This is a genomic window from Methanoregula sp. PtaB.Bin085 (assembly GCF_002067035.1).
GTDB lineage: Archaea > Halobacteriota > Methanomicrobia > Methanomicrobiales > Methanospirillaceae > Methanoregula.
On record NZ_MVQB01000046.1, the window covers coordinates 56194 to 113864 of the forward strand.

46 protein-coding genes and 1 CRISPR repeat array (2 of these 47 only partly in view) are annotated in these 57671 nt (G+C 55.6%); of the genes, 26 read left to right on the forward strand and 20 right to left on the reverse strand.

The window, feature by feature from the left end:
• Both A4E33_RS10010 and A4E33_RS10015 read right to left on the reverse strand, forming a co-directional pair.
• Positions 1–2369, reverse strand: partial view of a DNA-directed DNA polymerase gene (locus A4E33_RS10010; RefSeq protein WP_394334372.1) — the 5' portion only. Its footprint begins 127 nt before the window's first position; the window shows 2369 of its 2496 coding nt (coding positions 1–2369); the start codon lies at positions 2367–2369; the stop codon falls past the left edge of the window.
• A complete protein-coding gene (locus A4E33_RS10015) occupies positions 2366–3235 on the reverse strand; it encodes a malate dehydrogenase (protein WP_292347766.1) in 870 nt (289 codons plus the stop codon). Before A4E33_RS10015 ends, A4E33_RS10010 begins: the two co-directional genes overlap by 4 nt.
• A gap of 472 nt (positions 3236–3707) precedes the next feature.
• Here A4E33_RS10015 and A4E33_RS10020 point away from each other — a divergent pair, with 472 nt between their 5' ends.
• The 7 genes from A4E33_RS10020 to A4E33_RS10050 all read left to right on the forward strand — a co-directional run bounded on the left by A4E33_RS10020 (position 3708) and on the right by A4E33_RS10050 (position 11786).
• The gene (locus A4E33_RS10020; RefSeq protein ID WP_292347768.1) at positions 3708–5291 is read left to right on the forward strand and encodes a PKD domain-containing protein; all 1584 of its coding nucleotides are present in this window, start codon (positions 3708–3710) and stop codon (positions 5289–5291) included.
• Positions 5292–5364: 73 nt separating this feature from the next.
• Positions 5365–6456, forward strand: coding sequence for a PKD domain-containing protein (locus A4E33_RS10025; RefSeq protein WP_292347769.1), 1092 nt, complete (start codon positions 5365–5367; stop codon positions 6454–6456).
• 15 nt (positions 6457–6471) lie between these two features.
• Positions 6472–7626, forward strand: coding sequence for a PKD domain-containing protein (locus A4E33_RS10030; RefSeq protein ID WP_292347771.1), 1155 nt, complete (start codon positions 6472–6474; stop codon positions 7624–7626).
• 1 nt (position 7627) lies between these two features.
• Positions 7628–9100 (forward strand): hypothetical protein, encoded by a 1473-nt coding sequence (locus tag A4E33_RS10035; RefSeq protein ID WP_292347772.1) that lies wholly within the window; start codon positions 7628–7630, stop codon positions 9098–9100.
• A 320-nt stretch (positions 9101–9420) separates the two neighbouring features.
• A complete protein-coding gene (locus A4E33_RS10040; protein WP_292347774.1) occupies positions 9421–10053 on the forward strand; it encodes a hypothetical protein in 633 nt (210 codons plus the stop codon).
• A 225-nt stretch (positions 10054–10278) separates the two neighbouring features.
• Complete coding sequence (locus A4E33_RS10045) at positions 10279–11001, forward strand: hypothetical protein (protein ID WP_292347776.1); 723 nt, start codon at positions 10279–10281, stop codon at positions 10999–11001.
• 656 nt (positions 11002–11657) lie between these two features.
• Positions 11658–11786, forward strand: a complete 129-nt coding sequence (locus tag A4E33_RS10050; protein ID WP_292347778.1) for a hypothetical protein — start codon at positions 11658–11660, stop codon at positions 11784–11786.
• A gap of 212 nt (positions 11787–11998) precedes the next feature.
• Here the strand turns inward: A4E33_RS10050 and A4E33_RS10055 are convergent, their stop codons facing one another.
• Positions 11999–13267: an ATP-binding protein gene (locus tag A4E33_RS10055; protein ID WP_292347780.1), complete on the reverse strand. Its 1269-nt coding sequence runs from the start codon at positions 13265–13267 to the stop codon at positions 11999–12001.
• Positions 13268–13523: 256 nt separating this feature from the next.
• Between A4E33_RS10055 and A4E33_RS10060 the strand changes: the two genes are divergently transcribed.
• From A4E33_RS10060 to A4E33_RS10070, 3 genes are all read left to right on the forward strand, one after another.
• Entirely contained in the window at positions 13524–14948 is a 1425-nt protein-coding gene (locus tag A4E33_RS10060) for an amino acid permease (RefSeq protein ID WP_292347782.1), read from the forward strand.
• A gap of 567 nt (positions 14949–15515) precedes the next feature.
• Positions 15516–16403 (forward strand): dihydroorotate dehydrogenase, encoded by an 888-nt coding sequence (locus A4E33_RS10065; protein ID WP_292347783.1) that lies wholly within the window; start codon positions 15516–15518, stop codon positions 16401–16403.
• Positions 16396–17160: a dihydroorotate dehydrogenase electron transfer subunit gene (locus A4E33_RS10070; RefSeq protein ID WP_292347786.1), complete on the forward strand. Its 765-nt coding sequence runs from the start codon at positions 16396–16398 to the stop codon at positions 17158–17160. Before A4E33_RS10065 ends, A4E33_RS10070 begins: the two co-directional genes overlap by 8 nt.
• 151 nt (positions 17161–17311) lie before the next feature.
• Here A4E33_RS10070 and A4E33_RS10075 read toward each other — a convergent pair whose 3' ends face one another.
• The 10 genes from A4E33_RS10075 to A4E33_RS10120 form a co-directional block, all read right to left on the reverse strand.
• Positions 17312–18154, reverse strand: coding sequence for a hypothetical protein (locus A4E33_RS10075; protein ID WP_292347787.1), 843 nt, complete (start codon positions 18152–18154; stop codon positions 17312–17314).
• Positions 18155–18454: 300 nt separating this feature from the next.
• Positions 18455–19600, reverse strand: coding sequence for a HEAT repeat domain-containing protein (locus A4E33_RS10080; protein WP_292347789.1), 1146 nt, complete (start codon positions 19598–19600; stop codon positions 18455–18457).
• A gap of 77 nt (positions 19601–19677) precedes the next feature.
• Entirely contained in the window at positions 19678–20472 is a 795-nt protein-coding gene (locus tag A4E33_RS10085) for a hypothetical protein (protein WP_292347791.1), read from the reverse strand.
• 58 nt (positions 20473–20530) lie between these two features.
• Positions 20531–21637: a hypothetical protein gene (locus A4E33_RS10090; protein ID WP_292347793.1), complete on the reverse strand. Its 1107-nt coding sequence runs from the start codon at positions 21635–21637 to the stop codon at positions 20531–20533.
• A complete protein-coding gene (locus A4E33_RS10095; RefSeq protein WP_292347795.1) occupies positions 21634–22332 on the reverse strand; it encodes a hypothetical protein in 699 nt (232 codons plus the stop codon). Before A4E33_RS10095 ends, A4E33_RS10090 begins: the two co-directional genes overlap by 4 nt.
• Before the next feature lie 16 nt (positions 22333–22348).
• A complete protein-coding gene (locus A4E33_RS10100; protein ID WP_292347797.1) occupies positions 22349–23818 on the reverse strand; it encodes a PAS domain-containing sensor histidine kinase in 1470 nt (489 codons plus the stop codon).
• Positions 23815–24666 carry a PAS domain-containing protein gene (locus A4E33_RS10105; RefSeq protein WP_292347798.1) on the reverse strand — a complete coding sequence of 284 codons (852 nt, stop codon included), beginning with the start codon at positions 24664–24666 and terminating at the stop codon, positions 23815–23817. Before A4E33_RS10105 ends, A4E33_RS10100 begins: the two co-directional genes overlap by 4 nt.
• A 132-nt stretch (positions 24667–24798) precedes the next feature.
• Positions 24799–25398, reverse strand: a complete 600-nt coding sequence (locus tag A4E33_RS10110; RefSeq protein WP_292347800.1) for a molybdenum cofactor guanylyltransferase — start codon at positions 25396–25398, stop codon at positions 24799–24801.
• Positions 25399–25509: 111 nt separating this feature from the next.
• The gene (locus tag A4E33_RS10115; RefSeq protein ID WP_292347802.1) at positions 25510–25989 is read right to left on the reverse strand and encodes a methylated-DNA--[protein]-cysteine S-methyltransferase; all 480 of its coding nucleotides are present in this window, start codon (positions 25987–25989) and stop codon (positions 25510–25512) included.
• Positions 25980–27989, reverse strand: a complete 2010-nt coding sequence (locus tag A4E33_RS10120) for an ATP-dependent DNA helicase (protein WP_292347804.1) — start codon at positions 27987–27989, stop codon at positions 25980–25982. The genes A4E33_RS10115 and A4E33_RS10120 overlap by 10 nt, the downstream gene beginning before the upstream one ends.
• A 150-nt stretch (positions 27990–28139) precedes the next feature.
• On the opposite strand from A4E33_RS10120, the gene A4E33_RS10125 reads away from it, so the two are divergent.
• The 3 genes from A4E33_RS10125 (at position 28140) to A4E33_RS10135 (ending at position 29474) form a co-directional block, all read left to right on the forward strand.
• Positions 28140–28373: an antitoxin VapB family protein gene (locus A4E33_RS10125; protein WP_292347806.1), complete on the forward strand. Its 234-nt coding sequence runs from the start codon at positions 28140–28142 to the stop codon at positions 28371–28373.
• Positions 28374–28375: 2 nt separating this feature from the next.
• Entirely contained in the window at positions 28376–28744 is a 369-nt protein-coding gene (locus A4E33_RS10130) for a type II toxin-antitoxin system VapC family toxin (protein ID WP_292347970.1), read from the forward strand.
• Between the two features lie 115 nt (positions 28745–28859).
• Positions 28860–29474: a hypothetical protein gene (locus A4E33_RS10135; protein ID WP_292347808.1), complete on the forward strand. Its 615-nt coding sequence runs from the start codon at positions 28860–28862 to the stop codon at positions 29472–29474.
• Positions 29475–29609: 135 nt separating this feature from the next.
• Here A4E33_RS10135 and A4E33_RS10140 read toward each other — a convergent pair whose 3' ends face one another.
• The 5 genes from A4E33_RS10140 to ruvC form a co-directional block, all read right to left on the reverse strand.
• Positions 29610–30263, reverse strand: coding sequence for a Yip1 family protein (locus A4E33_RS10140; RefSeq protein WP_292347809.1), 654 nt, complete (start codon positions 30261–30263; stop codon positions 29610–29612).
• A gap of 9 nt (positions 30264–30272) precedes the next feature.
• Positions 30273–31328, reverse strand: coding sequence for a hypothetical protein (locus tag A4E33_RS10145; RefSeq protein WP_292347811.1), 1056 nt, complete (start codon positions 31326–31328; stop codon positions 30273–30275).
• 188 nt (positions 31329–31516) lie between these two features.
• Positions 31517–32518 (reverse strand): Holliday junction branch migration DNA helicase RuvB, encoded by a 1002-nt coding sequence (gene ruvB, locus A4E33_RS10150; RefSeq protein WP_292347812.1) that lies wholly within the window; start codon positions 32516–32518, stop codon positions 31517–31519.
• A gap of 4 nt (positions 32519–32522) precedes the next feature.
• Positions 32523–33116, reverse strand: coding sequence for a Holliday junction branch migration protein RuvA (gene ruvA, locus A4E33_RS10155; protein WP_292347814.1), 594 nt, complete (start codon positions 33114–33116; stop codon positions 32523–32525).
• 4 nt (positions 33117–33120) lie between these two features.
• The gene (gene ruvC, locus A4E33_RS10160) at positions 33121–33597 is read right to left on the reverse strand and encodes a crossover junction endodeoxyribonuclease RuvC (protein WP_292347816.1); all 477 of its coding nucleotides are present in this window, start codon (positions 33595–33597) and stop codon (positions 33121–33123) included.
• Positions 33598–34087: 490 nt separating this feature from the next.
• Here ruvC and cas3 point away from each other — a divergent pair, with 490 nt between their 5' ends.
• Genes cas3 through cas2 form a run of 7 tightly spaced genes read left to right on the forward strand, consistent with a single transcriptional unit; the run spans position 34088 to position 41782 of the window.
• Complete coding sequence (cas3, locus tag A4E33_RS10165; protein ID WP_292347817.1) at positions 34088–36319, forward strand: CRISPR-associated helicase Cas3'; 2232 nt, start codon at positions 34088–34090, stop codon at positions 36317–36319.
• Complete coding sequence (gene cas5c / locus A4E33_RS10170; protein ID WP_292347819.1) at positions 36312–36992, forward strand: type I-C CRISPR-associated protein Cas5c; 681 nt, start codon at positions 36312–36314, stop codon at positions 36990–36992. The genes cas3 and cas5c overlap by 8 nt, the downstream gene beginning before the upstream one ends.
• Positions 36989–38854: a type I-C CRISPR-associated protein Cas8c/Csd1 gene (cas8c, locus tag A4E33_RS10175; RefSeq protein ID WP_292347821.1), complete on the forward strand. Its 1866-nt coding sequence runs from the start codon at positions 36989–36991 to the stop codon at positions 38852–38854. Before cas5c ends, cas8c begins: the two co-directional genes overlap by 4 nt.
• Before the next feature lie 11 nt (positions 38855–38865).
• Positions 38866–39723 carry a type I-C CRISPR-associated protein Cas7/Csd2 gene (gene cas7c, locus A4E33_RS10180; RefSeq protein ID WP_292347822.1) on the forward strand — a complete coding sequence of 286 codons (858 nt, stop codon included), beginning with the start codon at positions 38866–38868 and terminating at the stop codon, positions 39721–39723.
• Positions 39720–40406 (forward strand): CRISPR-associated protein Cas4, encoded by a 687-nt coding sequence (gene cas4 / locus A4E33_RS10185; protein ID WP_292347824.1) that lies wholly within the window; start codon positions 39720–39722, stop codon positions 40404–40406. The genes cas7c and cas4 overlap by 4 nt, the downstream gene beginning before the upstream one ends.
• A 43-nt stretch (positions 40407–40449) precedes the next feature.
• On the forward strand, positions 40450–41481 hold the full coding sequence (gene cas1c, locus A4E33_RS10190; RefSeq protein ID WP_292347826.1) for a type I-C CRISPR-associated endonuclease Cas1c: 1032 nt from the start codon (positions 40450–40452) through the stop codon (positions 41479–41481).
• A 10-nt stretch (positions 41482–41491) separates the two neighbouring features.
• Positions 41492–41782: a CRISPR-associated endonuclease Cas2 gene (cas2, locus tag A4E33_RS10195; RefSeq protein WP_292347828.1), complete on the forward strand. Its 291-nt coding sequence runs from the start codon at positions 41492–41494 to the stop codon at positions 41780–41782.
• Positions 41783–42014: 232 nt separating this feature from the next.
• Positions 42015–46694: direct repeats of the CRISPR family, unit length 32 nt; unit sequence GTCACTCCCTTCGCGGGAGTGTGGATTGAAAT.
• A gap of 146 nt (positions 46695–46840) precedes the next feature.
• Here the strand turns inward: cas2 and A4E33_RS10200 are convergent.
• Both A4E33_RS10200 and A4E33_RS10205 read right to left on the reverse strand, forming a co-directional pair.
• Positions 46841–47242, reverse strand: coding sequence for a PIN domain-containing protein (locus tag A4E33_RS10200; RefSeq protein ID WP_292347830.1), 402 nt, complete (start codon positions 47240–47242; stop codon positions 46841–46843).
• Entirely contained in the window at positions 47211–47471 is a 261-nt protein-coding gene (locus A4E33_RS10205; protein ID WP_292347832.1) for a hypothetical protein, read from the reverse strand. The genes A4E33_RS10200 and A4E33_RS10205 overlap by 32 nt, the downstream gene beginning before the upstream one ends.
• 325 nt (positions 47472–47796) lie before the next feature.
• On the opposite strand from A4E33_RS10205, the gene purB reads away from it, so the two are divergent.
• The 6 genes from purB to A4E33_RS10235 all read left to right on the forward strand — a co-directional run.
• Positions 47797–49140 carry an adenylosuccinate lyase gene (gene purB / locus A4E33_RS10210; protein ID WP_292347834.1) on the forward strand — a complete coding sequence of 448 codons (1344 nt, stop codon included), beginning with the start codon at positions 47797–47799 and terminating at the stop codon, positions 49138–49140.
• Positions 49141–49572: 432 nt separating this feature from the next.
• Positions 49573–51375 (forward strand): PAS domain-containing sensor histidine kinase, encoded by a 1803-nt coding sequence (locus A4E33_RS10215; protein WP_292347836.1) that lies wholly within the window; start codon positions 49573–49575, stop codon positions 51373–51375.
• Entirely contained in the window at positions 51372–51746 is a 375-nt protein-coding gene (locus A4E33_RS10220) for a response regulator (protein ID WP_292347837.1), read from the forward strand. The genes A4E33_RS10215 and A4E33_RS10220 overlap by 4 nt, the downstream gene beginning before the upstream one ends.
• Positions 51747–51844: 98 nt before the next feature.
• The gene (locus tag A4E33_RS10225) at positions 51845–56437 is read left to right on the forward strand and encodes a PAS domain S-box protein (RefSeq protein ID WP_292347839.1); all 4593 of its coding nucleotides are present in this window, start codon (positions 51845–51847) and stop codon (positions 56435–56437) included.
• Positions 56438–56772: 335 nt separating this feature from the next.
• A complete protein-coding gene (locus tag A4E33_RS10230; protein ID WP_292347841.1) occupies positions 56773–57357 on the forward strand; it encodes a hypothetical protein in 585 nt (194 codons plus the stop codon).
• Positions 57358–57429: 72 nt separating this feature from the next.
• Positions 57430–57671 carry the start of a hypothetical protein gene (locus A4E33_RS10235; protein WP_292347843.1) on the forward strand. 514 nt of this gene lie beyond the right edge of the window, so only the first 242 of its 756 coding nucleotides appear in the window; the start codon lies at positions 57430–57432; the stop codon falls past the right edge of the window.

Here is a 57671-nt window from a genome sequence, read left to right on the forward strand (position 1 = left end):
ACCACGAATTCGGGTGGCACCTGGTCAGCGTACTCGAAGCAGAGCACATCGGTCTTGGGGTACTTCGCGGTCACGGTTTTGATGTACACCCGCTTGGGCTTGCTGCCCTTCCCGAATTCCGTGTGCAGGTACTGGTTCGCGTACTTCGCCCCGCGGACCTGCGCATCGTCTGTTTCGTAATCCTCGAGGCCCTTGCCGATCCCGCCGGGGATACCGATCTCGTCCAGTGTGTACTTCCCGGCCCGGTATTTTTTGATCACGTCGCTGAGAAACACCCTGACTTCCGGCAGTCCCTTCCCGTCCAGGATCATCTCCATCACGGTCTTCTGCACGAACTTGGTGATCTGCGGGGTGTCGCTGCGCTTGATCTCGAAGCCCACGATGTCAGTCTCGTGGACGTCCTTGCCCTCTTTCCAGACAAGCGAGCCGGCGTACCGTTTCTTCTTGCCGGCCTGGAAGAAGCGGGCGTAGATCTTCTCGAACTTGATGGAGAAGAAGTTGACATCGGCGTTCAGCTCGTTCTTTGCAAAGACCGGGTAGCTGTCGTTGAGCACCTTCTCGATCGTACGGGCGGTCGCGATCGTCTGCTCCCGGTCCATACCCTTCTCGAGCTGGACCATGCAGGAATCGGTGTCGCCGTAGATAACCGTGTAGCCCATCTTCTCGATCTCGCGCCGCGTGTGCTCGATGATCGCCCGGCCAACGGAGGTCACGGCAGCCCCGATCTCCCGGTCGAAGAGCCGGAAGCGGGCATACCCCGAAACCCCGTAGTAGGTGTTCATGATCACCTTGAGCACGTTCTGCTGCATGTCGTACATCACGTACTGCGGCGAGCCGAAGGCAAACGTGTTCCGCAGCGCCTTCTTCTGGTCGCGTTCCCTGAGGAGGTCGGCAATGATGCTCCTTGTTAACCCGTCCGGCTGCTTCCGGAACCGGATCCCGTTCGGGGCCCGGAGCTCCCCGGCCGGGTCGCTCTCGCCCGAAGAAAGCTTGGTCTCGGGCGAGGCGTTGATGGTCATCATCGCCATCGGGTACAGGGACTTGAGGTCGAGCACCACCACGTTCTCCCGGACGCCTTTGCTCGGCTCGAAGACGGTTGCGCCCTCGAACTCTTCTGCATTGGCAAAGCCCTTGGACGGCAGGACGTACTTCCCGAACGCCTTCCGGAGCACGTACACGTCGATGACGCTCGACGAGTTCAGGGTCTTGTCGAGCGGGCAGCCCACGTACCTCGCGATCTCGCGGTAGAACCCGATGATGTTGTCCTTCCGGTCGATGGCAACACAGAGCTCCACGTCCTTGTAGTTGTACTCGACAAGGAGCGCCGGCTGCTGCTTCCAGAGGTCGGAGATGGTGCCGGTGTACCGGACCTTCTGCTCGCCGACCTCGTCCATTGCCACGGCGTCGAGCCGGTAGGACTCCTTGAGAGTCGAGTGCATCTTCTTGTACGCAGTGAGCAGATCGAAGAGCGCCCGGCCCCGAAGGGCGTTCCGCTCGCTCATGCCCGGGATCCGGGCGAGCGAGTCGGCCCGGAGGCCGAGCTTCTCCATGCGGCCGGTGATATAGGGCATATCGAATTCGACGAAGTTCCAGCCGGAGAGGACGTCCGGGTCGCGTGCGGCGATGTACGCGGCAAACGCCCTGAGCATCGCGGTCTCGTCCGCGTACGTGCAGATCGTGTGTGTCCCCTTCCGGAAGCAGCCGTTTGCAAGGCCGCCGTCCGCTTCCTTTTTTGTAATCTCGTCCGGTGTACCGCTGCCCCCGCCCACGAGAAGGAATGTTGTGTAATCGTTGTCGAACGAGTCGAACGCGGTGATGCAGATGATGGCGTCGCGCTGGGGATCGGGGAAACCCCGCTCGTCCTCGCACTCGATATCGATGATGCAGGAGCGGGCCGGGGCATCGACATCCGCGGGCGCAATCTCACGGTAGTCGGCCGTGGTGGCCGGCGCCGCGACTCCGCCGGTGAGCCCGGTGTCGATCATGAACCGGGTGGCAAACGGGATGTCGGCCTCGTAGTGTTTGTACCGCTCCCGCACATCGCGGACATCGCCCGGCCGCTGGGTATAGAGCCGGCGGAGCGGCTCGCCGCGGATCGAGCGGTAGCTGGTGCCGGTCTCGAGGCTCGCCTGCGCCGGAAATGCCCCGGTCTCTGCCTGCTCGGCCGGCACGTAGAAGTACGGCCGGAATCCCGTGACATCGAGGCGCACGGCCCTGCCCTTCGTGTCCCGGCCAAAGACGTGGATGAGCGGGCCGTCCGGCGTGTTGCTGTACTCGACCTGGTTGATGGCGATCCGGACACCGGCTTCCGGTACCGTGACGCAGGGAGCGCTTGCGCAGGTGTCCGCGAGCGTGGACTGGGACGTCACCGGGACACCGCCCTCCGGCACAGGTCCTGCACGAACCGGGCGGCCCCGTCCATCTTCTCCTGCTCCCACGCATCGAGCGGCCATTCCTCGATCCGCCGGATACCCTCGTTGACGATAACCGCCGGGATGCCGAGCGAGCACCCGCTGGTGCCGTACTCTCCCTCAAGGACCGCCGAGCAGACCGCCAGTTCGCGGGTGTTCCGGATGACCATCCGGGCAAGCTGGGCGAGGTGGAGGGCCGGGCCGAAGACGGTACCGCCCTTCCCCCTGATCACTTCCATGCTCGCCCCGCGGAGCCCGGCAAGGATCTCTTCGCGCTGCGGGATTGCGACCTCCGTGCCCAGCCGCGAGAATATGGGGACCTGGTGCTCGCCATGCTCGCCAAGAACGAAGGGGAACCCGCTGATCTTCCGGTCCCGGAGGGCGATCCCGAAGCGGGCGCTGTCGAGCTGGCCGCCGAACCCGATGCAGCGTTCACGCGGGATACCGGTCGTTTTCTGCAGGAAATAATTGTTGATGTCCATCGGGTTGGTGACGGTGATGAGGATTCCGCCGAACCCGGCAAGGAGCGCTGCAGCGTCCCGCACCGCCGGCAGGTTTGCATCAAGCAGATCGGCCCGTGTCTTCACCGAGGGATTGCGGGGCAGCCCGGCGGTAACAATGCAGAGATCGGCATCGCCGATCTCCCGCGTGTCCGTGCTGATCGCCGTTTTGAGGCCGGTGTGTTCGAGGTCGAGCACCTGCGCCCGCAGGAGGTCCGGCGCACTGTCATAGAGTACGAGCTCGTCCGCGATCCCGAGGGCTGCGGAAAGGTACGCGACCTCGCCACCGATCCTTCCCACACCGATTATCGCGAGCCGTGCCATTGGATAGTGTATTGGTTTGTTGGGTAGAAATGTGTTGATGTCCGGTTTGCGGAAGTGGGCTGGGGTCCGCAAAATTCCACCACTCTGCGTGAGAACCGGGACGTGTTTTTTTCTATTACGGTTCTGAGGAATCATCAGGGAACAGGATAGCCAACCGGGGGAATGCCGGGTTTATCCGGAAATCATAATAAGGATGAAATACGGCCATAATCTCCTATATTTTATTGAAGTATACCTGAAGAATCAAAACAGCTGTTTTAATAAATGTTTAATGAATACCTTGGTTTACGTGAGTGTCCTGTGCCGGAAACAAGAGTTCCGGTCTTCGGGATACCGGAAGGAGAATGGAAGGGCGGGTTCACCGACCGTGGAAAGCTGATGAACGCCGCCTGCCCGTAGGCATGGATCAATCCGCTTCTCTGATGATGAAGGTTTGGGTCATGCCCACATGGGAAAATGAGCGTGTGAGTGCATGATCACGAATGATAAACAGCCATTAAGCCTGCGTGACGGGAACTTCACGTACAGCCTCGTTGGTCCGCTCGTGCTCGCGTTCCCGTGTACACCGGTGCTGGGTGCTTGCACTTTTAACTGCTCATATCCATACGGTGCAACCCTCTACGCTGGTGATACAATTACCTGTTCATGGACCGACTGCGGAACGTGGAACAAATACATTGAAAAAGGCAGCTCGATTTGTGGCTCGTCTGGGAATGATATGTGTTATATTGGCGGTGGAGCTAATGGGGGCGGTTCTTGCGTTGTGACGGAGAGGTATTATATTTTTACAGCTCTCCGTTTGACGAAAGGTACCTACCCGACCAACTGGTGCTGGTATTGGGGAAACGGCACCCGCCCGCGACCTGTTGCCAATTTCACCGCGTCCCCCACTTCCGGCACCGCACCGCTGATTGTCCAGTTCAACGATACCAGTAACACGACACCACAATCATGGTACTGGGAATTCGGGAACGGAAATACCTCAGCAGAACGGAACGTGACTTTCACCTACACGCAGCCTGGGATATATTCGGTCAGCCATTCTGCATCCAACAGCGGTGGGACATCATGGAAGAATGTTACCGATTTGATAATCGTCACCTCTCCGGTCCGAGCAGATTTCTATGCCTTTCCCACATCCGGCCCCGCCCCGCTGAACGTCACCTTCAACGACACCTCCACCGGCACTATAACCGACTGGTCCTGGTCCTTTGGCGATGGCAACACCTCCACCGACCAGAACCCGTCGCACACCTACGAGGCGGCGGGGAATTACACCGTGAACCTGACGGCGGCGAACGCGGCGGGGAGCAACACGACGGTGAAGGAGGGGTACATCAGCGTGACGGAGCCGGCGCAGATTGCGCGGACGTATTCGATAACAGTTGGTGAAAAATATCGTAATCCGAACGATCCGTATCAAGACCCATGGAATTTGTCATTTAGTGGGACTGAGACTGGCGATAATGTTGCATCGATTTTAAATTCTGCCGGATGGAGTCAACAATTCTATGATAAAGATCTAGATGTAACAGAAGAAGACTTTGGAACGACAGGGAATGGTTTAGACAATTCTGTATTGCATTATCATTTTGGTCATGGAAATGAAACCAAAGGGATTGCATTAATCAAACTCAATCACCTCGGACTTTATCCAATTATGCCTTATGATTATTTGAGTGCGTCTCAGGTTCATAAAAAATGGGGGAACCAGAATAAGTGGGTTATTCTCGATAGTTGTTTATTACTATCAAATGCATCTTGGGGAGATGCATTAGAAACATCGCATGGAATTTTGGGATTCGCCTCTTCGAAAAATCCGAATAGTCAATTACCGGTGAGATTCTTCCATTATGCAATGGAGGAAAACAGGACTGTTGAGAATGCTTGGAGAGCGGCCACTACCGAGGTATACGCCGGTACAAACACTATTGCTGCATATCGATTTGATAACGTATCTCAAAAAGACCATGACCACTTGCCCGGTCATGGTGAAATATGGCCCGATGAAAATCCGGATGATGGATTATCTGAATACGACCAGTGGACTTGTTAGATAAAAATAGGTGAAAGATATGAGTGAAAGAAGAAAAACAGAATGTATCGTTGGATTGGTTATTCTGATCTGTATGATCTGCGGCATCTGGCTTGTCTCTGATTATTTCCACCCCCAATCAAATCAAAATCCGGATGAGTCAAAGGTGATCCCTGCAACCACAATCAAGCAGACAATCCAAGCACAAAATATTTCATTGAAATTCCAGAGTTCAACAAATGATTATTTCACAATTGATGCACAAGTATCCGAGACTCCACGTTTCGTCCAACTATACAAGGGAACATTATCAGAAGACGATCAAAAGCGTTACTATAAATTTCAAAGTGATAACTGGACAAAACGAAAAGCGAACACGCCCTCTAAAACTGAAGCTCCCGATTTAGCGATAAAAGCACTGGATGCATACGGGGGACTCACTAGCGATGCATATCTCTCCGGAGTGTATATCAGCGAATCAATTACTCAGACATCATCAGGAGAAATCACGGAACGACATCCGATAATGACCCAGGTTTTTTTCAAACGAAAAATTAATGGAATGCAAGTAACCGGCGAACGTGATGTTATATCGGTTGATCTCGGTGAAAATGGGGAGGTGCTGGCTGTAATGAAACGCTGGAGAACGCTAGAAAAAACCAGCGATGTTGTGCAAGTTATTACACCCGATAAAGCAGTTGAAAAATTAAAAAACGGGGATACTTACATGAGATTACAGTCGCCGAGCAATGTTCGGATCGATGATGTACAACTCGGCTATTATGAAAAACCTGGAAAAATCCCTGAAATAATTCTCGAACCCGTTTGGATTTTTAAAAATTCAAACGATCCTGTCTATGAATTCCCGGTTTATGCCCGGCAGTTCGCCGCTTTCGATCAAACCCCGGCCGTGACAAGAAAATCTGTTGCGGGAAAAACCGTCAGTGAAAAAGATCCGTTCACCGTAAAATTCACTGATTCTTCCGATGCCAACCCGTCAAAATGGCAGTGGGACTTCGGCGATGGGACCACATCCACTGAGCAGAACCCGACGCATAAGTACAAGTCAGCCGGCACCTACAACATCACGCTCACTGTCTGGAATGACATGGGATCGGATACTATGACCCAGCAGTATATCGTTGAGGATGCTGGAGGGAACCTGACCGGGGAGAAACAGCAGTAATCATTTTTTCCTGCCATGTCCCGATCCGGCCCCGCCCCACTCGCGGTGACCTTCACCGACACCTCCACCGGTACGATAACCGACAGGTCCTGGTCCTTTGGCGATGGCAACACCTCCACCGACCAGAACCCGTCGCACATCTACGTGGCGGCGGGGAATTACACAGTGAACCTGACGGCGGCGAACGCGGCGGGGAGCAACACGACGGTGAAGGAGGGGTACATCCAAGTTGAAGGCAGCGGACCGGTTGTGGATTTTACGGCAACACCCGTGAACGGTCCTGCACCACTGACCGTGCAGTTCGCAGATTTTTCGGTTAAGGACCCGATATCCTGGTCTTGGGATTTTGGCGATGATACGCATTCAACTACCCAGAATCCATTACATATATATTGGAATCCCGGAATTTATACCGTGAACCTCTCAGTAACCAATGCAAGTGGGAGCAACACAACTTCGAAAGAGAATTTCGTGACCGTGGCAGTGGCGGTTTATAACGCTAGTAATTATGACTTTAATATTGAGAATGAACCTGAGGTTGCTAACGATATCCGCACATCTGATATAGCATCAATAGCAGGTCAATACCAATCAACTCTTGGATATAATGAAAATTCATATACAAATTCAAATGTATCATTCGCTTTTGAACGAATGAAAAATGACCAGATTTTTTATTTCGCTGGACATGGTTCCGCAGGGCTTATTGATTTCGGAAATCGTGATGGTACTTGTGGATTAATCAGTGCGAATTTTGGTCAATGTGGTAAAAGGATTTTAAACATGAATAATGGTGAACTAGATGATCTTCTGTTAGCAGTTTATTCCGGATGTGAAACTGGAAATACATCCAACCCTATTACTGGTGATTTGATTCAAACTTCCATTGATAAAGGTGTTGATACCGCAATAGGTTTCAGAGATGATGTTTTGGATAATCAACAGAGAACATGGGGAGGATATTTTTGGTATTACCTTCTCGATCAGAAAGTTCCGGTAATAAGTGCAGCCACTTTAGCTCGGGTTTCAACTATTAATTATTGGGGTGATGCCGGGGGCATGGATTCGTACCGTATTGAGGGAGATCAAAACCTTGTCATAGATTACGCGAAATCTGGAACAACACCAACTCCTACACCTACAGTATCACCAACAGAAGGGGGCAGCTGATATGATTGAATGTCTGAAGATGAGGTACCAGGTAATTCTAGTTTTAGGACTGGTTACATTGATATTCAATATCCCATTTGCATGTGCAGAAGCGAGTAACGGAACGATTTCCCCGGAAACCACAACTGAAGTTCTGAACAATTCCAGTTCGGTTTCTCTGAATGCAAGTAAGATGTTGCCGGCCGAAACAGCAACAGAAGTGACAATAGCTACTCCGGAAATTACCCCTTCACCCGTTTCATTATTCGTGGATGAAACTTGGTCCGCTGAACCAACAATGATTAAACCAGTACTCCAACAAAAAACCATTCCGGTATCAGTGCAGCGGAAAATCTCGACCGATCTCCATTACCTTATTGATTCAAACTCACCCCGGACCGGCCCGGACCGGAATGCTGTCGAGGACCAGATGCTCATTGAAGGAAAGCTCAAGGTAAATACACTGGATAGTCCGTCCGGAAAAGTGGTCCACCGTAATACAACCCCTTCAATTAAATCAGCCGAAAACCTCGTTCTCGTCTCCATCGATCTTGATCCTTCGGCATCCATGACGGATATTGATGCATATCTGTCATCGGTACTGGAACACAACGAACAGGACCATTATATTGTTGCATGGGTCGATCTCAGTGAACTTGACACTCTTGCCTCACTTGATACCGTGATCAATATCAGGACTGCGGAACCGTCAATAACCCGGGATTCTCCGGTGTATCACGATACAAAATTTGTCAACCGACGGGAGGGGCTTCCTCCGGCAACGGCAGATGATGCGAAGGTGAGCGTGCAGAAGTTCGTAAAAACAGCCGAACGAAACCTTGAATTGAAAGAAACGATTAAGACATCCCGTGGAGAGAGTTACGAACTTGTCTCGGACAGCGAGTGGTACACGGTTAATGTAAATACCGGTGAAGTCGAGACAGCGGTTTTCCTGAACGCACAGCCGATCTCAAACCCGCTGCATATGTTCCGGAACGCAGCTGAAATCTCCCAGGATGACGCATTCACCCGAGCAGAGGATTATGCCGGAAGGAATTACCAAAATTTTTACAACAGGACAATGATTCTGACACAATCCCGGCTGGTTGATCACGGTTCGGCAGGAAAAACATATTATTTCACCTGGAGGGAGAAAATCAACAACGTCATTATTCCCAACATGGTGGATATCTCAGTTAATCCCCAAAGTGGTGATATAATCAGTTACATCGGTATCGATCAGCCGCTGGATATCGACATTGTTCCAACAGTATCAAGAGAGGAAGCTCTTTCAAAATCGGTTGGAGCATTCGCAGCCATTGACGAAGTGAAAGCCAGTGCAATTCTTGCTGTCATAGCAATCAGTCAGAACGATCAACGCCTTGTCTGGATCACTGATGTCAGTGGCGCTCCGAAAGACTTCATCCATACTGGAGGCAGTGTATTGATTGACGCACATACCGGTCAAGTGGTTAAAATAGATCATTACAGCTGAATTATAGTGTGGTAGGAATGAAACGTAAACCGTTGGCAATCACAACAACATCCGGAATCCTGAGCGGAGCAGCAGTTGCCCTCTTATTCATTTTTTTTATTCCGCACATCACGAAAACAATGTGGGAGAAAATATTTGAGTATAACTGGAGTTTACAATGGATCCCATTGTATGAAGGATATCTTCTGTATATCCTTTTCATGCTGTTTGTCAGTGCGTTAACAATTCACCACCTTCGCGCTGAGATTCCCTCTCTGGAAATTGCATCCGCGTTGGGAATTTACTATGGGATTGTTTCCTCTCTTGCAACAACCGTACTCATGATGATGAATCTGCAGCTGACAAAAGGATTCATCTACCTGATGTTTTATCTTGAAACGGCTCTCCCGCTTGTGTGCATTGCTATTATCTTCGGAGCCCTCGGGGCAGGTATCCAGTACTGGATCTGCACACGGGACGGGGATAGCAAGGACTCTCCCGGGTCTCAGGTACTGCACAGCAGGATCCTGCTGGGTGTTCTCCCTGTTGTATTCATTCTCGTCCTTTTCCTTGTCTTCATTTCACCTGATATTGTAGTATCCGGCATCCGGTCCGGCGATATTGACTGGAATCCCTGTTGTGAACGGATGGATTTCATAGACAAAATTGATCGTACCGGCACTGATTCGATTAGTATCAGCATGAAAGCAGATCAGGATAAATATCCTGAACTTGCCCCAAGACCGGTTTTTTTTATTTCCGTTAACGGGAAAGACCTGTCGAACATGAGCAGCATCCGGGCCCAGGGGCTGGCGGATACAATCGATCCTCTGGAAGGCCTGCTCTTTGCGGACCAGTCCAGCGTGATTCTGAAAGGCCCTGACGTTTCCAACAGCAGCGGGCCCTGCTATGTTAATATCTCCGAAAAATTTTCGAAGAGGGCGGTAAGACCACTAGCAAATTACCGGGTTTAAGATGAAAAGGGTATTTGCCGTGCCCTCACTTTTTACGCTACCACGTAATTTCCATCATACTACAAAACGTATATATCCAAAAGTATAACAGAATCCGGCAAACCCGGCCCTGTCCAATAACCGGCCCCAACCCCCGGTAACAGGAGCATGCCGGTAATCAGAGGAAAGCGACTCAATGAAAACCCACACACGAAGAGCGACAGCTCCGGAAAAGGAGCCGGAACCATGACCCGCGGACGCAAACCAAAGGAGGCGATCCGGTCAGCGATCCGGGTCGCGGAGAAGCGGGGCGAGGTAGATCTCGTACGGTTCCGGCCCGGCATGATTGCCACGCTGCTCATCTACTGCGCAGGCTTTGTAGTGCACGTACGGATCAAACGGATGCGCCACATCCGGTGTTCGGAGCAGGCGCTTGAGCTTGAGGCTTCGGAGGATCTCGCGGCGCTCCGGCTCATCGCGGAGTCCCTGCAGATCTCGCGCGAACTCTGGATCTGTTCGCCGCGGGGAAATTTCCGGTTCTTCCGGGTCCTTGCGGATTCGCTCGTGGAACTCGACCGCGACGGCCAGCCGCTGCCGGTGCAGTGGCCGGCCAGGAAGAAAAGATCACCGGCGGTCACGACACCGCTCGGGAATGCGTACGTAATTGTTGCCAACGCGAAACCGGAAGCAGAGCCGGCCGGAAAATCCGGTGAGATTCCTGCAGACCCGGGGCCGGGCAATGTGCCGGTCGGTGAATGCGGAATTTTACCGGGAGAAGCGGAACCGGAAAAGGTACCGGCCGGGGAATCCGATAAGACCAAGGCAGATATGGAACCAGAATCTATACCGGCCGGAAATTCCGGTGAGATCTCGGAAGTATCAGGCTTGGAAATTGTGCCGGCCGGAGAAACCGGAAATTTTCCGGGGAATGCGGAATCCGGAAGAAACGCCGGCGAAAGAGTCCGGTGAGATCCCGGCAGACCCGGGCCCGGAAAGTTTTCCGGCCGAAGAATCCGGTCATATCCCGTCAGATGCGGAGTTGGTAGCGGTACCGTCAGGAAAATCCGGTCATATCCCGGCAGATGCGGAACCATATAATGTTTCGACCGGAGAACTCGGAAATTTCCCGGCACATACGGAACCGGTAAAAGTACCGGCCGGGAATCCGGTGAAATCCCGGCAGGTGCGGTGCCGGGAATGATGCCAGCGGGGGAATCTGACTGTCTGACAGGCCCCCTCCAGGACAGTTCACCCCTGTGATCCATATCTCCCTGAGTGTAAAGGAGGGGGAAGATCGGCAAAGGAGGCGACCTCACAGATCGTGCCCCTTTTGCCAATCGGAGCCATTATAGGGCGATTTGGAACCAGTCCCTTCGTGCCTGTATATTGGGGTGTCCCGAAAATGTGACGAATTCGCAGAAAAGTGTTGCAAATTCACTTTTTCCGGGCCCGTAATGGGCTCCGATTCGGTTTTTCACGCCGGATGTAAAATGTGCCCTAATAGACCCTTTCAGACCGCGAAATTCGTTCTTGGCTGGACTACAGCAAAGAGAAACAAAAGAAGGGGGGTTTTTCAACCCGGGATTTTCTCCAATCCGGCAGTATGATCCGAACTTATCACCATTATGACCGTATTAATTCCCGGATTTAACGATACCAGAAATATCCTCATCCTCATGGAAGAGCACAGTGCCGGCACCGGTATCGTGATCACAAAAGGATCTTTCCAGGAAGAGAACTGCCGGCAGCTGTGAGATACCATGAATCCCGGCGTGACTTTTTTCTTCCTGCAGAATGGGAACAGTTGCCCTCGGCGCGGAACCGGAATACTCCCCGGCCGCCTGGTCTTCGCCAAAAGATGAAAACAGCAGGTTGCCGGAACCGTGGAAAAAACGGACATATCCGGGGACTGCCAGGATTTTCCGGAAACCGGTACTCTTCACGTTCAGATTCCGGAATCCGGTGATTATTGCACGCCTTCTTCCAGCAACCATTTCCAGACAGGTTTTATTATGATGGTTTTTTCCTTCACCGCCATTTCGTCCTCCTGGACGTGGGTCAGGATCAGTCCCTGCTTCAGGCCGAACGCCCCCATCGCTTCCAGCAGGCCGGATATTTCACGGTCCCGGTTCTTTTCCGTTAATTCATGACAGACCTGGATGGCCGTGATAATCTTTTTTTTGTCCTTCAGCACGAAATCACATTCCCTCTCTTGTGCATAGTAAAAGATCTCGCTGCCCCGCCTCTTCAGCTCGATGTAGACTATATTTTCAAGGATCCGTCCCTTGTCCGGTGTCAATGAAAAACCGTTCAGGATGCATAACGCCGTATCGATGCCGTAGATCTTCCGGGGGGACGTGAGCTGTTTTCGTATCGAGAAATCAAAGCGCTGGAGCTCGAAGAAGAGGTATGCACTGCTCAGGTACGAGATATATTCCTTGACCGTGATCGCGTTTGTCAGCCCAAGGGTTTTTTTCAGGGCATTGTACGTGAACGGGAGCGTTATCGTGGACGCAAGGATCCCCACCAGCTCGCGGACAATCCGCTGCCTCCGGATAGCATAGCGGGCAATGATATCCCGGTACAGGATATTATCGTACAACGTTTTGAGGTAATCAGGATCATTGTTCCGCAGGTACTCCGGCAGCCCCCCGCTTTCCGCATACCGGCCAAACTCCCGGATGAGGGTCGCCTTTTCTTCTGAAAGGTACAGCGACTCTTTCCTGCATGTGATATTCCGGAACCTGAGATACTCCTCAAAAGAGAATGGAAAAATCTCAAAAAGTTTGTACCTCCCGGTGAGCCGCGTGCCGAATTCCTGGCTGAGCAGGGCGGCATTTGAGCCGGTGATGATCACTTTTTTGCCATCGTCCCTGAGCCTGCGCACAAACGTCTCGAACTTCTCCACGTTCTGGATCTCGTCAAAGAAATAGGTGCCGGATGGTCCGTACACTTCGAGGAGCACTTCGTTGAGAATCTCGAAGTCCGCAGCATGAAAACCAAGCAGGCGTTCATCGTCGAAATTGACATAACAGAAACCGGTGGAGGACTGCATGAGCTGTTTCAGGAGCGTGGATTTCCCGCACCTCCGGATACCGGCAAGGATGAGTACCCGTTCATCGCCAAGAGCGCCGGCCAATGTCCTGAAGATGGTCCGCTCAATATATTGCCCGCGTTTTTCGATCTGCGCTTTCTGCTGGACAACAAGCTGCCGCAGCAGGGCACTGGACACCATACTAATTAGTAATTAGTAAACTGCAATAAACCTTCTCACTGGCAGTTAGTAGTCCCGGGGGTTCTGCCCGTTGCTCCGTACCCGGGCGTGCCGGGTATGTTCCGGAGGTATCTCCAGCTCCCGCCCCGCCCGGCAATCCCCTTCGCAGCAGTGGATGAATTACGGATCTGCAAAAAAATCCCGGCCCGCCCAGCCCCCCGGATCAAAAGCCATACCCTTTTCCCGCACAACGCTCAAGCAATCTTCCGGAATACCGATGACTGCACGCAACGGGCAACCGGCCGGAGGACCGTTCCGGAAAAAGCCGCTCATGCAGCTCGTCGGCGAATGCACGGCCCGCAATGCCCTCCGGCGCGTCCTCACCCCGTGGGAACTCCTCTTCCTCGGGATCGGATCAACGGTCGGCGCCGGCATCTTCGTGGTCACGGGCGTTGCTGCCGGCAACTACGCGGGGCCGGCGGTCGTGCTCTCGTTCGTCATCTCCGGGATCGTTGCCCTGTTCGCCGCGATGTGCTACGTGGAACTGGCCTCGATGGTTCCCTGCGCCGGCAGCGCGTACGTGTATGCCTACGCGGGCATCGGCGAGATCTGCGCATGGATCATCGGCTGGGACCTGATCCTCGAGTACGCGTTCTCCATATCCGCTGTTGCCGTGGGCTGGTCGGGATACGTAGCGACCCTCTTTGCGGGTGCCGGCTTCCCGCTCCCCGCCGCGTTCAGCAACGCGTACGGCGTCTCCGGGGGAATCGTGAACCTTCCGGCGATCCTCATCATCATGGCCATAACCATTCTCCTCACCTTCGGGGTCCGGGGCAGCGCCCTTATCAACAACATCATCGTCATCTTCAAGATAGCAGTGATCCTCCTCTTCCTCTTCCTTGCCGCCGGCCATATCGATGCCGCCAACTACACACCGTTCATGCCGTACGGCTGGGGCGGGATCCTGACCGGCGCCTCCATCGTCTTCTTTGCCTACATCGGTTTCGATGCAGTCACAACCGCTGCCGAGGAGACGGCAAACCCGCGGCGGAACATCCCGATCGGCATCATCGGCTCGTGCGTGATCGTGATGGTCCTCTACATCGCGGTCGCCGCGACGCTGACCGGTATCGTCCCGTACACGGCGCTCCACAACAACAACGCACCCATCTCCTCTGCCCTGTCGGCGATCGGCATACCGTGGGGCGCCGCGCTCGTCTCGGCGGGCGCGATCGCCGGGCTCACCTCGGTCCTCATCGTCACGCTCTTCGGCCAGACCCGGATCTTCTATGCCATGGCGCAGGACGGGCTCCTGCCCCGGGTGTTCTCGGCCGTCCACCCCGTGTACCGGACGCCGCTGCTCGTCACCCTCATCACCGGCTCCGCGACAGCAGTTATCGCCGGCCTCCTCCCGCTGGATATCATCGTGGAGCTGGTCAATGTCGGCACGCTCTCCGCGTTCTTTATCGTTGCCATCACGGTCGTCATCCTCCGCAGGACCGATCCCGATGCCCCGCGGACGTTCCGGACGCCGCTCGTACCGTTCGTGCCCCTCCTCTGCATGCTCTTCTGTCTCGGACTTATCGCTGTTCTGCCGGCGATCACGCTCCTCCGCTTCGTGGTCTGGCTCGCTGTCGGCCTTGTCATCTATTTCCTGTACGGGTACCGGCACAGCGTCCTGGGTGGTGCACCGGCAGGGTGACCGGTGACGGATGATGCGGTTTTCCGGGAGTGCCTGGCGGAACTGCCTGAGACACTCCAAATGAGATGGTCATGAGATTCTGGAGAAATTCTCAAGAAAAATCGGCTCTGTAGAAAACCTGGAAGGGGATGTGTCTGATAATGATGGAGCCACGGGCGCTCGGGGTCTGTCGACCCTCGCCCCGTGGAGCATTGCAGTATATGGGTATCAAGATGGAAAACGGTGGTCAAGGGGGCTTGCCCCCTTGGGCTGCCTCCCCCTCTGGGGGAGAGAGGGGGTCACTTTCACAAATCCACTGAGTGCATTGTAGGTACGATTTCTCCAGAGCGAAAAATAATTATTACCCCCCTTGTGCCAGCCCTGCTCCCGATTGTGACGGGAGCGCTTGCGATTCCTCTGCATTACCTTTCCTGGAAAATCTCCATCGAATATACAGGTAATTCAGTGATGTCGCAATACGGGAGTGGTGTCAGAGGGGTTCATCAGAACCCCCGGGGAACGTCACCACGGGATCACAGGATCTCTCCAGAGCTGTTCTATATATTTTTAACAACCAATTTCTGGTGAATGGTAGCACTCAGGCCCGGCAAAGTGACGGTCGGCGGCGTGACCCTGGAGAACCACCTGCTCCTTGCAGCCGGGGTTCTCGGCACGACCGGGGCCTCCCTGTCAAGGATGCTCACGCTTGGGGCGGGCGGCGTTGTCACGAAATCTATCGGGCCGGCGCCCAAGGACGGTCACGCGGGCCCCTGCCTCGTGGTACTGGAGGACGGCATCCTGAACGCGATGGGCCTCCCAAATCCCTCGAAAGAGTTCGTGGACGAACTTGCGCCGCTGGCAAAAAAACCGGTGGTTGTCAGCATCTTCGGCGGAACACCGGAGGAATTCGGGGAGGTTGCCGGGTGGTTTACCGGAAAGGCTGCCGGCTTCGAGCTGAACCTCTCCTGTCCCCATGCGGAGGGGTACGGGGCGGCGATCGGAAGCGATCCCGGTCTTGTCGAGGCCTGCACGCGGGCCGTGAGCCGCCTCGGTGCGCCCACCTGGGTCAAACTCACGCCGAACGTCACCGATATCACCGCGATCGGGAAGGCCGCTGAACGCGGCGGGGCGACTGCGATCGTTGCGATCAACACGGTGAAGGCCATGCGGATCTCAACCGGGCTGCGCAGGCCGGTGCTCGGCAACCGTTTCGGCGGCCTCTCGGGAAGCGCCATCTTCCCGGTTGCGGTCCGCTGCGTATACGATCTCTACGAGGCCGTCAAGATACCGATCATCGGGTGCGGCGGGATCGCGAGCGCCGATAACGTGGTCGAGATGATGATGGCGGGCGCCCGGGCTGTCGAGATCGGCAGCGCCGTGCAGGGCGACGTTACCATCTTCTCGAAGATCGCGGGGAAACTGTATGCAAAGGACGGCATCAGCGCCGACGAGATCGTGGGGTGCGCCCATGCCTGAAGGCCTCCCGGTACCGGTCACCATCCAGCGGGTGAAGCAGGAGACCCCGTCCGTGCGGACATTCTGGTTTGACACTCCGTTCCCCTCGGTCCCCGGCCAGTTCGTCATGGTCTGGGTGCCGGGCACTGACGAGATCCCCATGGCGCTCTCCTCGGAGAACAGCATCACGGTCCAGAAGGTCGGCGATGCGACATCAGCCCTGTTCGATATCGGCGAGGGGGGGAAGATCGGGATTCGCGGGCCGTTCGGGAACGGCTTCCCGAAAGGGGAGAAGTACCTCGCTATCGCCGGTGGTGTCGGTGCCGCGCCGCTCCTGCCCCTTGCCCGGGCCGACTGCGTCATGACGATGCTGCTCGGCGCCCGGACCGAGAACGAGCTCCTCTTCATGGACCAGCTGGACGAGCTGACGGATGTCATCATCGCAACGGACGACGGCACGCTCGGGACGAAAGGGTTCGTCACCCAGCTCATGGAAGACCTGAACCTCGCCGCGTACGACCGGATCGCGGTCTGCGGGCCGGAGGTCATGATGCGGGCCGTGCTCGCAAAGGTGGACGAGAAGGGAATCGCCCACAAGACAGAGTTCTCCCTCCACCGGTACATGAAGTGCGGGGTCGGGGTGTGCGGCTCCTGCTGCATCGATCCCTCCGGCCTCCGCGTCTGCCGGGACGGGCCGGTCTTCACCGGCGACAAGCTCCTCAAGAGCGAGTTCGGCCACTACATGCGGGACGCGAGCGGCCGGAAGAAGAATATCTGAGCCGGCCGGATTCCGGCGGGATGTCTTTTATCAATTTTTCCAATCCACATGATTCTTCGACACAGGGCACGCACAAGGCGGGGAGTCCATCCTATCAATTCCTGGCCATTAACTGATTTTCATGATTCAATTATGATCAAGACTCTTTTATTCACGTTTCAACCAGGCATCGCTTTTCAGGAATCTCGTCTGCAGGAGGAATGACAGCGCCTGATGGTATCTCTTTTTCCGGCCAGAACAATCCGGCCACCATAAAGACCCCCATCGTTGCAGCCATACGGGAATACATCAGGATATCGTTAGCGCTTGTCATATATGCATAAGGATCAGAATAAACCGACATCCAGTATGATCCGAGGGTTAATCCTATCATCCCGAAAAGGGCCATTGTTTCGATCTTTTTGATCCCGTATCCCATGATTGCTCCGATCAACAACCCGATTCCGGCAAACAAAAGGGCATTGCCGAATAACGGAGCGTGAAAAAGGATATCGAACTGCCGGTAATTATCATGAAAGAGAAAGGTAACTGTCATAAGCACCCAGTCTATCGCCCCGGAGATGAATAAAATAAAAAGGACGGTCATGTGGATCGGTTTTCCTGCTTTGTGAAACAGATAGCCGCAATAAAGAAAAAATAACGGGAGCAGGGGATAAGAGATCAATTGAAACCATCCGAAAATTACTGCGAGAAAAACAAGCCCCCCCAGGTTTCCGACAATGATACTGGCAATTCCGGCAACCAGACCCAAAAGCAGAAGAACTATGGCAGTCTTCCAGTCAAGTGTCAGGATGCCTAAAATTATCCCCCATATTGCGACGATGTACCAGAAATTGAATGGCAGGAATATGATGCTGTCCCCGAGCGGGTGAATTCCTTCACCCCAGAAAATTCCGGTATATCCAAAACCAATTGCTCCGATAACCAGACTGACGGCAATCCGGATAACGGATTTCGTATCATGGGAGTGAAGCAGGTTCTGTTCAGGTGTCATGACTATCATTTTTCAGGCTGCTTTCAGATGCCCGTACGGAAGTATCAGGGAAATATCTACTGGTTGTATCGTCACTTCAGGCTGATGGATTCATCATTTCCCAAACGCAGGTGAGCTGGTTTACTGAACAATTGAGTCATTCCTCTGGATATATATGCATTCTTTTTTTTGATTCTCAAAAAATTCTTCCTGTGATATTGTCTGAATACCGGGCCCTCAAATCATCCGGACTGCCGGAAGAATTATGGTTGATACCACGGTGAGATCGCCCCCCCCTACACCAGACTTGACTTTCGTTTGTTATTTCCCCGCCATCTGCCGCTCGATCTCCACAACCGCCTCCGGCTTCCCGAGCATGAGATCGCTCATGAACCGCGGCCAGTCGAGCCCATCAGCCAGAATCCCGTGCAGCGCCATCAGTGAATACACAGCCTCGGTCCGAACCGACTTGTCCCGGTCCAGCAGGGCATTTTTCAGGACCGTTTCCGTCTCGCCGGCCGGGAACTCCCGGAGCGCCGTTACAACGGCCTGCCGGGTATACGATGAGGATGAAGCAGCGAGAATCGACAGTAGCGTTCCATGGGATCTTCTATCCGCAGCAATATCCCGGAGCGCGACCGCGGCATCGGCCCGGGCCTGCTCCGGTGAAGCGGAAGAGATCATGAGCGCCTGCAGGTCCGGCTCAGCCTCCTCGGAATGCAGCCACCCGAGCCCGAGGATGACCCGGGAGTCCCGGCTGCCGGCCCGGAACGCTTCGCGGTACAGACCTTCGATACGGTCACGTTCCGGGCCGGTGAGCCGGGACAGGATCGGTTTACCGGTCTCGAACAATCCCCGGTAGAAAAGGGAGATATCGTTTTGGTTCCAGAATTCCCGCAGTGCATCCGGGATCATAGGCCGGTCGTACAGCAGCCCTTCCGCAACCGGGCAGTCGCCGGACCAGTAGATGAGGCCTGAGGGGCCTTCCACCTCATAATATCCCATGCATTCAATACTCCGGTTCCGCGGCTCCCGATCGAGGAACGCGAGGATCCCGGCACTCTCTTTTCCCCCCATCGCCACGGCTTTTTTGAATACCTCCGCCGGATCGAGCCCCAGTTTTTTCGCACTGGTGTGCAGCTGCGTCAGTTCGCAGAGTGCCATCCGCTGTCCCTCCATGTCGGCCGGGAGGAGGGCAAGCCCCATGGACGCGAGGCCGGCGATAAGCATGCCGGGATCCTTTTTCCGGACACTGAGCATGGCCATCCGCCCGGCAAATACCTTCAGGGTCCCGGCACTCTCCGTATTGATCCCGGTGATGAATCTGTGCCGTTCACACTCGGAAAGGCCGGGCAGGCAGTTCATCCGGCAGAGGATGCCCTCGTCCCATATGCAGGGGAGTGTCATCTCGTGGTAGTACGAAGGAACGCTCTCAGGGCACTGGTGGGAGGATCCGTGCGTGTCCATTCCGTTGACCTGCCAGCCGGGATGAGGATTGCGTGATCCCTCTTCCGATATCCCGTTAAAAAAAATCGCGTTGCATACTATGAAAAAGGTACGTCCCGCTTCCGGAACGCCCGTGCAGCGATCGCAGCAGCTGCAGCAACGACGCTTATCCCCGCAGGAATCGGGACCGGCGGCGCTTCCATGGGAGAAGCCGGGTTGCTCTCGAAGGTCTGGTATTCCATCATCCCCGGGAATACTGTCATGATGAGTGTCTCAAGATTGTGTGAATGCTGCTGCAGGCCGGCAGGACCGACTACGCCATAGTACACAATATAATAATTGGATCCCGGGAAAAAATCCGTGGAGAAAATAAGGAAATATCCCGAGGTCTCCCGGCTTTCGTACCGTACGGCATCGACCGAATGGGTCTTCAGCCCCGCAACATAGGTGTTGTTTGTCCGGGCCAGTTCTTCCGAAAGGTCAAGGGTTACGTTGGAGACCGTCCCGTGCCGGGCAAGGTACCGGAACAGATCTTCCCGCTGCTGCCGGAACTCGTCCCAGTCCGTGAAGTACCAGGATTCGGTAACATACCGGTCGCCGGTCCGGTTGCAGGAGATGTTCATGAACGCAGCGTACGGCGACATGCCGGGAAAGAACGGCGGCTGCCGGACAGACCGGCTGCCGGCTCGAGAGAGTTCATCAGCGGAAAAACAATCCCCATACGGCGTATTGATATACGGGGGGACAAGGTTGGGCAGGAGGTAGCCGGGCCGGTTTTCTGCCGGGGGGGCCCCGGCGATAGCCGGTCCAACGACCCACAAAAATATGATCAGGAGAAAGAGAAGCGGACAGATTGCCCCCATCCTCCTTTTCCCGGTGGGACAACCTGTCATCACGTGCCCTCCTCTCGCATCCAATCCATTGTTAAAAAGGGATACGCAATCCCTTCATTCACCGTAACGTCCCGTTCACAAGCAGTCCTTTGCCATCAGGTATTACGAACGCTGGTGCCTGCATCTTCAGTGCAGCAGTCGTGCTCTGGCGGCTTAAAGTTACCGAATAGTAATGCATCGCGAACCGCGGTCCCCATGCCGGGTTCTGGCCATTGGCAATCTTCACGGTTGCAGTGGGCGACTGCGCAAAGGAGCGGGTGATCTCGAACGGTACTCCGTTGCCCGGGGGCGTGTCCGATGCAGTCGCGCCAAATACCTGGTTGCCGTTGACATCGATGGTCATCCACCTGCCGCCCGGCACATCGGACCCGGTCATAAGGCCCCGGAAGGTGATGGTATTCCATCCCGTGCCGGAGGGATCCGTGAACGTATGCCAGACGCTCGATTCGGTCGACCCGGCAAGCAGGTTCGTATCCGTGCCGTGTTCCGCCCTGGAGAGTCCGGCGAGGACCGGCTTTGCCGTTTCGAACAGGCCGCGGTAAAACAGGGAGATATCGTGTGCTGCCCAGAACTCCCGCAGTTCGTCCGGGATCAGGGGCCGGTCGTACAGCAGCCCTTCCGCAACCGGGCAGTCGCCGGACCAGTAGATGAGGCCTGAGGGGCCTTCCACCTCATAATATCCCATGCATTCAATACTCCGGTTCCGCGGCTCCCGATCGAGGAACGCGAGGATCCCGGCACTCTCTTTTCCCGCGAGACCGACCGCTTCATGGAACAATGACACTGGATCGATCCCGAGTTTTTTGGCGCTATGGTGCAGCTGCGTCAGTTCGCAGAGTGCCATCCGCTGTCCCTCCATGTCCGCCGGGATGAGGGCGAGCCCCCGTGCAGCAAGACCGGCAACAAGCAGGGCGGGGTTGTTTTTCCGGACCGAGAGCATTGCCATCCGCCCGGCAAATACCGCGAGGGTACCGGCAATATTTGTATCAAGGCCGGCGATGAATTCATGGTGCTCATTGACGGAGAGCCCGGGCAGGCCGGCCACGAGCCGGAAGATTCCATCGTCCCAAGCGCAGGGAAGCGTCATCTCAGGATAGTACAGGGGAACCCTTCCCAGGTACTGCAGGCCGGTCTCCCCGGGCATCCTGTCCGGCAGGTGATTCACGGAAAACGCTCCCCGGGTCCCGCGCCCGTTATGCCGTGATGCTGCAGCATCTCTTCGCTGACTGATGGCAGCCGGATCTCCCGGATCGCCTCATCAACCTCAGCAATCACGTCCTCCCATACCGCCGGGTTGTCCTGCATGATCCGGATAGCGGGGTCAGGTATCGCACACTCATCGGTATTCAGCCCGGTGACGAACAGGGCAGTCTGTACCGCATGGCAGCGGACGAGCATCTCCGTATGGCGCATCAGGGGCCGGACGGTATCGATCGTTTCCGAGAACGGGAACCGCCGGAGGGCAACGCAGGCGTCGATAAGGACAAACGGGTCCGTTGCACGCCGGGCAACCGTTGAAGGGTAGTAAAACGCAGCGGGATCGCGGTCAATCTGCCAGAGAGCGACCGCGGTGTCGATGATATGGCCCGGGAAGCGGACCCAGCCGGTATCGTCCGCTTCCGGGCGCGGCAGCCGGCGGCGGAGGAGCGGGATGGCAGCCCCGCTCCTCAGTTCGGCGAGTCCCTGGACGGCTCGCGGATCAGAGGTTCCCTGCTCCCCGGCTTCCAGCAGGAGATGTTCTGCCTCCTTCCGCTCGGATGCATCCATCTTGCGGAGGATATGCGTGGAAAAACTGTTCATCACCACGTAACCCGGCGGCATAAAAAAGATCTTTTTGAACTCTTCCAGCCGATCGGTCATGGATGTGCCTGGCCAATCAGGAATGGCTGTCTGTGTGAGAAAGCCGCCAGGTCCCCTTCGGTGCACGGATCTCGAACCGTGCACCCTTCCCGGGCTCGCCGGTCTCCCGGATCGTGAGGCCGGTAATGCTAAGGATCTCGTCCGAGAGGAATAGGCCGTAGCCGGTGTTCCGGTAATATTCCCGCTTGAAGATCCGCTCCTTGGCCCCCTCAGGGATGCCCACTCCGTCATCCTCGCACAGGAGGACAAGTTCGTCGCCGTCTCTGCGGTACGAGAAGCGAATAACGGTTGCCTTACCGCCGTGGCGCACGGAGTTCTCCACAAGGTTGTAGAACACCTTTTCGAGCAGGTAGTCAGCGAAGATCTCGAGGCCCCCGAGATCCTTTTCAATCCGGATCCCCTTGAGGTCGAGACCGCCGACCGCGTTGTCAATAGTGGTGGCGGCATTCTGCCACTGCGGAGCGTTCTCCCCGATGGTCTGGTAATCCCGGGTGAACCGGATCTGTTTCTGGATGAGCTCGGTGACCTTCTCGATCTTCTTGAGATGATCAATAACCCCCGGGTCCGAGACCGCCTCTTCCGCAAGCGAGAGGTACATGACGATGGCGGTTATCTGGTTCAGGATGTCGTGGCGGGTGATGGACGAGAGCGTGTTGAGTTTCCGGTTGGCGAGCTGGATCGCTGCCTCGAACCGCTTCCGCTCCTGGATCTCGGACTTGAGGATCTCGTTTGCCTGCGTCAGTTCCTCGGTCCGGTCCTTCACCCGCTGTTCCAGGTCCTCGCGTGCCTTGGCAATCACCTGCTCGGCAATCTTGCGCTCGGTGATATCGATGGCCGAGCAGATCACGATGTTGCCCGGGGAGAGTGAGGCAGAGATGAGGAACTGCCGCACGGCACCATCGCGGGTATGGAAAAAGAGCTCGGTATCGCCGGTCCGTTGCGTTTCGGCGATGCTCCGGATAAAGGATACCTTCCCGTCGGCATCGTACAGGACCTGGGAGAGGTTCCGGCTGATGAGATCCTCGCGCTCGTAGGAGAGCATGCGGGCGAACTTGGCGTTGGTCTCCCGGATCTCCTGGGTCGTGAGATCGAAGGTGAAGATCCCGGCCTGCGAGTTCTCGAAGATCCCCCGGTATTTCCGCTCCTCGGCTTTCAGCCCCTCGGCAAACGAGGAGGTGACGACCCCGATCGTGACGAAGATCACGTACCATGCGGTTGAGACGGCGATGAAGGTGGTATTTGAGGTGCTGTAAAAGTAGACGAGGGATAAAAAGACCGTGGAAAGGCCAAGCGAGAAGAGAACTCCCCGGTTCGGGTACTGGTACACGAAGAGAATGATGGGCAGGAAGTACAGGAACGGGAATACTTCATAGATCCCGTGTGTCAGCGAATAGATGGTCGAGTACACGGCGAGCGCGATCGTGGCGAGGATGGCAACAGCCCACGAAATCTGGTGCCGCTGGGGAGCTGTCATGCCGGGGGTCATGGCTTCTCCTCATCATCGCGGAAGCTCTTCCGGTTCTCGAGCATGGTACTCTCGAACCGGCGGTGCTCGAGAATCTCCGCTTTGAGTTCCTCGTTGATCCGTTCGAGATGCGCTGTCCGGGCCCTGACCTGCTCCTCGAGATCATCCAGGGTTTTCCTGATCTCCTCGTCAACGATCTTCTCGCCCGTCACGTCCACCGCGGAGCAGAGGATCCGGTCGTGAGCGATCTCGAGGGGAGATATGACAAACCGGAGAATCGTCCCGTCTTTTGCGCGCAACAGGATCTCCGTCTCGATCGGTTTCTTCCCGCTCATGACCAGCTGTACAAACCTCTCGCGTTCCTTATCGTCCGTCCAGATCCGGGAGATCTCCGTGCCAAGGAGTTCCGGGCGTTCGAAGCGGAGCTGCATGGCAAACTTGGTATTGATCTCGATCAGTTTCCCGCCTGAGATTTCGAAACAGAAGATCCCGTCCTGCGAGTTGTCGATGATGTAACGGATGCGGTGCTTCTCCGCAAGGAGCCGGGTGGCATAGGATGCGGCAACGACGCCGATGGTCATGAAGATGGCAAACCACGCGGTGGCGATCACCATCAGGTTGGTGTTGTGGGAGGCGAGGAGGAAGACGAGGCTGATGTACATGAGGCCGATGCAGAGCGAGAAGATGACGGCCCGCTTCGGGTAGAAGTAGACGACGAGGATGATGGGGAGGATGTACAGGAAGGGGAAGACTTCGGTGATGCCGTGCGTCAGGGAAAAGACCGTGGTAAGGATCGCCCCGATGCAGGCGGCAGCGATGATGAAGAGCTGCAGGACTTCCTCGAATTCGTCAAAGAGGTGTTCACGCACGTGCAGTCATCCCCGGTACGTCCATGATGTCTGGCGCATTCTGCTGTTGTACAATAGAATACGTGGATCTCATTGCATATATTTATATAGTGAATTATTGCGATGTACTTTCCGCGGGTTTCCGCCCGTTTTTCAGGTTTTGCTGCCCGGGTTGTTGATCCAGTCAAGTTCCTCGAGCTTGTTGATGTTGGTAAAGGTCCGGAGTTCCGGGTCGAGCCGGCGGAGGTCTTCGACGGGAATGTACCTCGTGTTGAAGCTCCGGATCATGGGACGGAGGGAATAGGAATCGTGGCTCTCCAGGTACCGGAGCAGGACGTCCCGCCGGTATACTGCATGGAGCGGTTCAAGCATGTCCTGGTTCCAGCAGGGAATTGCCGCGTCCGCATTCCCGATCGCATCGAACAGGTATGACACAACAGCGCTTTCGAGGCAGGGCATGTCGCAGGCAGAGACAAAAAGCAGATCCCCTTTTGCCGCAGATGCTCCGGCATGCAGTCCTCCGATAGGGCCGATCCCCTGCCGGATATCGGGAATGCACCGCACATCCTGCAGTGCGTTAAAACGCCGGCACTGCTCCGGATTCTTTGCAACGATGATGATCTCGTCTGCAACCCCGCGGAGGGTGTCGGTAAGCCGCTCGATGAAGGTCTTTCCCTGGTACCGGAAGAAATATTTCTCCTGCCCGTTTGCGCGCCGGGCTTCCCCTCCCACGAGGATGATTGCCGATCTCATGACCGGCACCGCCCGGCACGCCCCGGCTCGGCTCCTGCCGGTCTGTTATCCGCACAAATATCTCTGGCCGGGATTGTATAATACAGTGCCATGGGAATGAAAAAACATCTCTTACTGTGTCTCTGATTGTGTTATCCCGCTGTCCAATTGTAGTTTGCGTACTGCTTTCTTCTCCATGGTGAGCAGCTCTTCCTTGATCGCGATATCCGGCGAGAATCCCCCGATGCCGTCTGCCGCGATAACACGGTGGCAGGGAATCACGAGCGGGACCGGGTTGCGGGCCATTGCCTGCCCGACAACGCGGGGATGGGTCCGGGCGATCTCCGCGATCTCCCCGTAGGTTGCGGTTTTCCCGTACGGGATCTGCCGGACCGCCCGGTAGATCCTCGCGTATGCCTCATCGCCATGGAGGGCCGGGGCATCGAGCACCGTCAGGTCGGTCGGTCGGCCGGCGCAGAACTGCCGGAGGGGACCGGGGACGTCCCCGGGGGTGCCGGTTGCCGCAAACTGTACACGGTACACCGTATCGCCGCGCCACTCCACGCGGACGTACCACAGCCCGAACCGGCACGAGCCGCTCGTCACTGCCATCGCCCTGCCACCTCCCGGAACCCCGCGGAATCGCACGCGATCATCTCTTCCTGGATCCAGACCGGCAGGGCACTCTTCACGCGGGGCTCGAGGAACCGTTTCTCGGCAAGCACGAGCACGCCCCGGTCTTCCGGGGTGCGGAGCACCCGGCCCAGCGCCTGCAGCGAGCGGTTGATTGCCGGCAGCGTGTAGCAGAGGAACTCGCCCTCCGCCCCGAACTTGTGCCGGAAGTAATCGATCATCATCCTGCGGACGCTGTTGAACGGGGCCAGCGGGAGGCCGACGACCATCGCCCCGTTCAGCATCTCGCCCCGGTAATCGAGCCCCTCGCTCCACTTCCCGCCGCAGACCGCGAACATAATCCCCGATTCCCCCCGCTGCGGGAGACTGAGGAATGCCGTGAGGGCAGCGCCGGCATCTGCCGCATCGCGGGGCTCGGTGAAGATCTGCCGGCCCCGCAGGTGCGGCCGGGCAAGTTCCGCGTAGGTTTCCAGGATCTGGTAACTCGGGAAATAGATCGCCCGGTTGCCCTTCAGCGCCGCGAAGGCCCGGATGTACTCCACGACCTTTGCGGAGTTTTCCTTATTCTGCCGCATCGAGTACGCGGTGGTGATGTCGTTTGCGCAGGCAACGAGCCGGTTTTCCTTCGGGAACGCGTTGGGCAGGGAGAGGGTGGTGACCGGTATGTCGCCGAAGTAGAATTTCCGGAAACTTTCAACGGGCGAGAGCGTGCCCGAGATCAGCACGGCGCAGGCGTGCTGCTGGCAGACATCGGTGAGCGCTGCTGCCGGGTCGATGTTGCGCACCTCGAGCGTGATCCCGCCCTCGCCTTTCCGGTACACGGTCAGGTAGGCCGGGTCCGACGCGGACTGGGCGAGCCGGAGCAAAAACTCTGTGAGCCCCTCGATGGCGGTCTCGCGGTACTGCCCGGCCTTCTGGTTCTTCTCCTTGATCGATTCGGCGATCCCGATGAGGTCATCGACGATCTCGTCCAGGGACTTGTAGAGTGACTCCTTCACGATCATCCGGTCGAAGATCGCGGGATCGAACCAGTCCTCGGGATCGCGGGAGTTCTCGAGCCCCTTCATGAACTCCGTGAGCCTGGGGAGCACGTGACGGACCGCTTCCGCCCCCTTGTGCCTGCTCCGTGCGATCCCGGCCAGCTCGCGGGAGGCCATCTCGAGATATTTCTGCTCCATCGTCGCGGTCATGATGCCGGTGATGGTGTCCCCGCAGTTGTGCGCCTCGTCGATCAGGAGCAGGACGTCCTGCGGCTCGACCCCGAGGTTCGCGTAGAGCTGCTCACGGATCTCCCGGTCGAAGAGATGGTGGTAGTTGAGGATCACGACGTCGGCAGTCCGGGCGGCCTGCATCATCAGCTCGTACGGGCAGCACTGGCCGCACACTTCGGAAAGCTCCTTTGGCGGCACCGGGTTCGCGATCACCCGGTCGGCCCGGTTCTTCAGGTCGGCCGAGGGGATCATGCGGACTCCCATCGTCTCGGCCGGCACGAACTGCCTGCTGGCAATGTAATACGGACAGAGCAGCGGGTGCTCTTTATCCATCCGCCGGATCTGCTGGACGATGAAGGGATCCTTGATCGGGTTGAGCGCACCCTTCTCTGCCCGATCCCGCATCAGCGAGTTGGAGAACGCCTTGACCCCCTCGCACCGCCGGTACACGTCCCCCTCGCCGCCGAGCGGGCACATGCTCTTCTTTCCGATGAGGTATACTGTCTTTATCTGCGGCTGCTTCTTCCGGACAAGCTCGAGCTCGCGGATGAACGTGTTCAGCTGGCTGATGGTCCGGACCGTAATCACGATCTTGCGCTTCTTCCGCTCAGCGAGGAGCGAGGCAACGACACTCGACTTCCCGGATCCCGTGGGGGCATCGATCATCGCGATGCCGCCGTCGCGGGCAACCGCGGCCACGGTTTCGAGCATGGTCCGCTGGCCCGGGCGGTATTCGCTGTACGGGAAGAAGGTGTCGATGGCGTCCATTGTGTAATACTCAGTTGGTTCCCGGATGTTTTATGGGTGTGGGCGGCTGCAAGCCGCCCCGCGGAGAAGTGAAACTTCGACCGTACGGGTGCGGGGTGAAGGTAATGCGATCCGAAATCCCTATAACTGTGTATACACATATCATCCCCTATGGTGACCAAGACCATTAACATCAAAGAATCCGCCTATAACGCGCTCAGGGCACAGAAGCGCCCGGGCGAGAGCTATTCCGATGTTATCCTTCGTGTCACTGAAGGCGAAGAGAAAGGTGTCTGCGAATTCCTGGATACGATCGATCCCGCAGTGCGCGAAGAGCTTGCGGCATCGGTGAAATCAGCAAAAAAAGACCTTGACCGTATCCGGCCCCGGAAGGTATCCCTTTGATCGTGGATACCTGCTTCCTGATCGATCTGCTGCGAGCGCACCCGGGTGCCCTGAAGATCGCCCGGCAGGAGAAACATCTCCGGACAACCGCCATCAGCAGCGCGGAATTCCTGCTGGGGGCAAAGAAGAGCGGGAACAGGAACCTGCAGAGCCTTTCGGAAAAACTGATCGGATATTTTCCGGTACTCCCGTTCGATGATGAGTCCGCGGTTGTCTATGCAGATATTGCATGTGCCCTTTCCAGAAAAGGTCGCAGGATTTCATCCATGGACGAGCTGATCGCGGCCATTGCCCTGCAGCATACCGAACCGCTGGTCACACGGGACCGGCATTTTGCTGATATTGAGGGACTGGAAACTATCTCATACTGATCCCGCGAATCAGGGGAAAAAATAAAAAGTTTCATGATCTCTCCCAGAAGCGCGAACCGTTCCTTCAGGATAAAACAGAAGCATATATCATCTTTCCATAAAAAAAACCGGATGCATGAAGCCCTCCTCTCTTGCAGTTCTTTTTCTCGTCCTCATCGCTGCCGCTTGTGCTTCCGGGTGTTCCTCCTCCGGCCAAAAGGCGGAAAGCCCGCAGCAGGCTGCGCCGGTAACAACCTCACCGCCTGCCAGTATCACCTATGAAAAACACGGCATCAGTTTTGTCTATCCCGGTAACCTTGTCCTCACCGAACGCGATGCTTCCGATGCCGGGTCCGGGAGTTTTGAGGACGGTGAGATCTGGCTCCGGGGAGCGGGCCCGGACAACCTGACGATCAACTGGATCGCCATGCACCACCGCCCCCCGGATATACCGGCAGTGTACGAGGCAATGCGGAAATCCTTCCAGAATGACAAATCGATATCCGATCTCAGGTATTTCCTGCTCGAGACGTATCCTCAAACGACCTGCGGCGACGCCACCCTCATCGGGCACATGAGTTTTGTGAGGAAGGGCCAGCAGGTGACAACGAACGAGGGGATCCTCCTCTGGTACCATGCAAAGCAGGACCGGACGTACATCATCGACCTCGCTTCGGCAGATGATTACAAGACCGGGCTGCGGGATGCGCTGGGAAGGTACCAGCAGTCGTTCCGCTGCACCGACTCCTGATTACCTTTTTTCCAGTTTCCTGCTTTGGAGAACATACACAGCTGCCGGCAGGAAGGAGCGCTCAGCGCATAAAGTCCCTGAGTTTCACGCGGGGAAAAAAACCGGTGCTCGTGGCAGTTCCGGGTTCAGCAGGGATCAGGTCCCCGTCATGATCATCCGGGTCACATCGACAGATGCCATGGCGGCAATCACGAATGCAAGGTAAACCGCGACCGGGATCCCGGTGATGACGGCAGATCTCCCGAACGCGAACTTCTGGGTGTGCTGCACTCCCAGCGTCCAGAGGTACCACTGCCATATGACGAACAGCAGCCCGAGATACGTCCAGGTATCATATGCAGTCTGTGCGTATTCTTCCATGACACCAGTCGTTACCGGCGCGGCAAATCCGATCACAAATAACATGATGGCAAGCAGGACGAACGCGATGATGGACAGTGTCCACGGCATCATACCGTACCCGGTGTCCCGGACGGTTGCTGCAAGTGAGCCTTTTCCGCCCAGGCCCCGGGAAATGCCCCAGGTCCAGAGGGACATGATGATCCATCCCGCCAGCGGGAGGCTGACATTGCATTTGAGGAAGACCCACATCATTCCCTGCAGGGTCACCGACAGGGAACTGAACGATCCTGAGACCATGTAGGCTACAATAATGACCATGTAGACAAGTCCCGGAAGGAGTGCGCCCGCTGCGAAGATGGCAAGCGGCGGCCGGAGGTCGATCGCTTCCTGCGATACCCGGGCAAAAAAGGTGTCCGGGCGGACCACCAGATCCCAGAGCCCCGCCATCGTATCACATCATTCCAGGGCCGGGTCCTGGTACGACACCAGCAGCTGCACGGAGCTGTCGGCAAACGCGATGTTCTGCCCGCCGTCGAACGTACCGAAGGCAAAGACCTCCTTGTTGAGCGGGATGACCGTCTCGACCACGATCACTTCCTCCTTCTCTTCGAGCGTGATACCGCGCTTCGCGATCAGGTCGAGGATCCCCTGCGGGATGTTGTGGCCGGCCATCAGGTAATGGATCCGTGAATCAATACGGCTCCTCACCTCGGTGATGGATACGCTCGTGTGGTCGGTTGTTTTGTGGACCGCAAATCCCCCACCATGACTCTTTGCGTGCTGCGTTACGATCGGCGCCTCGAACCCGCACAGCGTCTTCAGGGCGTTCTCACCTACCTGGAAGTTCATGAAATCGTTCCATGCCTGCTCCGACAGGCCGGCCTGTTTCATCATGTCGCCGGCGAACGAGACCATCGCGGCACCCTCTGCAAAATACGCCATGATGCTCGAGAACCGGACAAAGTACGGCGATCCTCCCTGCATGACCGTGAAGTCGCCGCTGGACTCGAAGAACCGGAACCCTTTCACATCCGTGATTTTATTTCCGGATGCTGGCACGGTGATCCCGTCCACACCTATCCGTGTTCCTGAATGCGTTCCCGAGATCTCCGATTCCCTGCTGATGACGAACATGCCATAGAACGCGACATGCTCGCCAGTTGTCGGGAGTATACAGTCGGGTGCGGCGGCCGGGCCGTGCACGAGCGCCGGGGCGTCTTTAATAAACTTCGGCGAGGCCCGGAGCGCCTTCATGAGTTCCTTCTGCTTATTCGCGACCCGGCGTCTGTTCAGGTACGAATATACAACGATACCGATAATGAGGAGCAGGATAATGATCACGATGGTAAAATCGCCGGAGCCCTGAGATGCCATGGAGGAGAGGTAAAGCAGGATGGAGGAAGAAGGTTGTGGTTTATGGTTGGAGATGAAGCATTCGAAGAACCGGTATTCATCCATGATATCCCTGCTGCCAGCGGGATGCCTGTCAGCGGGGACGATTCCTGACGCCACTGTCAGCGACCCGGGCGATCCCGGTAAAATCCTGTCCGGCAGTGGTGATGGCCGCCTTGAAAGCACCCGCCGGAGTGGCGGCAGGGATCATGAAAACGGCTGGAAAATCACGTTGCGCCCGGTCATCCCTGAACCGGTCTGCCATTGCTCCGGGGGAATACATGTCCTCTCTTTCCGGTCTCCTGCAGTTACAGCAGGGTCTTCTGCGGCAGGTTGATATGCCGCCGTGCTGCCGGCGTGATCTCGCGTCCCTGCGGGGTGCGCTTGAGAAAACCGATCTGGATCAGGTACGGCTCATACACGTCCTCGATGGTCCGCACCTCCTCACCTGCCGCGATGGCAATGGTCTTGACGCCGACCGGCCCGCCGTCAAAATCATTGGCGATAACCGCAAGGATGCGGCGGTCGAGTTCATCAAGACCAAGGTGATCGATCTGCATCATGGCAAGGGCAGCTCCGGTAATCTCCCGCGTTATCGTGCCATCCCCCTTGACCGTTGCATAATCCCGCACCCTCCGAAGTAACCGGTTGGCGATCCGGGGGGTTCCGCGGCTCCGTTTCGCGATCTCTTCTGCCCCGTCGGGGGTGATGGGGATCTTCAGGATCCCGGCACTCCGTGTTACGATCCGGGTCAGATCCCCGGGGGAATACAGGTCGAGCCGGGAGGTGATCCCGAACCGGTCCCGGAACGGGGCCCCCAGAAGGCCCTGTTTGGTGGTCGCCCCGATAAGGGTGAAATGCTCGAGGTTCAGTTTGATCGTGCGTGCGCTCGGCCCCTCACCGATCATCACGTCAATGAAAAAATCCTCCATGGCAGGGTACAACACCTCTTCGACAACGGGATTGATCCGGTGAATCTCGTCGATAAACAGGATATCGCCCTGCTTGAGGGGGGTGAGCAGCGCGGCGATATCCCCGGGTTTCTCCAGCACCGGGCCGGTCGTGGACCGGATATCCGCTCCCATTTCGTGCGCGATGATGTGGGCGAGCGTGGTCTTGCCAAGTCCCGGGGGCCCTGAGAAGAGGATATGGTCCAGCGGTTCGTTCCGTTTTTGTGCGGCTTCGATAGCTATCTTCAGGCTTTCCTTGACCTGCACCTGCCCGACAAAATCCTCAAGCCGGTCCGGCCGGATGGTGAGATCATCACCCTCCTCCGCCAGAGGTGCGGGCGAGACAATCCTCTCCTCCATGATGTTACCGCTCCTTCAGTTTTGCGAGTGCAGCCTTGATAAGGCCCTGGACGGTCGATGAGCCGTGTTCAGGTGCCGCCGCGTTCACCGCATCCCGGGATTCCTTTTCGGCAAACCCGAGCGAGACCAGTGCGCTGACCGCGTCATGGATCGCCATGCTGTCTTTCGTCTCCCCGCGGACGATCGTCTCGCCCACTTTTTTCATCTTGTCCCTGAGTTCAAGGATCAGCCGTTTCGCACTCTTGGGCCCGATGCCGGGGATGCGGGTCAGGGTCTTCTCATCATCATTCAGGATCGCGATCGCGAACTCCTCGATTCCGATCCGGGACAGGAGGTTCATGGCGATCTGCGGCCCGATGCCGGTTACGCCAATCAGGATCCGGAACATCTCCAGTTCGCTCTGGTGCGGGAATCCGTACAGGGTGACAGCATCTTCCCGGACCACCAGGTGAGTGAAGAGGGTTACCGGTTCCCGGGTGTCTGCCAGCCGCCGGAGGGCAGGCTGGGTTACCTGCACCTGGTACCCGACCCCGTGAACATCGATGATCACCCAGCGGTCACCCGCGAGAACCATGGTACCGGAAAGTCGCGCGATCATTGTACTATCTCATGATGTGGATATGGCATAAGGCAATCGAAAGTGCATCGGCTGCGTCATCGGGCCTCGGGATTTCGCCGAGCCGGAGCAGCCGCCGGATCATCTCCTGTACCTGCCGCTTGTCGGCACGTCCGGACCCGGTGATGGCCTGCTTGACCTGGTTTGGCGTATACTCGGTGACCGGAATGCGGCGCTGTGCCGCGGCAAGGAGGACGATTCCCCGGACCTCGCTCACGGCCATGGCAGACGAGATGTTTCTGGAGAAGAACAGTTTTTCGAGCGCAAGGTGCGAAGGCTGGTATTGTTCCAGCAGCCGGTCAACCTCCGTGTAGACGGCAAGCAGGCGTTCCGGGTGGCTGAGATCCCGTGCAGAGGTCTCGATGCAGCCATGGCAGAGCGGGCGCGGGGGCACTCCCCGCTCCGTTTCGATCACCCCGTACCCCATGCGGGCGAGGCCGGGATCGATCCCGATAACGATCATGTGAACGGAACTTCCTGATCTGGTATTTGCTGCCAGAGTATTTTACCAGAAGGGTAGACAGGGTGAAAATGAACAGGGATGACCGGCTCCCGATTTCCTCCCCGTCGTTGCTCCCCCCCGGTTGCCCCTCCGCCACAATATACGTGAAGCCGTGATACCAGTGATTGGAACATTGATATATACTGCCTTACCGGTTCCCGCCAGAGAATACTGGAGTATTCCGGCAGAATTACCGTGTTTTCCGGAATTGTTGCCTCTGGTTCCGGGTGGAAGAGGCAAATCTCATACAACGGCGGGCGCTGCGGGTTCCGCTGAACACGGGAGTGTTACGAGAGGTTTTTCCGAAGGGTGAGGGCCGGGGCTCGTACCGGAGATATGCCGGATTGCGCGCGGGTTTTTGCATTGGATTTTTTTTAAAATATTTCACTTTCACACCGCAAATCGGAAAATTTAATGGGTGGCGCGGGGAACGAAACGATTGGGTTTATAGTTGAATAAATCTGCAGAACAACATCATAAAAACATCCTTATGTATTACGCGCACTCAACAAAAAATTCCGACAAGTCGGACTGGCAGCCACTTAAAGATCATCTGAAAAATGTCGCCGAGCTCTCCCGCATTTTTGCCAATGATTTTAATGCGGGGGATCTGGCATATATGAGCGGCCTCCTTCACGATTTGGGGAAATATTCATCTGAATTCCAACGACGCCTTGAAGGACAAAAAATTTCTGTAGATCATTCGACAGCTGGTTCGTTAGAAGCGATCAGACTATTTGACGGTTCACAAAAATCTGCAGGTCTGTTGTTTGCCTATATCATTTCCGGCCATCATGGGGGTATGCTGAATTTTGGGAGCGCGGAAGGGGGCCTTTGCGAACGTTTGCAGAAACAAGAATTGCCGGATTATTCAGCATTCCGGAAAGACATAACCCTGGATCCGGAAAGGATCGGCCAGCCCAAACTTCATCCACTTCCGAAAAAAACCGGATTCTGTATCTCATTCTTTACGCGGATGCTCTACTCATGTCTTGTTGATGCAGACTCGCTTGACACTGAAAAATTCTACGATTCGGAAAAATCTTCCTTACGCACGCAGTGTGATTCCATGGAAGAACTCGCCAAAAGATTTGAGAGTTTCATGCGGGAAAAAAATGCCGGAGTGGATGATTCCCTCATCAATCGCGAGCGGAAAAAAATTTTCAGACAGTGTGTTGATGCCGGCTCACTGCCGCCAGGTATTTTCAGTCTTACAGTCCCAACCGGCGGGGGGAAAACACTCTCATCAATGGCCTTTGCACTTGAGCACCTCAAGAAAAATAACCTCAAAAGGATTTTTTACGTCATTCCCTATACAAGCATCATTGAACAGAATGCCAAAGTATTCCGGGATATTTTCGGGACTAAAAATGTCCTGGAACATCATAGCAATTTCGATCCTGAAACGCTGAAAAAATTCACTGGAGATCCAATCAGTGAAGCTCTCATGCTCGCAACCGAGAACTGGGATATGCCGATCGTTGTAACAACCAATGTCCAGTTCTTCGAGTCGCTCTTCTCAAATAAACGCTCACGCACACGAAAGCTTCACAACCTTGTAAAAAGCGTTATCATTCTTGACGAAGCCCAGATGCTCCCGACAGGCTACCTGCTGCCATGCCTTGCCGCGTTGTCCGAACTTGTCCGGAACTATAGTGCAACGGTTGTGATATGCACAGCAACCCAGCCTCGTCTTGGCGACCTTCTGGACAAGACAATACCGCCCCGCGAGATCATGCATGATCCTGAACGGTTGTATGAAACATTCCGAAGAGTGAACGTGACCAATCTCGGATCCCTTTCTGACGCAGAACTCGCAGAAAGGCTGGATAAGCAACTGCAGGTATTGTGTGTAGTCAACACCCGCACCCACGCGAAGAAATTGTATGATGCTTTGAAAAAAACCGGCACGTGTCATCATCTCAGCGCCCGTATGTGCCCGGTTCACCGCAGGAAAAAACTCGAAGAGATCAGAACACTACTCAAAGATGGAAAAGAGTGCCGCGTTATATCGACTCAGCTGATTGAAGCCGGTGTGGATATCGATTTCCCGGTTGTGTACCGTGCAATGACCGGCGTTGATTCACTTGCACAGGCCGCCGGGAGATGCAACCGCGAAGGAAAACTACCGGAACCGGGCAAAGTATTCCTTTTCAAATCTGTGGAGAAACATGGCAAAGCTACATCATGGCAGAGTCTCGTTGCGGAAATCGGGGAAATGACGCTTGCCGGATCGGTCGATCCCCTCTCGCTGGATACGGTTGCGGATTATTTCCGGCGATTATATCATTACAAGGAAGATGGTGGTCTGGATGAGAAGACCATTTTACCAAAACTTGAAGATGGTTCGCGTGAGCTTGCATTTCCGTTTGAGGATATTGCAGATGCATTCAGGATCATTGAGGAGGGGACAAAAGATGTGATCATTCCTTTTGACGATTACGCCCGGTTAAAAATTGCTGAACTCCGTTCAGCAGAGTTTCCCGGGAAATATCTCCGGGATCTCCAGGGATACACAGTCAGTATTTTTGCCAATGAGTTCCGCGAACTGGAACGTAATCATGCAATTGAGATACTGGCAGAACGGTTCTTCGTCTTACGATCCTGTGAGGATTATTCCGATGAGACAGGACTGAAACCCCGGCAGGATGCCGGTTACGATGGCTCATTGCTGAATGTTTGAAGAGGTGGTTGATATCGGATTTGGTATCAAACTGAAAGTCTGGGGCGATTATGCATGCTTCACGCGCCCTGAGATGAAGGTCGAGCGGGTCAGTTACGATGTTATGACCCCTTCGGCTGCACGCGGTATCCTTGAAGCGATTTACTGGAAGCCCGCGATTGTCTGGGAGATCGACCGGATTCATGTGATGAAGCCGGTGAAGTTCGATAATATCAGGAGAAACGAAGTGCTTGGGAAAATCCCGCTTTCCACAGTGAAAAGTGCATACCAGGGGAAGGAGGTTGTCATGTTCAAGGATCCAAACGATGAGCGGGTCCAGCGGGCTTCGATGGTTCTCCGTGATGTCGAGTATTACATCGAAGCGCATTTTAACATGACCGATAAGGCAGGGCCTGACGACAGCGTTGAGAAACATTACAACGTCGCCCTCCGCAGGATGCGGAAGGGACAATGCTTCCATCATCCATATTTCGGGTGCCGGGAGTTCCCGGTGCAATTTGAGTTCATTGAGGGAGAGATTCCAAAATCAAAACTTAATGGTAAGAAAGATCTCGGGTTCATGCTCTGGGATGTCGATTTCGCCAACAAGATGACGCCGATCTTTTTCCGTGCTGAAATGAACAATGGTGTTCTCGATGTCCAGAAGTGCAGAAAGGAAGGTGTCTGTTCATGATTGTGCAGTCACTGGTCCGGTATTATGATATTCTTGCGGGTGACAAATCAGTCAGGATTGCCAAATCCGGCTACAGCCCGGCAAAAGTATCGTTTGCGCTCGTTCTGTCAACAGACGGAGAACTCACCAATATCGTTGATCTTCGATCCGATGACAGGAAAAAAACACCCGCAACAATGGACGTTCCTTACCAAAAGTCACGTGCAGTTGCCGTGACACCTTACTTTGTCTGTGATAACGCGAAGTATTTTTTTGGTATTGAAAAACTCAGCACAGATCCGAAAAAGAAAACCGCTGCGGATATCATCCACATTCTTTCCGAAGATGGAAAAGAGAAAATTGTTGTATCAAAGCGGTCGCGGGAATGTTTTGATCAGTGCCGTATTCTCCACCATTCTCTTATGGATGCGGTTACCGATCCGGTCGTGAAGACATTCCTCAAATTTCTCGATACCTGGATCCCGGAACATTCGCTCCAGCATCCCAAAGTTGCGGAATATAAAGACCGTATCCTTGACGGCGGGCTGTTTGTTTTTCAGGTTGCGGATGGCCAATACATTCACCAGAATTCGGTTGTAAGGAAATGTTGGGAATCCGGTTATTCCACTACCAGCGAAGCTTCCGATACCGAATATTCCCAGTGTCTTGTGACCGGAAAAAAAGAACCGATTGCCCGTATTCATCAGAAGATCAAAGGTGTGTTCGGGGCGCAGTCTGCCGGAGCAACACTGATCGGATGTAACGATCCGGCATTCTGGTCGTATAATAAAGAGCAGAGCTACAATTCCCCGATAAGCGAATCAGCGATGTTCAAATACACAACCGTGTTGAACCATCTTCTTGAACATGGAAGCCGGAACCGGATCCAAATCGGAGACACGACCACAGTCTTCTGGGCCGAGACGGAGAAGAAGACCTGCGAGAACCTTGCCCTTTTTTTCATCGATCCTATTGAAGAAGAGGACCCGCCGGACGCAGGATCCCGGGAACCCGCACGAACACAGGACCGTGCCACGCGACAACTTGTGGGGGATATCCTTGCCAAAGTCCGGATCGGAGGGCACTTGGAAGAGAAGGATCTTGGCGTGGATCCCGAAACCACGAACTTCTATGTTCTCGGACTCTCTCCCAACAATGCCCGGCTTGCTGTCCGCTTCTGGTACCAGGACAATTTCGGGAATTTCATCACCCGGGTTGCACGTCATCATCTCGATATGGAGATCGAGCGGGACAGTCGAGGGCCGCAGTACATCTCCGTGTATCGTCTCCTGAGGGAAACGGTTCCCCAGAATTCAAGCGATAAGGCAGCATCCCCGCTGCTTGGGGGATTGCTGATGCGTTCGATTCTTGATAACACCCCTTACCCAGTACCGATGTATAATGCGATACTTAACAGGGTGAAGACCGAGCGATCGATCCACTATACCCGGGCCGGCTTCATCAAAGCCTGCCTGATCCGGATGGCACGAACACGAGGAAAGCATGAAGAGGATTTGATTACCGTGAGTCTGAATGAAGAAAGCACAAATGTCCCGTACCGTCTCGGACGATTGTTTGCGGTACTGGAGAAGGCGCAGAGCGATTCGAACAAGGATCTCAAGAGCACGATCAACAGTAAATACTTCAGTAGCGCATCGACAACACCGGCGGTCGTGTTCCCGGTCCTGCTGAAACTGGCGCAGCACCACATCGCCAAATCCGACTGGGGTTTCAAATCGAACCAGTGGATTGAGGAAGTGATATCCGGAATCAATGAATTCCCGGCTTACATGAACCTGGAGGATCAGGGGATGTTCATGATCGGGTACTATCACCAGAGAAAAGCGTTTTTCAAAAAGAAGGAAGAAAGCGATGACGAATAGGAGGCTAACGTATGAACAATCCAATCAAGAACCGGTATGAATTTGTGTTGTTATTCGATGTTGAGAATGGGAATCCGAACGGAGACCCGGACATGGGAAATATGCCCCGCGTCGATCCGCAGACGGGCTATGGAATTGTGACGGATGTCTGCCTGAAGAGGAAGATTCGTGACTATGTTGATATGGTGAAGGCCGGAAAAGAAGGATATGATATCTATGTAAAGGAAGGTGTTGTTCTCAATGAGCAGCATACCCGTGCTGTTGACAAGATTAAACCCAAGGATCCAAAGAAGCCAAAGAAGGATGAAGAACTGAAACTCGCAAAATTCATGTGCGATACGTTCTTCGACATCCGTGCTTTCGGTGCGGTGATGACCCTTGAAGTAAACTGCGGTCAGGTCCGCGGGCCGGTTCAGCTAACCTTCGCCCGGAGTCAGGATCCAATCTTCCAGCAGGAGGTCACGATCACCCGGCAGGCTGTTGCGAATGCCAAGGATGCCGAGAAGGGCAAGACCATGGGCAAGAAACAGATCGTACCGTATGGTCTTTACCGTGCCGAAGGCTATGTTTCCGCTCACTTAGCAAAGAAAACAACCGGATTCTCGGAAGACGATCTCGCCCTGCTCTGGGAGGCACTCATCAACATGTTCGAACATGATCACTCCGCATCCCGCGGGAAACTCTCCGCAAAGAAGCTGATCATTTTCAAGCATGACAGCGAACTCGGCTGCTGCCAGTCGCATATCCTGTTCGATAAGGTAAAGATCGAGAAGATCCCAAAAGATCTTCCTCCCCGATCGTTCAAGGATTACAAGGTCACGATTGACAGGAATGTACCGAAGGGAGTCGAAATCATCGAAAAGTTATGAACGGAAAACTGTACTCGGATGACGAGCTGCTGTTGTTATCCGGTATCCAGCATTTTTGTTTCTGCCAAAGGCAGTGGGCACTCATCCATGTGGAGCAACAATGGTCCGAGAATCTCCGCACTGCCGAAGGCCATATTGTTCATGAACGGGTCGATGACCCGTTCCTCAGCGAATCGCGGGGAGATGTTGTCATCTCCCGGTCATTCCCTCTGGTTTCGTACTCCCTCGGCCTGACCGGAATTGCAGATGTAATTGAGTTTACACGATCCGACAAGGGAATCGCGATTCCGGATCGGGATGGCTTATGGTGTATGAAACCGGTCGAGTACAAGCGGGGCAAGCCGAAGATCGATGAGCGGGATGAGGTCCAGCTCTGCGCACAGGTCATGTGCCTTGAAGAGATGTTTGGCATCCGTATCATTGAAGCGGATTTTTATTACAACGAAATCCGAAGGAGGGAACGTATCGCCATCACGGATGATCTGCGCCATCGTGTTCAGTTGCTGGCGAATGAAATGCACAAGGTCTTCCGGAACGGGATTACCCCGCAGGCCGAAAAAGGGAAGCATTGCATACTCTGTTCGCTTATCGATATCTGTGTCCCACGCCTGACAAAGAAAAAAAGTTCCGTCAGGAATTATATAGGGAATCACATCAGGGATGCATGCGCTCCTGATACGTGATCATAACAGTCCGGAAACCTGATCACCGGACAGGAATTCCCCCATGAGAAAATTGCTGAACACCCTGTATGTCACAACACCGGACTCCTATCTCCATCGCGACGGAGAGAATGTTATCGTTAAAGTCGGGAGCGAGGAGAAGTTCAGAATCCCGATTCATAATCTGGAGGGGATTGTCTGTTTCGGGTACATGGGCGCAAGCCCTCACCTGATGCAGTTATGTTCGGAGAATAACGTGGGGCTTTCATTCCTTACCCCGCACGGAAGGTTCCAGGGACGGGTGAATGGACGGGTCCGGGGTAATGTGTTGTTGCGCCGGACCCAGTACCGTATTGCCGATAACCCGGAAGCATCTCTTGCTATTGCACGATGCTTTATCACCGCCAAGATTGTCAACTGCCGGACCGTTCTCGGAAGAAGTATCCGCGATCACGGGGATGTTATCAGATGTGAAAAGATACGGTGTGCTGATAATCTTCTCATCGAAAACCTGATGAAGATTAACACCTGCAGGGATGCTGATACGCTCAGGGGCATCGAAGGCAACTGCGCGAAATTCTATTTTGATGTTCTTGACGAACTCATCCTGAAGCAAAAAGATGATTTTTTCATCCGCGACAGGAACCGCAGGCCACCCCGCGACAACATGAACGCCCTTTTCTCGTTCCTGTATACGCTCTTGGCACATGATGTTGAATCGGCGCTGGAAACGGTCGGGCTCGATCCGTATGTCGGATTCTTCCATACCGATAGGCCGGGACGGGCGAGTCTTGCTCTGGATATGATGGAGGAACTGCGCCCCTTCATTTCCGATCGTCTTGCACTGAACCTTGTGAACCTGCAACAGGTATGTAGCGATGATTTCCTGAAAAAAGAGGGGGGTGGAATTCTCCTTACTGAAAAGGGACGTAAGGCAGTTCTCGCTGCGTGGCAGAAGAGAAAGGCGGACGAGATCACCCATCCGTATCTTGACGAAAAAATTCCCATCGGGCTCCTCCCGTATGTCCAGAGCCTGTTGATGGCGCGGTTCCTCCGCGGGGACATCGAAGGGTATCCACCGTTTTTCATGAACTGAGGCAGTAACCATGATGGTCCTGGTCACCTACGACGTAAACACGGAAACACCGGAAGGACGACGAAGGCTCCGGCAGGTCGCCCGGGAGTGCGTGAATTATGGGCAAAGGGTTCAGAACTCCGTATTCGAATGTCTTGTCGATCCCGCCCAGTTTGCAAAACTTAAACATTCCCTGGAAGGAATTATGGATAAGGAACGGGACAGTATACGGTTTTATTATCTTGGAGCCAACTGGAAGAACCGTGTCGAACACCTTGGCAATAAGACAGGATACGATCCTGAGGGATTGCTTATGGCATAAACGGTGCGAACCGAAAGATATCATAGCGATCCCTGAAGGTTCGCGGGATTTTTTTTTCAATGTCTATTTATTTTGATCGCAGGTTCTCTGGATTTCAAAAGGTCTTTTTCACAATCTCATTATTAGATACCGGAATCAATAGGCACTCATTCCGGTTGAACATTGAATTTGTTTTGAAATTTGCAGCATAAACAGCAGGTATTTCATTTTGAAAACCGAACAATAATTTAGGGTCACTCCCTTCGCGGGAGTGTGGATTGAAATGTTATCATAAGTATGAGTTGCCGTTGATCCGCTGGTCACTCCCTTCGCGGGAGTGTGGATTGAAATCCGGCACCGGTCCAGATACCACGGCGGGATAGCTGTCACTCCCTTCGCGGGAGTGTGGATTGAAATAGGGAATCTTGCCGGTCAAAGTACCGGCCGTTTGGCGTCACTCCCTTCGCGGGAGTGTGGATTGAAATACTGATGCCGGGGTGCCGGCGGTCATCGCTTCGATGTCACTCCCTTCGCGGGAGTGTGGATTGAAATACCGTCCCGAAGTACGTGTACGAAACCATCAGTACGTCACTCCCTTCGCGGGAGTGTGGATTGAAATCGAACTGGACGGTCAACATTACACCGGCGCCGGTCACTCCCTTCGCGGGAGTGTGGATTGAAATGCGTGACAGCAGACACTCACCTCTCGCGATTCGGTCACTCCCTTCGCGGGAGTGTGGATTGAAATCTGGTCTCCTGTCAGGAATCTCTTGTTTTACACCCGTCACTCCCTTCGCGGGAGTGTGGATTGAAATTTTACCCTGTTGTTCCCCCCATCATAGACGGTAGTGTCACTCCCTTCGCGGGAGTGTGGATTGAAATCAAAACTATCTTCAATCAGAACACCGGACAAAGGTCACTCCCTTCGCGGGAGTGTGGATTGAAATTCGTGGTATTTCTGTAATACAAACCTCTGGCCGTCCTGTCACTCCCTTCGCGGGAGTGTGGATTGAAATGATCCCGTTCGGGCGCATAAAATGACACTCACGTCACTCCCTTCGCGGGAGTGTGGATTGAAATCTTTGTCGGGTCCGCGAGAAGTATCCTGACCATAGTCACTCCCTTCGCGGGAGTGTGGATTGAAATTCAACCGCACAGGATCCTGTCGAAGATTTCACCGCGTCACTCCCTTCGCGGGAGTGTGGATTGAAATAGATCCTGGGCTGCTTGCCGAGACGTAAAGATCGTCACTCCCTTCGCGGGAGTGTGGATTGAAATCGCCTCCGGTATCATCGCCTCGATATCGCTGTAGTCACTCCCTTCGCGGGAGTGTGGATTGAAATCCCATCGTACCGCTGTCAAGCGTGACGGTCTTCGCGCGTCACTCCCTTCGCGGGAGTGTGGATTGAAATTTATCGTGCATAATGGCCTGCTGTCGTAGGTAAGTCACTCCCTTCGCGGGAGTGTGGATTGAAATGTCAGTATAGCAGCACAGCAGGAGAGCACAGCAACAGGTCACTCCCTTCGCGGGAGTGTGGATTGAAATTCAAAGTCTGCGAAGGCGCAGGCTCAGCAATCGACGTCACTCCCTTCGCGGGAGTGTGGATTGAAATAATGAGGATTGCATCGCTGGGATGCGGGCCCGGGTCACTCCCTTCGCGGGAGTGTGGATTGAAATCGGCGCCAAGATGCATCCGAAACGGGAAGCCAAGTCACTCCCTTCGCGGGAGTGTGGATTGAAATACCGTCATCTTGTCGGAAAAAAAATGGGACTTAGTCACTCCCTTCGCGGGAGTGTGGATTGAAATGCCCACACCCGTACCGCTCCGTTGTAAGCTGGCCCCGGGTCACTCCCTTCGCGGGAGTGTGGATTGAAATGCCCATCCGGATACAGTTTTCCGAGAGGGTGAGTGTCACTCCCTTCGCGGGAGTGTGGATTGAAATAAGATTCAACCGTGGGGATAAGGAACACCAGTAGTCACTCCCTTCGCGGGAGTGTGGATTGAAATAATTCGCCTTTTTCCTCACCAGCGCCACCGGTTTGTCACTCCCTTCGCGGGAGTGTGGATTGAAATGGCCACTGGTACAGTCAGGACAAGCTCACAGCCTGCTGTCACTCCCTTCGCGGGAGTGTGGATTGAAATAACCGTGCCAGAAATACGACACGATAGCCAATTTCGTCACTCCCTTCGCGGGAGTGTGGATTGAAATGATGGTCAGTTTCTTTCTGAAGATAAGCGCCTTCGTCACTCCCTTCGCGGGAGTGTGGATTGAAATCTGACTTGATTGCTGTAACATTAATTCTCATTTTAAGTCACTCCCTTCGCGGGAGTGTGGATTGAAATATCCTACCGTCGATGGTACTGTGGACAACTGTGGTCACTCCCTTCGCGGGAGTGTGGATTGAAATAGGTTAATGAGAGAATTGCAGAAGTCAACAAATCGTCACTCCCTTCGCGGGAGTGTGGATTGAAATCGCCTCCGGTATCATCGCCTCGATATCGCTGCATTGTCACTCCCTTCGCGGGAGTGTGGATTGAAATCCCAGAAGATGCAGGTCGTTGGCGTTGACCTGATGTCACTCCCTTCGCGGGAGTGTGGATTGAAATAGTTTCGGCGCAAGCTCGCGGAAAATCTCTTTCAGGTCACTCCCTTCGCGGGAGTGTGGATTGAAATAGCGGATGAGGCGGCTATGAAGCGCCTTATCCTCGTCACTCCCTTCGCGGGAGTGTGGATTGAAATATACTCCGCTTGTAGAAGTCGTCAGTCGGGAAACTGTCACTCCCTTCGCGGGAGTGTGGATTGAAATCTGAAAATGGATACGATGGGACCGTCCGAACTGAAGTCACTCCCTTCGCGGGAGTGTGGATTGAAATTGTCTGGAGAAGTTCGCGGGCGTTGACGACCTTGGTCACTCCCTTCGCGGGAGTGTGGATTGAAATAGCGGGATTAACGGCCATGCTCCGTAACATGCGTCACTCCCTTCGCGGGAGTGTGGATTGAAATACGTTCCGGCTTGATATCGCGCTCAAAGAATTCCGTCACTCCCTTCGCGGGAGTGTGGATTGAAATTCGGTACGAGCCATGAGGGGATATCATCCCCCTTGTCACTCCCTTCGCGGGAGTGTGGATTGAAATAAGGATCTCGGGTTTGACGCCTTCAGGGACAAAGAGTCACTCCCTTCGCGGGAGTGTGGATTGAAATCTTCTCGCAGATGACCACGGCGTCCTCCACCGGGCGTCACTCCCTTCGCGGGAGTGTGGATTGAAATAGCCAGAACAAACCAATAGCGTATCAGAATTACGTCACTCCCTTCGCGGGAGTGTGGATTGAAATACCGGATTCGGGCTGTGGTCCGCAGGAGTGTATCAGTCACTCCCTTCGCGGGAGTGTGGATTGAAATCATTCTCGTCAGTAAACTGCCCGTAATGGGGATCGTCACTCCCTTCGCGGGAGTGTGGATTGAAATCAGTAGGAGCTAAAGGAATTGTCCGGTGCAGCTGTGTCACTCCCTTCGCGGGAGTGTGGATTGAAATCCATTCGGATCCTGTCATGCCTAAAAAAGTGGGGGTCACTCCCTTCGCGGGAGTGTGGATTGAAATGTCACGTTCGCCCCTGCGGGAATGCTCGTCATAGTCACTCCCTTCGCGGGAGTGTGGATTGAAATCCCTCCGGAAAAACTCACGTAGGTACGCGGGAAGTGTCACTCCCTTCGCGGGAGTGTGGATTGAAATCTGCACAATCTCACTCATACCGGCAACCTGATGCGTCACTCCCTTCGCGGGAGTGTGGATTGAAATTCCTGTCCGGACGATTTTATACCAGTGGTTGGCTGTCACTCCCTTCGCGGGAGTGTGGATTGAAATGATCTACTCTGCGCAGGGCATACCTGCAACCGAGTCACTCCCTTCGCGGGAGTGTGGATTGAAATCTTCTCCGATACCGTTGCACCGGACACTGTGACCCGGTCACTCCCTTCGCGGGAGTGTGGATTGAAATCATAGTTGTAGACGGTCTCCCCCGAATATGCTGTGTCACTCCCTTCGCGGGAGTGTGGATTGAAATTCTCCTCTCGCTGCATCCTTTGATGGCGGGGCGATGTCACTCCCTTCGCGGGAGTGTGGATTGAAATCCATATACCGGGCTGGTCGGATCGTTGGGATCAGTCACTCCCTTCGCGGGAGTGTGGATTGAAATAGACCTGAACACCCGGATAATCTGGTAGTCCATAAAGTCACTCCCTTCGCGGGAGTGTGGATTGAAATTTCTCGGAAACCTATGCACAGCAACAGCAGGAAGGAGATGTCACTCCCTTCGCGGGAGTGTGGATTGAAATAAACAAGACCTGCTTTTATATCAACAACACCGCGTCACTCCCTTCGCGGGAGTGTGGATTGAAATTATTTAAACCATTTAGTTTGCTGATTGGCAAAAGTCACTCCCTTCGCGGGAGTGTGGATTGAAATTCCGTGGGTCCAGCACCACAAGTTTGCGCGGTGGGGTCACTCCCTTCGCGGGAGTGTGGATTGAAATCAGTCTACAAGGACATAGGTGCCCGCTGCAGAGGGTCACTCCCTTCGCGGGAGTGTGGATTGAAATATCCGATCGTTTATCGGTGATGTTGGAGGTCACGATGTCACTCCCTTCGCGGGAGTGTGGATTGAAATAGTTGTGTTGTTTGCTCTCATCGCCGTGTGAGATAGTCACTCCCTTCGCGGGAGTGTGGATTGAAATACGCACGGCCCTGTCCGGGCACTTGTACCCAAGTCACTCCCTTCGCGGGAGTGTGGATTGAAATAAGTCTGTATGACGACTCGCTTTCCGATGGGTTGTAGTCACTCCCTTCGCGGGAGTGTGGATTGAAATCTCCAATTTACCGTTTTTAATTTTTCGCTGGTCAGTCACTCCCTTCGCGGGAGTGTGGATTGAAATTGACCAAGGAGCTCGGTAATCTGTAGATGATGCAATCGACTTCGAGCGCAACATCCACGACAACAAGGATTGAAACATCGTATCCATTCTATCAGAGAGTCATCAAAACAGCAGAAGACCGTACCAATTTGGAAAAGGTCGGACTCTCACGACTGCCCCACAAAAACAACCTCCGGCATCCCGCGGAAATGCGGATCCCCGGTCACGACCTTCGCACGGTGTCTGAGCGCGGTCGCGTAAATGATCGCATCCGCAATGCCGCCTTCCTTCATCTGCCTGCGCACACTCCCTGCGGTCCGTGCGATGACAAGATCGACCGGGACAAGCAGGCTCCGCGACCGGATCATCGAGACCATGCGATCCATCCGCTCCCTTTCCACACCGTAAAACCGTTCCAGTTCCGCGATGGTGATCATGGACGTGATCCGCGTCTCTTTCCTCTCGATATAGGTGCGGACCCGGTCATCGCCTTTCCAGTACTCGATCCACGTCCAGGTATCCAGAACCAGAGCGATCTCAATCCTCTCCGTTGCAGGTGTAGGGTTCAAGGTCTGAAAATACACCGAAATCCGAGGGCATGTGCCGCTGCCGTTCCTGGATCAGGAACATAATCGCCTCATCATACGACCTGAGATTTTTCTCCGTAATGATCTGGTCGAGCCAGTCCTTTGTTGAACGGAGAATCTGCACGGGTGCACGGGGATTTTTTACTGTAACTGCCGGCGCCGGAATGCGGATACCGGCTTTTTTTATTGGTGCGGGCACTGTTCTGGTCATGGCAATATGTGAAATGTATACATTATACATTATTAACGGTTCGCATGATCCTCACCGGTTCCCGCAGCCGGGCAGCCGCCTTACCTGACAGCAGGATTCGGAGACATCCGTCTGGTTTGGCCTGGAGAAATCCATCCGGTCATCTCATCAGCCTTTCTTTTTGGAGCCGATGACTCCTCCGGTATTTACCGGATTTCCCTCAGGACAGGATCCGCTCCTGTGAAAGATCCGCTGCGGGTTTTTACCAATCCCCCGAGTCACTTCGTCACCTGTAACAATTCCTCTGCCCCCAACCACTATATTCCCGTACAACAGATCTGTTCACATGCCAGTCCACCCGATCGAGGAGCGTTACGGCACGAAGGAGATGCGTGCCGTCTGGAGCGAACAGAACCGGTTCTCCTGCATTGTCCGTGCCGAGGTCGCGCTTGCAAAGGCCGAGGCAGTCTGCGGGATGATCCCGCCGACCGCGGCCCTTGAGATCGAAGAGAAAGCACCGGCCGCATCGCTCGAGCGGGCAAAACAGATCGAGGCCGAGATCAGCCACGATATGATGGCCATCGTCAGGGCAATCTCGGAGGTCTGCGGGGAGTCCGGGCGGTGGGTGCACTACGGGGCGACCAGCAACGATATCCTCGACACGGCAACCGGCCTCCAGCTTGCGCAGGCCCTCGACCTGCTGGACGCAAAACTACGGAAACTCCTTGCGGTGCTGCTGAAGCGGGCGGACGAGACAAAGACGCTCGTCTGCATCGGGCGGACGCACGGGCAGCACGGTGTGCCGACCACTTACGGCCTCCGGTTCGCGATCTGGGCAGGCGAGGTTGGCCGGCACATCGAGCGGCTCGGACAGTTGCGCCCCCGGGTCGTTGTCGGGCAGATGACCGGCGCGGTGGGCACGCAGGCGGCGATGGGTGCGAAGGGCATGGAGGTGCAGGCCGCGATGATGGAGTACCTCGGGATCGGATCGGTGGACGTCTCGAACCAGGTCATCTCCCGCGACCGGTACGCGGAGTACTTCATGTTCTGCGCCGGCGTCGCAACAACCCTCGACAAGATCGGCGTCGAGATCCGCAGCCTGCAGCGGACCGAGATCGGAGAGGTGGAGGAGGCCTTCGGTGCAAAGCAGGTGGGCTCCTCCACCATGCCCCACAAGCGCAACCCGATCAAGAGCGAGCAGGTCTGCGGGCTTGCCCGGATCATCCGGTCCGCGGTCGAGCCGGCGCTCCAGAACAACACCCTCTGGGACGAGCGCGACCTCACCAACTCCTCCTGCGAACGTGTCCTCTTCCCGGAGGCCTCTATCCTTACTGACCACTGCCTCCGGCTCATGGCGGGCGTGCTTGAAGGTCTCGTCATCAACCGCGCCGCAATCCGAAGGAACCTCGCGTTCCTGCACGGCATCAACATGGCCGAGCCGGTCATGATCGAGCTGACCCGGAAGGGCATGAACCGGCAGGACGCCCACGAGGCCGTGCGCCTCGCCTCCATGCAGGCGCTTGCCGAGGGCAAACCGCTCGCGGACGTGCTCGCGACCGATCCTGAAGTGATCCGGTTCTGCTCGAAGAATGATATCGCGGCGCTCCTGAACCCGGATGCCTATATCGGTACGGCTGTGCAGCAGGTGGAGCGGGTGATTGGAAAGCTGTCGCCGATGTGCCCGGAGTGACGGGTTGACCTTTGAAAAAAAACTTGTTTTTCCTCTCATTTTTCCTGAAGGAATTTTGACGATCGTTAAAATCTCATTTACCTTTGATGGGGGCTGATGCCCCCATACCCCGAAAATGATGAACGGCCGCCGCCCCGAAGGGCGCCCCGCGGCGGCTTCAAGAACTTATCATTTTTGCGTGCAGGTAATCTGCCCAGCGAGGCCCCGACGAGGCGGCCGAGCGACCCCCCGCGGGGGTGGGAATACTCACAAAAAAACCAAATGATGCCAGTCTTCCGTTCCATTTTTTAAAAACATCCTGCAGTGGCCATTCTCTCAGGTTTTACCTGTTCCACCGGAAATTTTCCTGCCGTTTTTCCGGAATGTCCTGTTTCCTGCCCGATCCCGGAATACTACATTTATTAACTTCAACAATTAACATCGACACTATCCATGGATCGCACAGTTCAGGTACTTGGACGGCAGATCTCGCATACCGATATCGTCCGGGTATTTGTCATCCTCTCCCTCTCCCTCTGCTGCATCCTTATCACGGCGATCAGCCTCGCGCAGCAGACCGGCGCGGTCTATACCCAGCTTTTCTATTTCCCCATCATCTACGGCACCTACTTCTACCCGCGGAAGGGATTATACCTCTCCGGTGCCTGCGCGCTCGCGTACGAGGTTCTCTCGTACTACTACGTGTACCCGAACCCGGTGGACCTGATCTCCACCACCGCACAGGCAATCCTCTTCATCCTCGTCGCCGTGGTCGTCGCCTACTTTACCGAGAAGGTGAACACGAGCGAGGCCCGCTACCGCAGCATCTTCGAATCGTCGCTCATGGGGATCATCCTCTTCGATCAGAACTCGTTTGCCATAAAACTGACCAACACCTGCGTGGAAGACATGCTCGGCTACACCGAAGAGGAGCTCCGGAGCAAAACCTTCACCTCCCTGTTCTCCACCCCCGAGGAGCAGCGTGTCTTCTTCGAGCGCCTGGGATCGAGTGCGGACATCACCAACTTCCAGACCCGTTTCAAAAAGAAAGACGACGAACCCCTCTGGGTCACCCTCTCGTGGCGCCGGGTCACCGAGAATATGGTAAGCACCTCCATCATCGATATCAACAGCCGGAAGCTTGCCGAACAGGCTGCCGAAGAGAGCGCGGCCCGGTACCGGCAGGTGACCGAGAACTCGCCGACCGGCATCGTCATCCTCCGCGACCAGAAGATCGAGTACTCGAACCCGGCCTTCACCCAGCTCTCCGGCTACTCCCCCGCAGAACTTACAGGCAAGGACTTCCTGACGCTTGTTCATGACGAGGACCGGGCGGAGTTTTTCCGGTTCATCTCAACCGATGGCGGGAAGGGCGACCAGCCCGACATCCGCGAGTGCCGGTTCATCACGAAGACCGGCGATACGCGCCTCGGGGCGCTCTTCTTCACCTCCATCGTCCACCGCGGCGTTCCGGCCCTCCTGATCAATCTCGTGGACACCACCGAGCGGCAGCAGCTGAAGGAACGGATCCAGAAGGACACCGAGCTGCGCCACGGGATCATCTCGACCGTTGCCCACGAGCTGCGCACCCCCCTCCAGCCAATCATGGGCTACCTCAACCTGCTGACGCAGGATCCCAAGACGTACGGGGTGACGGAGGAGACCCGGGCAATCCTCGACCGGTGCGCAAAAAGCGTTGACCGGGAGAGCCAGATCATCAACCAGATGCTCGAGCTCTCGGTTCTCGATGCCGGCAAGATCCCGCTCACCTATTCGCAGGTGAATGTCCGCGACCTCCTCACAACCATCGTCAGCACGGGAGGGTACGCGTCGAAGGGCGATCTCACCATCGATGCCCCGGAGGAAACGGTCATGGAGATAGACGAGAGCAAGATATCCGTGGTCATCGATTCCATGCTCTCCAATGCCGTGAACTACTCCAAGCCGCCGCGGAAGATCCGGGTCTCCTACCAGTTCAGCAACGCCGAGCAGATGCACCGGATCTCCATCCAGGACAATGGCGTCGGGATCACCAACTCGCAGCTGGACGAGATCTTCGAGCCATTCAACCTTCCCGCAGCCGGAAGCCAGGTCCGGAAACCGGACCGGGTCGGGCTCTCGCTCTCGATTGCAAAGAAGTACATCCAGATGCACGGCGGGTATATCAGTGTTGATTCCATCGTCAACCTCGGCAGCACCTTCACGATCCACCTGCCGAAAATCCCCCCGAAAGCAGCGGAGGGAGGTCAGCAATGACGAAGAGAATCCTTGTTGTCGAGGACGACGAGCCGATCCTCGACCTGATGGATCTTCTGATCCGCAGGCTCGGGTACGAACCGGTCCTCCTCTCGAACGGACCTGATGCGCTCCGGTATGCGAAAAATGACCCGCCGGCCCTGATCCTGCTCGATATCATGATGACGCCTATCAGCGGCTGGGAGTTTTTGGAGAAGCTCCGCGCCGAACCATCGCTCAAAACCCTCCCGGTCATCATCTTCTCCGCATCGCCGTCCGTTGAGGAGAAGATGGCCTCCATCAACGATCCCTTCCTTGGCGTCCTCCACAAACCGGTCTCATTTGTCGAACTCAGGACCGGTATTGAACAGGCCCTGAAAAAACAGGATTGACCGGTAGTATATTATCCTTACAATTTATCTGCATAGAAGGATGATGAAGGTACACAGGAAAGCATACCCGCCCTCCGCTTTTCCAGGATAACTGCCTCATGATCCCGATCCTCTACGTGGACGACGAGCCGGCCCTCCTTGAGGTCACGAAAATCTCCCTGGAGACAGGCGGGGAATTCGCTGTCGATACCTGCCTTTCTGCCGAAGAGGCCCTGCACCGGCTCGGCAGCGTCTCCTACGAAGCGATCATCTCCGATTACCAGATGCCGGGCATGGACGGCCTCCGGTTTTTAAAAGTCCTTCGGGAACGGTTCCCGCACATGCCGTTCATCCTCTTCACCGGCAAGGGGCGGGAGGAAGTGGCCATCGAGGCGCTTAACTCCGGCGCTGACTTCTACGTACAGAAGGGCGGCGAGCCAAAAAGCCAGTTCGCGGAGCTCAAAAACAAGGTCACCCAGCTGGTCCGGCGGCGTGCTGCGGAGAAGGCTCTTGCCGAATCGCAGGAAAAGTACCGCGACCTTGTCGAGAACCTCAATGAGGTCCCGTATATCATCGATACTGCCGGGATCATCAGGTACATCAGCCCGATGGTCCGGCAGTTCGGCTACACGGCAGAGGAAGTAACCGGACGACCGGTCATGGACTTTGTCGTTGCAGAGGACCGGTTCGACATCATCCGGCGTATGGAGGGTATCCGTGACGGTGATGCAAAGCCCTACGTGTTCCGGATACGATCACGCGACGGGAAGGTCATCTGGATCAGCGGCTCCAGCCGGCCGTTCTACGAGAACGGGCGCTTTGCCGGTATCCGCGGCGTGATGACGGATTTTACCGCCCGGAAATATATGGAGGAGGCACTGGAGGAAAGCGAGGGACACTACCGTGGCATCTTCGACAACGCGCCGATGGGGATCTTCCACTCCGCGGCGGAAGGGGAGCTCCTGGACGTGAACCCGGCCCTTGCGAGGATGTTCGGCTACGACTCGCCCGAAGACGTTGTCACAACGGTTAACCGGGATGGCGGCACAGCGACTCTCTACGCTGAGCCGGATAAACGGCCCGACTTTATCCGGATGGCGAAGGAGACCGGGGGGTGGGTGAACACCGAGGTCAGGTTCCGGAAAAAGGACGGGAACGTTTTCACCGCATCGATGACGTTCCGACAGTTCCGGGATCGTGATGGCAGGGCTGAGCTCGAGGGTTTCGTAGTCGATATCACCGAAAGCCGGAAGGCACAGGCACGCATTGCAGCGAGCGAGCGGCGGTACCGGAACGTCTTTGAATCGGCAGGAGATGCAATGCTGGTGATCGACGGGAGAACTGGGGATATTCTTGATGCGAACCGGGCGGCGCTCGTTCTGTACAGATACGCCCTGGAAGAGATCCGCGGGATGAAGTTCCCTGACCTTCTCGCACCGGCACCTGACCAGGCCTCTGTATCAAAGGGAGGGTTCGATCCTGCCCAGTACCACCGGAAAAAGGACGGCGTGGTATTTCCGGTTGAGGTAACCGAAAGCACCTATCCCCAGAAGAACCGGACCATCTCAATCATGAGCATCCGCGATGTTACCAGCCGGAAAGAAGCGGAGGACCGGGTCCTTGCCACCCGCCGCATGTATGTCGTGCTCTCCCGGGTCAGCGCGGCAATCGTCCGGGTCCGCGACCTCGAGACCCTGCTCCGGGAAATCTGCCGGATCGCCGTGGAAGACGGGCACTTCCGGATGGCCTGGGTCGGCCTGATCGACCGGGAGAAGCAGCTGATCAGCCCGGTTGCCCACGCGGGGTACGAGGACGGATACCTTGCAGCGCTCCGCATCCCGCTCGACGCATCGCCGGAGGGGAACGGCCCGACCGGCAGTGCGTTCCGGTCGGGCGTTCACATCATCACATCCGACATTGCCACTGATCCCCGGATGGAACCCTGGCGCGGGGAAGCGATACAACGGGGCTATCGCTCCTCTGCGGCGTTCCCGTTCAGCCTTCACGGCGAGGTTGTCGGAGTCATCAACCTGTACGCCGCCGAGCCCGGGTTCTTCACGGAAACGGAGGTCGCGCTCATGACCGAGATCGCCGATGACGTCTCGTTTGCGCTTGGCCTGCTGGACGAACAGGCCCGCAGGGCCCGGGCGGAGAAGGCTCTTGCCGGCAGCGAGGAGCATGCCCGGTTCCTTGCCGGAATCCTCGGGATGTCGTCCCAGCCGTTCTATGTAGGGTACGCGGACGGGAGGTTCGGGATCGTGAACCCGGCGTTCTGCGACCTGCTCGGGTACTCGGAAACGGAGATCCGGGCACTCACATGGAAAGATCTCACGCCCCCGGAATTTTCAGAACCGGAAGAGAAAGAACTTGCCGGGCTCATCTCCACCGGTATTCCGCGGAGGTACGAGAAAGAATTCCTGCGAAAGGACAAAACCCGCGTGCCGGTCGAGATCTTCGCTCACCGGACCGTCGACAGCGGCGGTAACCTCCGGTACTTCTACTCGTTTGTTACCGATATCTCGGAACGTCGTCAGATTCTCGCGGCGTCTGCAACGGCACGGCGGGAATGGGAGACGATCTTCTCTGCGATCGGGAATCCTGCCGTTATTCTCGATCCATCCCGGACTATCCTCGAGGCCAACGATACGATCCTCCGGCTCACCGGGAAGACCCGGGACGAGCTGCGGACCATGAAGTGCTGGCAGGTGTTCCACGGTCCGCGCTGCACCGGCCCGCCGGAGGGCTGTCCGTTCACCCGGATGAGGGAGACCGGCCGGCTGGAGACTGCCTCCATTGAGGTCCAGGTTTTTGGCGGAACGTACCTTATTTCATGCACCCCGGTGACGGACGATGCCGGCAACCTCGAACGTGTCATCCATATCGCAACGGATATCACGCCCCTCAAGCGTGCGGAGCAGGCCATGTCTGACAGCGAAGCGAGGTACCGCACCATCTTTGAGAAATCAACGGACGCTGTCATCCTCATGAACGGGACGATCCTTGACTGCAATCCTGCAGCTGAGCGCCTCTGGGGCCTCCGTCGCGAGCAGATCATCGGCCACGACCACGCGGAGTTCTCCCCTCCCGTCCAGCCCGATGGCACCGTATCGGCGGAAGCTGCGGCAACCTATACCCTCGCTGCTTACGAATGGGGGACCCAGTTCTTCCCGTGGCAGTACCGGAACAGCGACGGCCGGCTGCTCGATACGGACGTGTCCCTGTCCTCGGTCACCGTTGGCGGGGAGCGCCGGCTGATTGCGATCATACGGGACGTCACCGCCCGCCGGCATGCTGAGGAGGAGATCGAAAAGAGCGAGCAGACCCTCCGCCTGATCACGGATTCGGTCTCGGACATGGTCTGGCTGATGGATCTCAATCTCACGCCAGTATTCATCAACCCGTCCGTGGCGCGGCTCCGGGGATACACGCTCGAGGAGCTCGAGCAGGTCCCGCTTGTCAACCGCCTGTCCCCGGAATCGGCGGCGATCGTGCTCTCGATGCGGGACGATCTCGTGCAAAAGGCTCACACGACCGGAAAAGCGCCCGATCCCGTTACTGTCGATCTGGAATTCTGCAAAAAAGACGGCAGCACGTTCTGGAGCGAGAACATTTTCTCGCTCATATGCGACGATGAGGGAAGACCGGTCCGGATTCTTGGCGTCGGGCGTGACATCACGGAACGCAAGCAGCTTGAGAACCAGATCCGCCGTCTCGCGTCGTTCCCGGAGCTGAACCCGGAGCCGGTCATCGAGATCAACCAGAACCGGGAGATAACGTATGCCAACCCGGCATGCCTGACCTGGCTTGAGAACCTGAAAATGCCCGGCAACCCGGCAGCATTCCTGCCAAAAGATATCGCAGAGATTGCCCGGTCGCTCAAAGAGTCCCCGTCGGGATTTATCACCCGCGAAGTGACGGTCGGCGAAGCGGTTTTCGAAGAATCCCTGACGCTCTCACCGGGAGGACGTGCCGTACGGATCTATGCCCATGATATCACCAGCCGGTTTCGGGAGAACGGCGCTCTTACCCGTGCGAACCGGAAACTGCACCTGCTGAGCGGTATTACACGCCACGATATCCGCAACCGGCTCACGGCGGTGCTTGGCTATCTCGAGCTGGCAAAGAGCTCGACCAGCGACGCGACCCTCCTTGAATACCTGTCCCGGACGGAGATTGCTGCCGTCGCGATCCGGCACCAGATCGAGTATACCAAGGAGTATGAGAATCTCGGCAGCAGCGTCCCCCGGTGGCAGGATATTTCATCCCTGATTGATTCGGCCTCCGGCCAGTTCGATCTCCATGGCACCCGGCTGGAGAACGATGTGGAGGGTGTCATGATCTATGCCGATCCCATGATCGGGCGTGTCATACATCATCTCATCGACAACGCCCTCCGGCATGGGGGACCGTCCCTCACGCGTATCCGCTTCTCCGGCTCGGTCACGCCCGGAGGGTACGTCCTTGTCTGCGAGAACGATGGTGCCGGGATCGCAAAAAAGGACAAGGCCGCGATATTCAGGCGGGTTGTTACCGGGGATACGAAGATGGGCCTGTTCCTGATGCAGGAGATCCTCGCGCTGACCCTGATAACCGTCAGGGAGACTGGCGATCCGGAGAAGGGTGCCCGGTTCGAGATGACCGTGCCGCCGGGCGCGTACCGGATTACCGGGGATACCAACGAAGAATTGTTTGAAAATCCCGGCGGGATCTGATGGGGTGCTCCTCAAAGAGATGACCGGTTTTTTCCCGTGCATTTTCCCTGTCGATTGCTGCTTTTCCGGATGCCGGATAATCCGCTGCCGGAAACCTGGTTCACCGGACCCTGTCATTATCTGACCCGAAACAACCGGCTGCTGATTGAGAAAAACCGGTTTTATCAGGGTCATGGGAGAATTCCGTCACGGCTGGATCATCTCTGATGCCATGCACCGGTGACGTGCATATATTGATATTTCTCCATCCGATTCAGTACAATCAGGCTCTCATCACTCCGGTGGATCTCCCTGAGATAACCAACGGAGCTGATGCGGGAAGATGAGTGGTTTAAATGAAACAGATAAAAGCGGGTTTATTGGTATTATTCCTCGTACTTCTCGTTTCCAGCGCAGGTGCTGCAGGCGGGAACGGCGCCGGTGCCGGGATGAAGACTCTTGAGGCGGCAGGTCTGACAAGTATGGATACCTGGTATAGTTTTGACTGGGGCAGCGGGGTACCGGCTCCAGCCATCCCTTCGTTCCCTTATTCGGGTGAAGTCGAGAGCCGGCTTATCGTAACGGATGCGTACAATCCCGGAGACCAGTTCAAGGTGTATGACGGCCAGGTCCTCCTTGGCGTAACCTCGCCACCGGTTCCTCCGGTTAACTTCCCCCCGTACTGGACCGGCGACCCGGACACGGCATATGCCACCAGCGAATTCAGCAAGGGATGCTTTAATGTCGCGCCCGGCAGGCACGAATTCTTTGTTGAAGCAGTCCAGAATCCATGGGGTTCCGGCACAGGCTATCTCCGGATCGAAGCGGGTTCCTGTCCAACAACCCCTGCACCTGAGTTCCCCACCCTCTTCCTCCCGCTGGCGTTCATTGCCGGCCTGCTCGGAGCGGTGCTCATTATCCGGGGTAGGCAGAACTCCTGATCCTTTTTTTTTGTTTTTAAAAAAAAGAATTGCCGGGTATCGTACGAATTTTGAAAATACGATGAATTTTTTGTGTCCACCTCTGCACTCATCATCCATCCCGGAAAATATTTCGCAATCTATTTCCCGCCCCGCACCGATTTTTTCCATCGCATGACCGCACGCCCTTTCACTGAGCGCCGGAGGTGGCAGCTGAGCGCAGCGGTGGCGCTGGTGCTGCTGCTCGCGATGGCGATGGCGGCGGGGTGCATGTCGCATGTGCCGGATGATTCGGATTCCGTGAACCACCTGAACCTTATATCAGAAAACGCACG

Coding starts and splice junctions, on each gene's coding strand:
- A4E33_RS10015 (WP_292347766.1), bottom strand. CDS start 3,235: ATGGCACGGCTCGCGATAATCGGTGTGGGAAGGATCGGTGGCGAGGTC.
- A4E33_RS10020 (WP_292347768.1), top strand. CDS start 3,708: ATGATCACGAATGATAAACAGCCATTAAGCCTGCGTGACGGGAACTTC.
- A4E33_RS10025 (WP_292347769.1), top strand. CDS start 5,365: ATGATCTGCGGCATCTGGCTTGTCTCTGATTATTTCCACCCCCAATCA.
- A4E33_RS10030 (WP_292347771.1), top strand. CDS start 6,472: ATGTCCCGATCCGGCCCCGCCCCACTCGCGGTGACCTTCACCGACACC.
- A4E33_RS10035 (WP_292347772.1), top strand. CDS start 7,628: ATGATTGAATGTCTGAAGATGAGGTACCAGGTAATTCTAGTTTTAGGA.
- A4E33_RS10040 (WP_292347774.1), top strand. CDS start 9,421: ATGATGATGAATCTGCAGCTGACAAAAGGATTCATCTACCTGATGTTT.
- A4E33_RS10045 (WP_292347776.1), top strand. CDS start 10,279: ATGACCCGCGGACGCAAACCAAAGGAGGCGATCCGGTCAGCGATCCGG.
- A4E33_RS10050 (WP_292347778.1), top strand. CDS start 11,658: ATGACCGTATTAATTCCCGGATTTAACGATACCAGAAATATCCTCATC.
- A4E33_RS10055 (WP_292347780.1), bottom strand. CDS start 13,267: ATGGTGTCCAGTGCCCTGCTGCGGCAGCTTGTTGTCCAGCAGAAAGCG.
- A4E33_RS10060 (WP_292347782.1), top strand. CDS start 13,524: ATGACTGCACGCAACGGGCAACCGGCCGGAGGACCGTTCCGGAAAAAG.
- A4E33_RS10065 (WP_292347783.1), top strand. CDS start 15,516: ATGGTAGCACTCAGGCCCGGCAAAGTGACGGTCGGCGGCGTGACCCTG.
- A4E33_RS10070 (WP_292347786.1), top strand. CDS start 16,396: ATGCCTGAAGGCCTCCCGGTACCGGTCACCATCCAGCGGGTGAAGCAG.
- A4E33_RS10075 (WP_292347787.1), bottom strand. CDS start 18,154: ATGACACCTGAACAGAACCTGCTTCACTCCCATGATACGAAATCCGTT.
- A4E33_RS10080 (WP_292347789.1), bottom strand. CDS start 19,600: ATGGACACGCACGGATCCTCCCACCAGTGCCCTGAGAGCGTTCCTTCG.
- A4E33_RS10085 (WP_292347791.1), bottom strand. CDS start 20,472: ATGACAGGTTGTCCCACCGGGAAAAGGAGGATGGGGGCAATCTGTCCG.
- A4E33_RS10095 (WP_292347795.1), bottom strand. CDS start 22,332: ATGACCGATCGGCTGGAAGAGTTCAAAAAGATCTTTTTTATGCCGCCG.
- A4E33_RS10100 (WP_292347797.1), bottom strand. CDS start 23,818: ATGACCCCCGGCATGACAGCTCCCCAGCGGCACCAGATTTCGTGGGCT.
- A4E33_RS10110 (WP_292347800.1), bottom strand. CDS start 25,398: ATGAGATCGGCAATCATCCTCGTGGGAGGGGAAGCCCGGCGCGCAAAC.
- A4E33_RS10115 (WP_292347802.1), bottom strand. CDS start 25,989: ATGGCAGTGACGAGCGGCTCGTGCCGGTTCGGGCTGTGGTACGTCCGC.
- A4E33_RS10120 (WP_292347804.1), bottom strand. CDS start 27,989: ATGGACGCCATCGACACCTTCTTCCCGTACAGCGAATACCGCCCGGGC.
- A4E33_RS10125 (WP_292347806.1), top strand. CDS start 28,140: ATGGTGACCAAGACCATTAACATCAAAGAATCCGCCTATAACGCGCTC.
- A4E33_RS10135 (WP_292347808.1), top strand. CDS start 28,860: ATGAAGCCCTCCTCTCTTGCAGTTCTTTTTCTCGTCCTCATCGCTGCC.
- A4E33_RS10140 (WP_292347809.1), bottom strand. CDS start 30,263: ATGGCGGGGCTCTGGGATCTGGTGGTCCGCCCGGACACCTTTTTTGCC.
- ruvB (WP_292347812.1), bottom strand. CDS start 32,518: ATGGAGGAGAGGATTGTCTCGCCCGCACCTCTGGCGGAGGAGGGTGAT.
- ruvA (WP_292347814.1), bottom strand. CDS start 33,116: ATGATCGCGCGACTTTCCGGTACCATGGTTCTCGCGGGTGACCGCTGG.
- ruvC (WP_292347816.1), bottom strand. CDS start 33,597: ATGATCGTTATCGGGATCGATCCCGGCCTCGCCCGCATGGGGTACGGG.
- cas5c (WP_292347819.1), top strand. CDS start 36,312: ATGTTTGAAGAGGTGGTTGATATCGGATTTGGTATCAAACTGAAAGTC.
- cas8c (WP_292347821.1), top strand. CDS start 36,989: ATGATTGTGCAGTCACTGGTCCGGTATTATGATATTCTTGCGGGTGAC.
- cas7c (WP_292347822.1), top strand. CDS start 38,866: ATGAACAATCCAATCAAGAACCGGTATGAATTTGTGTTGTTATTCGAT.
- cas4 (WP_292347824.1), top strand. CDS start 39,720: ATGAACGGAAAACTGTACTCGGATGACGAGCTGCTGTTGTTATCCGGT.
- cas1c (WP_292347826.1), top strand. CDS start 40,450: ATGAGAAAATTGCTGAACACCCTGTATGTCACAACACCGGACTCCTAT.
- cas2 (WP_292347828.1), top strand. CDS start 41,492: ATGATGGTCCTGGTCACCTACGACGTAAACACGGAAACACCGGAAGGA.
- A4E33_RS10205 (WP_292347832.1), bottom strand. CDS start 47,471: ATGACCAGAACAGTGCCCGCACCAATAAAAAAAGCCGGTATCCGCATT.
- purB (WP_292347834.1), top strand. CDS start 47,797: ATGCCAGTCCACCCGATCGAGGAGCGTTACGGCACGAAGGAGATGCGT.
- A4E33_RS10215 (WP_292347836.1), top strand. CDS start 49,573: ATGGATCGCACAGTTCAGGTACTTGGACGGCAGATCTCGCATACCGAT.
- A4E33_RS10220 (WP_292347837.1), top strand. CDS start 51,372: ATGACGAAGAGAATCCTTGTTGTCGAGGACGACGAGCCGATCCTCGAC.
- A4E33_RS10225 (WP_292347839.1), top strand. CDS start 51,845: ATGATCCCGATCCTCTACGTGGACGACGAGCCGGCCCTCCTTGAGGTC.
- A4E33_RS10230 (WP_292347841.1), top strand. CDS start 56,773: ATGAAACAGATAAAAGCGGGTTTATTGGTATTATTCCTCGTACTTCTC.